At 63.5% G+C, this 53,464-nt stretch carries 59 protein-coding genes (2 of these 59 running past the window's edge); 28 read left to right on the top strand and 31 right to left on the bottom strand.

Annotation, left to right across the window (positions count from 1 at the left end; genetic code table 11):
- Nucleotides 1-491, bottom strand: partial view of a 5-carboxymethyl-2-hydroxymuconate semialdehyde dehydrogenase gene (gene hpaE, locus BSF79_RS03760; RefSeq protein WP_090268436.1) — the beginning only. Its footprint begins 1,021 nt before the window's first position; only the first 491 of its 1,512 coding nucleotides appear in the window; its start codon is at nt 489-491; its stop codon lies off the left edge, out of view.
- 3 nt (nt 492-494) lie between these two features.
- Nucleotides 495-878 (bottom strand): 5-carboxymethyl-2-hydroxymuconate Delta-isomerase, encoded by a 384-nt coding sequence (locus BSF79_RS03755; RefSeq protein ID WP_090268434.1) that lies wholly within the window; start codon nt 876-878, stop codon nt 495-497.
- 98 nt (nt 879-976) lie between these two features.
- Between BSF79_RS03755 and hpaR the strand changes: the two genes are divergently transcribed.
- The gene (hpaR, locus tag BSF79_RS03750) at nt 977-1,432 is read left to right on the top strand and encodes a homoprotocatechuate degradation operon regulator HpaR (protein ID WP_342741839.1); all 456 of its coding nucleotides are present in this window, start codon (nt 977-979) and stop codon (nt 1,430-1,432) included.
- Between the two features lie 56 nt (nt 1,433-1,488).
- On the opposite strand, the gene BSF79_RS03745 is transcribed toward hpaR, so the two are convergent.
- The 7 genes from BSF79_RS03745 to BSF79_RS03715 all read right to left on the bottom strand — a co-directional run bounded on the left by BSF79_RS03745 (nt 1,489) and on the right by BSF79_RS03715 (nt 9,504).
- A complete protein-coding gene (locus BSF79_RS03745) occupies nt 1,489-2,733 on the bottom strand; it encodes a Tm-1-like ATP-binding domain-containing protein (protein ID WP_090268432.1) in 1,245 nt (414 codons plus the stop codon).
- A gap of 33 nt (nt 2,734-2,766) precedes the next feature.
- Nucleotides 2,767-3,708: a homoserine kinase gene (locus BSF79_RS03740; protein ID WP_090268430.1), complete on the bottom strand. Its 942-nt coding sequence runs from the start codon at nt 3,706-3,708 to the stop codon at nt 2,767-2,769.
- Complete coding sequence (locus BSF79_RS03735; RefSeq protein WP_090268429.1) at nt 3,705-4,994, bottom strand: aspartate aminotransferase family protein; 1,290 nt, start codon at nt 4,992-4,994, stop codon at nt 3,705-3,707. The genes BSF79_RS03740 and BSF79_RS03735 overlap by 4 nt, the downstream gene beginning before the upstream one ends.
- On the bottom strand, nt 4,991-6,358 hold the full coding sequence (locus BSF79_RS03730; RefSeq protein ID WP_245776316.1) for an aldehyde dehydrogenase family protein: 1,368 nt from the start codon (nt 6,356-6,358) through the stop codon (nt 4,991-4,993). Before BSF79_RS03730 ends, BSF79_RS03735 begins: the two co-directional genes overlap by 4 nt.
- On the bottom strand, nt 6,340-7,959 hold the full coding sequence (locus tag BSF79_RS03725; RefSeq protein ID WP_090268428.1) for a tripartite tricarboxylate transporter permease: 1,620 nt from the start codon (nt 7,957-7,959) through the stop codon (nt 6,340-6,342). The genes BSF79_RS03730 and BSF79_RS03725 overlap by 19 nt, the downstream gene beginning before the upstream one ends.
- Nucleotides 7,960-7,968: 9 nt before the next feature.
- Nucleotides 7,969-8,499 (bottom strand): tripartite tricarboxylate transporter TctB family protein, encoded by a 531-nt coding sequence (locus BSF79_RS03720; protein ID WP_090268426.1) that lies wholly within the window; start codon nt 8,497-8,499, stop codon nt 7,969-7,971.
- Nucleotides 8,500-8,562: 63 nt separating this feature from the next.
- On the bottom strand, nt 8,563-9,504 hold the full coding sequence (locus tag BSF79_RS03715) for a tripartite tricarboxylate transporter substrate-binding protein (protein ID WP_090268424.1): 942 nt from the start codon (nt 9,502-9,504) through the stop codon (nt 8,563-8,565).
- A gap of 91 nt (nt 9,505-9,595) precedes the next feature.
- Here BSF79_RS03715 and BSF79_RS03710 point away from each other — a divergent pair, with 91 nt between their 5' ends.
- The 4 genes from BSF79_RS03710 to BSF79_RS03695 all read left to right on the top strand — a co-directional run bounded on the left by BSF79_RS03710 (nt 9,596) and on the right by BSF79_RS03695 (nt 13,967).
- Entirely contained in the window at nt 9,596-10,438 is an 843-nt protein-coding gene (locus BSF79_RS03710; RefSeq protein ID WP_342741838.1) for an IclR family transcriptional regulator, read from the top strand.
- Nucleotides 10,439-10,509: 71 nt separating this feature from the next.
- Nucleotides 10,510-11,862, top strand: a complete 1,353-nt coding sequence (locus BSF79_RS03705; protein WP_090268421.1) for an aspartate aminotransferase family protein — start codon at nt 10,510-10,512, stop codon at nt 11,860-11,862.
- A gap of 77 nt (nt 11,863-11,939) precedes the next feature.
- Nucleotides 11,940-12,236: an SCP2 sterol-binding domain-containing protein gene (locus BSF79_RS03700; protein ID WP_090268708.1), complete on the top strand. Its 297-nt coding sequence runs from the start codon at nt 11,940-11,942 to the stop codon at nt 12,234-12,236.
- A gap of 144 nt (nt 12,237-12,380) precedes the next feature.
- The gene (locus tag BSF79_RS03695) at nt 12,381-13,967 is read left to right on the top strand and encodes an acyl-CoA synthetase (protein ID WP_090268418.1); all 1,587 of its coding nucleotides are present in this window, start codon (nt 12,381-12,383) and stop codon (nt 13,965-13,967) included.
- A gap of 54 nt (nt 13,968-14,021) precedes the next feature.
- Here BSF79_RS03695 and BSF79_RS03690 read toward each other — a convergent pair whose 3' ends face one another.
- The 3 genes from BSF79_RS03690 to ubiA form a co-directional block, all read right to left on the bottom strand.
- Nucleotides 14,022-14,348, bottom strand: a complete 327-nt coding sequence (locus tag BSF79_RS03690; protein ID WP_090268416.1) for a hypothetical protein — start codon at nt 14,346-14,348, stop codon at nt 14,022-14,024.
- Nucleotides 14,341-16,278: an OmpA family protein gene (locus BSF79_RS03685; RefSeq protein WP_090268414.1), complete on the bottom strand. Its 1,938-nt coding sequence runs from the start codon at nt 16,276-16,278 to the stop codon at nt 14,341-14,343. Before BSF79_RS03685 ends, BSF79_RS03690 begins: the two co-directional genes overlap by 8 nt.
- A gap of 61 nt (nt 16,279-16,339) precedes the next feature.
- Entirely contained in the window at nt 16,340-17,311 is a 972-nt protein-coding gene (ubiA, locus tag BSF79_RS03680) for a 4-hydroxybenzoate octaprenyltransferase (RefSeq protein ID WP_245776308.1), read from the bottom strand.
- Between the two features lie 12 nt (nt 17,312-17,323).
- Between ubiA and BSF79_RS03675 the strand changes: the two genes are divergently transcribed.
- Genes BSF79_RS03675 through BSF79_RS03665 form a run of 3 tightly spaced genes read left to right on the top strand, consistent with a single transcriptional unit; the run spans nt 17,324 to nt 19,999 of the window.
- A complete protein-coding gene (locus tag BSF79_RS03675) occupies nt 17,324-18,055 on the top strand; it encodes a 16S rRNA (uracil(1498)-N(3))-methyltransferase (protein ID WP_090268410.1) in 732 nt (243 codons plus the stop codon).
- Nucleotides 18,052-18,570 (top strand): hypothetical protein, encoded by a 519-nt coding sequence (locus BSF79_RS03670; RefSeq protein WP_245776307.1) that lies wholly within the window; start codon nt 18,052-18,054, stop codon nt 18,568-18,570. Before BSF79_RS03675 ends, BSF79_RS03670 begins: the two co-directional genes overlap by 4 nt.
- Before the next feature lie 58 nt (nt 18,571-18,628).
- Nucleotides 18,629-19,999: a glutamate--cysteine ligase gene (locus BSF79_RS03665; protein WP_090268408.1), complete on the top strand. Its 1,371-nt coding sequence runs from the start codon at nt 18,629-18,631 to the stop codon at nt 19,997-19,999.
- A gap of 220 nt (nt 20,000-20,219) precedes the next feature.
- Here the strand turns inward: BSF79_RS03665 and plsY are convergent, their stop codons facing one another.
- From plsY to BSF79_RS03630, 7 genes are read right to left on the bottom strand one after another with little or no spacing between them, the layout of a single operon-like run.
- Nucleotides 20,220-20,825 carry a glycerol-3-phosphate 1-O-acyltransferase PlsY gene (gene plsY, locus BSF79_RS03660; protein WP_090268406.1) on the bottom strand — a complete coding sequence of 202 codons (606 nt, stop codon included), beginning with the start codon at nt 20,823-20,825 and terminating at the stop codon, nt 20,220-20,222.
- Nucleotides 20,825-22,105, bottom strand: a complete 1,281-nt coding sequence (gene pyrC / locus BSF79_RS03655) for a dihydroorotase (protein WP_090268404.1) — start codon at nt 22,103-22,105, stop codon at nt 20,825-20,827. Before pyrC ends, plsY begins: the two co-directional genes overlap by 1 nt.
- The gene (locus tag BSF79_RS03650; RefSeq protein ID WP_090268402.1) at nt 22,102-22,578 is read right to left on the bottom strand and encodes a hypothetical protein; all 477 of its coding nucleotides are present in this window, start codon (nt 22,576-22,578) and stop codon (nt 22,102-22,104) included. Before BSF79_RS03650 ends, pyrC begins: the two co-directional genes overlap by 4 nt.
- Nucleotides 22,575-23,144: a hypothetical protein gene (locus BSF79_RS03645; RefSeq protein WP_090268400.1), complete on the bottom strand. Its 570-nt coding sequence runs from the start codon at nt 23,142-23,144 to the stop codon at nt 22,575-22,577. Before BSF79_RS03645 ends, BSF79_RS03650 begins: the two co-directional genes overlap by 4 nt.
- Nucleotides 23,141-23,590, bottom strand: a complete 450-nt coding sequence (locus BSF79_RS03640) for a hypothetical protein (RefSeq protein ID WP_090268398.1) — start codon at nt 23,588-23,590, stop codon at nt 23,141-23,143. Before BSF79_RS03640 ends, BSF79_RS03645 begins: the two co-directional genes overlap by 4 nt.
- Nucleotides 23,587-24,060, bottom strand: a complete 474-nt coding sequence (locus tag BSF79_RS03635; protein ID WP_090268396.1) for a hypothetical protein — start codon at nt 24,058-24,060, stop codon at nt 23,587-23,589. Before BSF79_RS03635 ends, BSF79_RS03640 begins: the two co-directional genes overlap by 4 nt.
- Nucleotides 24,053-25,009 carry an aspartate carbamoyltransferase catalytic subunit gene (locus BSF79_RS03630; protein ID WP_090268706.1) on the bottom strand — a complete coding sequence of 319 codons (957 nt, stop codon included), beginning with the start codon at nt 25,007-25,009 and terminating at the stop codon, nt 24,053-24,055. The genes BSF79_RS03635 and BSF79_RS03630 overlap by 8 nt, the downstream gene beginning before the upstream one ends.
- A gap of 159 nt (nt 25,010-25,168) precedes the next feature.
- Here BSF79_RS03630 and BSF79_RS03625 point away from each other — a divergent pair, with 159 nt between their 5' ends.
- The 5 genes from BSF79_RS03625 (at nt 25,169) to BSF79_RS03605 (ending at nt 32,109) form a co-directional block, all read left to right on the top strand.
- Nucleotides 25,169-25,951: a uracil-DNA glycosylase gene (locus tag BSF79_RS03625; protein ID WP_090268394.1), complete on the top strand. Its 783-nt coding sequence runs from the start codon at nt 25,169-25,171 to the stop codon at nt 25,949-25,951.
- Nucleotides 25,948-26,571: a LysE family translocator gene (locus BSF79_RS03620; RefSeq protein ID WP_090268393.1), complete on the top strand. Its 624-nt coding sequence runs from the start codon at nt 25,948-25,950 to the stop codon at nt 26,569-26,571. The genes BSF79_RS03625 and BSF79_RS03620 overlap by 4 nt, the downstream gene beginning before the upstream one ends.
- Before the next feature lie 2 nt (nt 26,572-26,573).
- Nucleotides 26,574-27,116: a molybdenum cofactor biosynthesis protein B gene (gene moaB, locus BSF79_RS03615; RefSeq protein WP_090268391.1), complete on the top strand. Its 543-nt coding sequence runs from the start codon at nt 26,574-26,576 to the stop codon at nt 27,114-27,116.
- Nucleotides 27,117-27,216: 100 nt separating this feature from the next.
- Nucleotides 27,217-28,680, top strand: a complete 1,464-nt coding sequence (locus BSF79_RS03610; protein ID WP_090268389.1) for an efflux RND transporter periplasmic adaptor subunit — start codon at nt 27,217-27,219, stop codon at nt 28,678-28,680.
- Nucleotides 28,681-28,683: 3 nt separating this feature from the next.
- Nucleotides 28,684-32,109 (top strand): efflux RND transporter permease subunit, encoded by a 3,426-nt coding sequence (locus tag BSF79_RS03605; RefSeq protein ID WP_090268387.1) that lies wholly within the window; start codon nt 28,684-28,686, stop codon nt 32,107-32,109.
- Here BSF79_RS03605 and BSF79_RS03600 read toward each other — a convergent pair.
- Nucleotides 32,085-32,897: a protein-disulfide reductase DsbD domain-containing protein gene (locus BSF79_RS03600; protein WP_090268385.1), complete on the bottom strand. Its 813-nt coding sequence runs from the start codon at nt 32,895-32,897 to the stop codon at nt 32,085-32,087. The genes BSF79_RS03605 and BSF79_RS03600 overlap by 25 nt on opposite strands.
- Before the next feature lie 164 nt (nt 32,898-33,061).
- On the opposite strand from BSF79_RS03600, the gene BSF79_RS03595 reads away from it, so the two are divergent.
- Nucleotides 33,062-33,616, top strand: coding sequence for a YqgE/AlgH family protein (locus tag BSF79_RS03595; RefSeq protein WP_090268383.1), 555 nt, complete (start codon nt 33,062-33,064; stop codon nt 33,614-33,616).
- Nucleotides 33,617-33,673: 57 nt separating this feature from the next.
- Here BSF79_RS03595 and BSF79_RS03590 read toward each other — a convergent pair whose 3' ends face one another.
- Nucleotides 33,674-34,624 carry an L-threonylcarbamoyladenylate synthase gene (locus BSF79_RS03590; protein ID WP_090268380.1) on the bottom strand — a complete coding sequence of 317 codons (951 nt, stop codon included), beginning with the start codon at nt 34,622-34,624 and terminating at the stop codon, nt 33,674-33,676.
- Nucleotides 34,625-34,744: 120 nt separating this feature from the next.
- Between BSF79_RS03590 and BSF79_RS03585 the strand changes: the two genes are divergently transcribed.
- The 5 genes from BSF79_RS03585 (at nt 34,745) to BSF79_RS03565 (ending at nt 38,827) form a co-directional block, all read left to right on the top strand.
- Nucleotides 34,745-36,439: an acyl-CoA dehydrogenase gene (locus BSF79_RS03585; RefSeq protein ID WP_090268378.1), complete on the top strand. Its 1,695-nt coding sequence runs from the start codon at nt 34,745-34,747 to the stop codon at nt 36,437-36,439.
- Complete coding sequence (locus BSF79_RS03580) at nt 36,436-37,482, top strand: MBL fold metallo-hydrolase (RefSeq protein ID WP_245776306.1); 1,047 nt, start codon at nt 36,436-36,438, stop codon at nt 37,480-37,482. Before BSF79_RS03585 ends, BSF79_RS03580 begins: the two co-directional genes overlap by 4 nt.
- A 3-nt stretch (nt 37,483-37,485) precedes the next feature.
- Nucleotides 37,486-37,938: a DUF6173 family protein gene (locus tag BSF79_RS03575; RefSeq protein WP_090268373.1), complete on the top strand. Its 453-nt coding sequence runs from the start codon at nt 37,486-37,488 to the stop codon at nt 37,936-37,938.
- Nucleotides 37,939-38,016: 78 nt separating this feature from the next.
- Nucleotides 38,017-38,166 (top strand): aa3-type cytochrome c oxidase subunit IV, encoded by a 150-nt coding sequence (locus BSF79_RS03570; protein ID WP_342741837.1) that lies wholly within the window; start codon nt 38,017-38,019, stop codon nt 38,164-38,166.
- Between the two features lie 43 nt (nt 38,167-38,209).
- Nucleotides 38,210-38,827, top strand: coding sequence for a hypothetical protein (locus BSF79_RS03565; RefSeq protein WP_090268372.1), 618 nt, complete (start codon nt 38,210-38,212; stop codon nt 38,825-38,827).
- A gap of 8 nt (nt 38,828-38,835) precedes the next feature.
- Here BSF79_RS03565 and BSF79_RS03560 read toward each other — a convergent pair whose 3' ends face one another.
- Entirely contained in the window at nt 38,836-39,168 is a 333-nt protein-coding gene (locus tag BSF79_RS03560; protein WP_090268370.1) for an AzlD domain-containing protein, read from the bottom strand.
- Complete coding sequence (locus tag BSF79_RS03555; protein ID WP_090268368.1) at nt 39,168-39,887, bottom strand: AzlC family ABC transporter permease; 720 nt, start codon at nt 39,885-39,887, stop codon at nt 39,168-39,170. Before BSF79_RS03555 ends, BSF79_RS03560 begins: the two co-directional genes overlap by 1 nt.
- 73 nt (nt 39,888-39,960) lie before the next feature.
- Here BSF79_RS03555 and mobA point away from each other — a divergent pair, with 73 nt between their 5' ends.
- Nucleotides 39,961-40,542, top strand: coding sequence for a molybdenum cofactor guanylyltransferase MobA (gene mobA / locus BSF79_RS03550; RefSeq protein WP_090268366.1), 582 nt, complete (start codon nt 39,961-39,963; stop codon nt 40,540-40,542).
- Here the strand turns inward: mobA and BSF79_RS03545 are convergent.
- The 3 genes from BSF79_RS03545 to BSF79_RS03535 form a co-directional block, all read right to left on the bottom strand.
- The gene (locus tag BSF79_RS03545; protein ID WP_090268364.1) at nt 40,539-41,561 is read right to left on the bottom strand and encodes a hypothetical protein; all 1,023 of its coding nucleotides are present in this window, start codon (nt 41,559-41,561) and stop codon (nt 40,539-40,541) included. The genes mobA and BSF79_RS03545 overlap by 4 nt on opposite strands.
- Nucleotides 41,562-41,579: 18 nt before the next feature.
- On the bottom strand, nt 41,580-42,050 hold the full coding sequence (greA, locus tag BSF79_RS03540) for a transcription elongation factor GreA (RefSeq protein WP_090268361.1): 471 nt from the start codon (nt 42,048-42,050) through the stop codon (nt 41,580-41,582).
- Nucleotides 42,051-42,196: 146 nt separating this feature from the next.
- Nucleotides 42,197-42,580 (bottom strand): VOC family protein, encoded by a 384-nt coding sequence (locus BSF79_RS03535; protein WP_090268359.1) that lies wholly within the window; start codon nt 42,578-42,580, stop codon nt 42,197-42,199.
- Nucleotides 42,581-42,657: 77 nt separating this feature from the next.
- On the opposite strand from BSF79_RS03535, the gene soxR reads away from it, so the two are divergent.
- The 4 genes from soxR to BSF79_RS03515 all read left to right on the top strand — a co-directional run bounded on the left by soxR (nt 42,658) and on the right by BSF79_RS03515 (nt 47,583).
- A complete protein-coding gene (gene soxR, locus BSF79_RS03530; RefSeq protein ID WP_090268358.1) occupies nt 42,658-43,137 on the top strand; it encodes a redox-sensitive transcriptional activator SoxR in 480 nt (159 codons plus the stop codon).
- Between the two features lie 109 nt (nt 43,138-43,246).
- Nucleotides 43,247-44,893, top strand: a complete 1,647-nt coding sequence (locus tag BSF79_RS03525) for an electron transfer flavoprotein-ubiquinone oxidoreductase (RefSeq protein ID WP_090268355.1) — start codon at nt 43,247-43,249, stop codon at nt 44,891-44,893.
- Between the two features lie 169 nt (nt 44,894-45,062).
- Entirely contained in the window at nt 45,063-46,778 is a 1,716-nt protein-coding gene (locus BSF79_RS03520; protein WP_090268352.1) for a tetratricopeptide repeat protein, read from the top strand.
- Nucleotides 46,765-47,583 carry a 4-(cytidine 5'-diphospho)-2-C-methyl-D-erythritol kinase gene (locus BSF79_RS03515; RefSeq protein ID WP_090268349.1) on the top strand — a complete coding sequence of 273 codons (819 nt, stop codon included), beginning with the start codon at nt 46,765-46,767 and terminating at the stop codon, nt 47,581-47,583. The genes BSF79_RS03520 and BSF79_RS03515 overlap by 14 nt, the downstream gene beginning before the upstream one ends.
- Before the next feature lie 68 nt (nt 47,584-47,651).
- On the opposite strand, the gene BSF79_RS03510 is transcribed toward BSF79_RS03515, so the two are convergent.
- Nucleotides 47,652-48,653 carry a polyprenyl synthetase family protein gene (locus tag BSF79_RS03510; protein WP_090268347.1) on the bottom strand — a complete coding sequence of 334 codons (1,002 nt, stop codon included), beginning with the start codon at nt 48,651-48,653 and terminating at the stop codon, nt 47,652-47,654.
- Between the two features lie 55 nt (nt 48,654-48,708).
- On the opposite strand from BSF79_RS03510, the gene BSF79_RS03505 reads away from it, so the two are divergent.
- The 3 genes from BSF79_RS03505 (at nt 48,709) to BSF79_RS03495 (ending at nt 49,951) form a co-directional block, all read left to right on the top strand.
- Complete coding sequence (locus tag BSF79_RS03505) at nt 48,709-48,924, top strand: putative signal transducing protein (RefSeq protein WP_090268345.1); 216 nt, start codon at nt 48,709-48,711, stop codon at nt 48,922-48,924.
- On the top strand, nt 48,917-49,669 hold the full coding sequence (locus tag BSF79_RS03500; protein ID WP_090268343.1) for a tRNA1(Val) (adenine(37)-N6)-methyltransferase: 753 nt from the start codon (nt 48,917-48,919) through the stop codon (nt 49,667-49,669). The genes BSF79_RS03505 and BSF79_RS03500 overlap by 8 nt, the downstream gene beginning before the upstream one ends.
- 108 nt (nt 49,670-49,777) lie before the next feature.
- Nucleotides 49,778-49,951, top strand: coding sequence for a YdcH family protein (locus tag BSF79_RS03495; protein WP_090268341.1), 174 nt, complete (start codon nt 49,778-49,780; stop codon nt 49,949-49,951).
- 2 nt (nt 49,952-49,953) lie between these two features.
- On the opposite strand, the gene yddG is transcribed toward BSF79_RS03495, so the two are convergent.
- On the bottom strand, nt 49,954-50,814 hold the full coding sequence (yddG, locus tag BSF79_RS03490; protein WP_090268340.1) for an aromatic amino acid exporter YddG: 861 nt from the start codon (nt 50,812-50,814) through the stop codon (nt 49,954-49,956).
- A 1-nt stretch (nt 50,815) separates the two neighbouring features.
- Nucleotides 50,816-51,754 carry a transcriptional regulator GcvA gene (gene gcvA / locus BSF79_RS03485; protein WP_090268338.1) on the bottom strand — a complete coding sequence of 313 codons (939 nt, stop codon included), beginning with the start codon at nt 51,752-51,754 and terminating at the stop codon, nt 50,816-50,818.
- Between the two features lie 111 nt (nt 51,755-51,865).
- On the opposite strand from gcvA, the gene BSF79_RS20190 reads away from it, so the two are divergent.
- Nucleotides 51,866-51,988: a hypothetical protein gene (locus BSF79_RS20190; protein WP_281248624.1), complete on the top strand. Its 123-nt coding sequence runs from the start codon at nt 51,866-51,868 to the stop codon at nt 51,986-51,988.
- Between the two features lie 139 nt (nt 51,989-52,127).
- Here the strand turns inward: BSF79_RS20190 and phbB are convergent, their stop codons facing one another.
- Together phbB and BSF79_RS03475 are read right to left on the bottom strand one after the other, a co-directional pair.
- Nucleotides 52,128-52,850, bottom strand: coding sequence for an acetoacetyl-CoA reductase (phbB, locus tag BSF79_RS03480; RefSeq protein ID WP_090268336.1), 723 nt, complete (start codon nt 52,848-52,850; stop codon nt 52,128-52,130).
- A gap of 182 nt (nt 52,851-53,032) precedes the next feature.
- Nucleotides 53,033-53,464, bottom strand: the 3' portion of a protein-coding gene (locus BSF79_RS03475; protein ID WP_090268335.1) for an acetyl-CoA C-acetyltransferase. Its footprint extends 744 nt past the window's final position; 432 of the gene's 1,176 nt are visible here — the last part of the coding sequence; its start codon lies off the right edge, out of view; it ends in the stop codon at nt 53,033-53,035.

Raw genomic sequence — 53,464 nt, 5'->3', positions numbered from 1 at the left:
ATCACGCCCACCGGGCCGATCGGCACGCGGGTGGTGATATTCATCAGCGTGGGCGAGGGCAGGTGCTGCCCGTCGCGCGCGGCGGTGGCCTTGTCGGCGAAGAACCGGAAGTTTGCCGCGCCGCGCAGGGCGGCCTTGGACATGAAGCGCAGCGCCTGCCCGGTGTCCCAGCATTCGCACAGTGCGATTTCTTCGGCGCGCGCAACGATGCCGTCGGCGATCTTGTGCAGGATGGCTTTGCGCTGCGCCGCGGGCATATCGCGCCATGCGGGAAAGGCGGCCTTGGCGGCCTGTGCGGCGGCGTCGATATCGGCGGCGCCGGATTGGGCCACGGTGCAGATAAAGGTTTCGTCCACCGGGGAGTGGTTATCGAAGGTCAGGCCGCTTTGGGCGGGCAGGTCTTGCCCGCCGATCCGGTTCAGCACGCCGGTGTCGGCAAACCGCGTCAGATAGCCCGCGAGCGTGTCGATATTGGTGGTCAGGTCGGACATGGTTCAGCCTTTCAGGTGGTCGCGGATCGTGCCGGTTTTGGGCGACAGATCCGGGTCGATATTCCGCATCTCGCAGGACAGCGCCAGCGAGCGGGTTTGCATCACGGGGGCCAGGAAATCCTTGGCGGCGGCGAAGATTGCGGTGGTTGCCTGCTGTCGGGTGTCCAGATCGCGGCCCGCGCGCAGGCGGATGGAGATGTCGATATAGCCGTGCTTGGGGTCGCCGTCGGCGATGCTGACGTGGGTCGCGGCGAAGGCGCGCACGCGCACGCCCGCCAGCGGGAACACACCGGTTTCAATCGCGGTGCGGCGCAGCAGGTCGCACAGGGCCGCGATATCCACCGCATCCTCGAGATTGGCGGAATAGTCGATGATGAAATGCGGCATGTCTCCTCCCCGCAATTGTGATTAACATGTTAAGTAGATGGGGTGGGGGCGTCAAGCCCTGATATTGCCAGCGCGAAAAAACCGGGGCAAACAAAGATATGGATATGAAACCGAACAGCCCGCCCGAGACGAATCGCTCGCTTCCGATTGCGCTGCTGCGCGCGCGCGAAAAGGTCATGGGGCCGATCCGGGCGATGCTGAACGATGTTGGCGTGACCGAGCAGCAGTGGCGTGTGTTGCGGGTGCTGAACGAGCGCGGCACGCTGGACCCGACCGAGATTGCCGAGCGGTCGTGTTTGTTGCTGCCGTCGCTGACGCGGATTTTGCAGACGCTGGAGGGCAAGGTGCTGATCAGCCGCGCGCCGCATCCGACGGATCGGCGCAAGCAGTTGGTGACGATCACCGGGTCGGGTCGGCAGTTGATTGTGGACAACCTGCAGGAAAGTCAGCGGTTGAACCAATGGCTGCGCGACAGTTTTGGTGCGGCCAAGCTGGATGAGTTGCTGGATCTGCTGAACGAGTTGGACGCGTTGGAGCGCGACAGCGGGCGGTAGTGCTTGTGGTGCGGGCAGGTGCCTCCGGCGGGAGTATTTGGGTCAGAAAGAAACCATCAGGGCTGTCCGGGGGGCACGATGCCCTGCGCGACCCATGTGTCGAAGAGTGCCAGGACGGTTTGGCTGAAGTCGGGGTCGTTGATGTGGCAGGGGAGTTCGTGCAGCTGGGTGTTGGCCGGGCAGGTGGTGCGCAGTTCCTCGCAGAAGGCGGATAGCCCTTCGGCGTCGTGCAGCGGGGCGCCGGGGCGGTCCCATTCGTTGCAGCCTTGGGTGGGCAGCAGGAAGGCGGTCGGCCCTTTGGCGGTTGAAAGCTTGGCGGACATGGTGCGGGCGACCTGGCGGCGTTCATCCGCGGTGAGCACGACAGAGGTGAGCAGCCGGTTGTGCGCGTGGCTGGGGCGGTCGGACAGGCGGTCGGGCAGGGGCTGCCAGCCGATCAGGTCGACCAGATCATAGCAGGCTGGGGCGATCATCTGAGGTGTGGCGCTGTTGCCGGCGTTGGTCAGCCTGTCCGCGCCCGCAGAAATGCCCGAGCCCATCAGGTGATTGCCGACTTCCTGCGTGGCGAAATCCATCACGCAGGCAAAGGCGCGTTCGGCGGCGAGCGATTCAAATGCGCGTCCGCCCATGCCGGTGGCGTGGAAGACGGCGACCTCGTAGCCGCGCTGTTCCAGCGCCGGTTTCAGCTGGACCATATAGTGCAGGATGGTTTTGCCGAACGAGGTCATGCCGATCAGGGGTTTGCTGCTGTTTGGCGCTTCGACGGCGCGGGCGGCGCCGAGCACAGCCCCGGCGGCCTGTGACAGCGAGGATTTGCAGACCGAGTTCAGACCATAGAGCCCGCCGGCCCAGAGGATCATCTGAATATCTGCGGCCAGCCGTTCGGGCGGCAGCATGGCCGAGAAAGACACGGTCGAGACGACATATTTCGGCACGCCCAGTGGCAGGGCGCTGCACAGGTCAAGCGCCAGATCGGTGCCCATCGTGCCGCCCAGCACGATTACCCCGTCGATGCGCGCTTGGGCGTGCAGGCGGGCGGCGAGGGCAGCGGCGCCTTTGGCCATGATCTGCATTGCGACGTTTTCATCATTGCTGTCGATCGCGGTCTGGATCGTGCTGCCGCCTGCTTCGGCGACCTGATGTTTGCTGAGGTCGGTGGGGGTTTTGGGATCGCCCAGCACGCTGACATCCATCGACAGGACGGCGCCGCCCTGTGCGCGGATGCGTTCGGCCAGATAGGACAGTTCGTCATCTTTGGTGTCATAGGTGCCAGCGACGAGAATGGTCTTGGGGGCGGTCATATTCGGCCTCTTGTCGGTCGGGGAATCATGGGGTCAGGGCGTGCGCAGGAAGGCTTCGGCCAGCGGCAGGGCCGTTCGGATCGCGCGGGTGCAACGGTCGGCGCCGCCGGGTTCGGCGAGGCGGGGGATGATCCAGCCGGGATAGGTCAGGGCGCGCAGCAGGATGAACAGTTCGAGCTGTTCGGGGTCGACGTGCCGCCGTGTGGCGTAGCCTTCGAGCAATGCGTCGCGCAGGGCGGGGTAATCGGGGGCATCCAGAAAGCGCAGCAGGAAGGTGGCCAGATCGAAGTCACGAAAGCCATAGCCGCCATCGTCGAAGTCGATCAGCGACAGGGTGCCTGCCTCGACCAGAATGTTTTCGCTGAGCGCGTCGGCGTGGATCAGGCCATAGTCGAGATCCGATTCCAGCGCGGCAAGGCAGGCCTCGGCCCGGTCGCGCACGGCCAGCAGGGTGGTGCGCTGTGATTGCGTCAGGTCGGGGTTGTCCCAGAACCGGCCCCAGAGCGGGGTCGCGCCCAGCAGGCCGGCGCGGTTCCAATGCGGGCGGCTGAAACCTGCGGGCGGCTGCCAGGCGTCGCTGAGGTCGTGCAGCATGGCGAAGGTTTGGCCAAGCTGGCGGCAGAATCCGGCGCGGTCGGGGATGCCATCAAGCGTGCCTGCGGTGCCTGCGGGGTGGCCGGGCAGCCATGTCAGCAGATCCACCGGTGTTTCCTCGACCATCTCGATCAGGGTGCCGGACTGCGAGGGGATCGGGCGCGGGACGGTCATGCCGCCGCTGTTCAGCATCGCCATCCATTGCAGTTCCGAGGTCAGCTCGGCCTCGGTACGGTAGCCGGGGCGGTGCAGGCGCAGGGCGAAACGGCCCGCCGGTGTGGTGGCGCGGTAGACGGTATTTTCGCGCCGGGCGGCGAGGGTGATCTGATCCGGGGTGATCCCCCACAGAGCGGCGGCGCGGATGGCTGTTGTATCGCTCATGCGGTTAACGGGGTTTCGGTCAGGACCGCGTCGAGTGCCTCGATCATCTGATCGACGTTTTCGCGGGCAAAGACCATGGGCGGGCGCATTTTCAGCACGTTGTAGTGCACCCCGAGGAAGTTCAGCAGCACGCCGCGCTGGCGCATGCCGTTGGCGACGCGTTTGGTGAAAGCGGTGGCGGGGGCTTTGGTGGCGCGGTCCAGCACCATTTCGGCACCGAAGAACAGCCCCGAGCCGCGCACATCGCCGATGCAGGCGTGGCGGTCTGCAAGCTGTTGCAGCGCGGTTTTGGCATAGGCGCCAACCTCGGCCGCGTTCTGCATCAGGCCTTCGTCGTTGATCACCTGCAAGGTGGCAAGGCAGGCGGCGGTGGAGACCGGATTGCCGCCGAAGGTGTTGAAATAGCCAAAGGCGTTGCGGAAGGCGGCCATTGCATCGTGCCCGGCAATCACCGCGCCGACGGGGTGGCCGTTGGCCATGGGTTTGCCGATGGTGGCAATTTCCGGAACAAAGCCGATTTTCTGGTGGCCCCAGAAGTGGCTGCCAAGGCGGCCGAAACCGGGCTGGACCTCATCTGCGATGATGATGCCGCCAGCGCGGCGCACGGCCTCGACTGCGGGGGTCAGCCAGCCGTGCGGCAGGTCGGGGAAGCCTTCGTTGGCAAAGGCCGGACAGACCACCAGCGCGGAAATGCCGTGGCCTTTGGTCTCGAGCACGGCGATCTGTTTTTCGACCTCGGCGGCGAAGGCGAGGGCGTGCGCCATGCCCGGCTCGCCCCCCAAGGGGCGATAGCTGTCGGGGGCGGGGACGAAGGCGATATTGTCCCAGTAGCCGCCGATCGGTGGTTTGGTGCGCGACAGTTGCGACACCGCCATGGTGTTGCCGTGATAGGTGTGATCGGTGGCGATCACACCGGTTTTGCCGGTCACGGCCTGCGCCATGCGCAGGGCGACGTCGTTGGCCTCGGACCCGGTGCAGGTCATCAGGACGGTATCAAGGCTGTCGTCGAAGGTGGCGGTCAGCGCCTCGGCATAGTTCACGATCCCGTCGTGCAGATACCGGGTGTGGGTGTTCAGCGTTCCGGCCTGTTTACAGATCGCTTCGACCACGCGCGGGTGGCAGTGGCCGACATGCGGCACGTTGTTATAGCAATCAAGGTATTTGCGGCCCTGATCATCCCAGAGCCAGACGCCCTGTCCTTTCACCAGATGCACGGGGTCATCATAGAAGGTGGGCATATTGGGGCCCAGCAGGCGGGCGCGTTTTTCAAGCAGGGTTTCGGTCATAGTTGAATCCAAGCGGTTTTGAGGTCGAGGTACTTATCCATCGCGTGCAGTGATTTGTCATGCCCGTTGCCGGATTGTTTGACGCCGCCCAGCGGCACGGTGTTGTCCGACCCGCCATATGTGTTCACATGCACGATGCCCGCGCGGATGGCGCGGATCATCTTGTGGGCGCGGGGCAGCGATGCTGTCCATACGCCTGCGGATAGTCCGTAGTCGGTGGAATTGGCGATGGTGATCGCTTCGGCGTCAGTGGTGAAGGGGGTGACGGCCAGAACCGGGCCGAAGACCTCTTGCTGCGCGAGGCGGTGATGCGGGGCGACGCCGGTGACAATCGTGGGCTCCATATAGGTGCCGCCGGTGTCTTGCAGGATGCGGTTGCCGCCAAGGGCGAGTGTGGCGCCCTCGGCCACGGCATCGCTGACAAAGCCCAGATTGCCCGCCAGTTGGGTTTCCGAATTGACCGCGCCGATGTGGCTGTTCAGGTCCAGCGGGTCGCCGACTTGCAGCGCCGCCGCGTGATGCGCGACGCGGGCGACGAAATCGTCGTGCACCGAAGCCTCGACCAGCAGGCGCGAGCCAGCGACGCAGACCTGACCGGAGTTGCGGAAGATCCCCATGGCCGAGGTTTTTGCGGCAAGGTCCAGATCAGGCGCGTCGGCGAAGACCACGTTGGGGGATTTGCCGCCCAGTTCCAGATAGACCCGTTTCAGGTTGGAGCGCGCGGAATATTCCAGCAATCGCCGACCGGTGGCGCCTGAGCCGGTGAAGACCAGCACATCGACATCCATCGACAGCGCCAGTGCTTCGCCGGTTATATGCCCCGGTCCGGTGACGACGTTCAGCACGCCGTCGGGCAGGCCAGCCTCGGCGCAGATGTCTGCCAGACGCAGCAACGAGAGCGAGGCGGTTTCGGCGGGTTTCAGCACCACGGAATTGCCCGCCGCCAAGGCCGGGGCCAGTTTCCATGCGCCGATCATCAGCGGGAAATTCCACGGCACAATGGCGCCGACAACGCCCACGGGGTCGCGGTGGATCAGCCCCAGAACATTGGGGGCGGTGGGGGCAATCTCGCCATACACCTTATCCAGCGCCTCGGCGTAATAACGGAAGGTGCCTGCGGCGGACCCGGCCTCGGCCTTGAGGGCCATGTTGATTTCGGTGCCGTTGTCGCGCACGCCCAGAACGGTCAGGGCCAGGGCTTCGGCCTCGATCAGGTCGGCGATTTTGTGCAGCACTTTCTTGCGGCCTGCCGGGGCCATACGCGACCAGCGGCCATCGTCGAACGACGCGCGGGCGGCGGCAACGGCGCGGTCAACATCGGGTGCCGTGGCGCATTCCAGCGTGGTCAGTCTTTGTCCGTCGATCGGTGAGACAACGTCGAGCGGCGTGCCCGAACCGTCTTGCCACGCTCCGTTGATATGAAGTTTTTGCGGCGCAACAGGTGCGCGCCGAAGCGCGTCGATGAGTGTTTGGTCGACCATCTGGCCTCCTTGATTAGTTTGTGATCCAGCCAGACGCGGCGGATATGCAGGGCCAACACGCCGAGGATCACCAGAAACAGGATCATGGCGATGGGGCGGTCGATGAAATCGAACGGGGTTTTGACGCGGGCCATTCCGGCGCGCAGCTTGACCTCCATGATGCCGCCCAGAACCATGCCGAGGATGATCGGCACGACGGGCAGCGACAGGCGTTTCAGGACGAAGCCCAGAACGCCGAAAACCGTGGCAATCACGCAATCGGTGGCCGAGTTGCGCAAGGAATAGACGCCAACGAAGCTGAGCGTCAGGACACAGACGCCAAGGAACCGGTTGGGGATTTTCACCACCTTGATCAGCTGATTGGTGGCGAACAGAAGGAACACCAGCACCATGACATTCAGGATCAGCAGCGCCAGATAGAGCGCCATGACGAAATCCATCTGGTTCTGGAACAGCTGCGGGCCGGGCACGACGTTGTGGACGTAAAACACCGACAGCATCATCGCGGTCAGCGCCTCGCCGGGGATGCCAAGGGCCAGCAGCGGCACCATGGCGGCGGCGGGCACGGCGTTGTTCGAGGTTTCGGCCGCGATCAGCCCTTCGCTGGAGCCATGGCCGAAATCCTGCGGCCGTTTCGAGGATTTCTGCGCATAGGTGTAGGACATGAATTGCGCCGTAAACTCGCCCACGCCGGGGATCATCCCCATCACCACGCCGAAGCTGGCTGAGACTGCGGCCACGCGCGGGTGGCGCCCGAGTTCGCGCAGGCCCTGAAACAGGCCGCCTTTCAGTTTGGTGATGCGGGTTTTTTCATCCTCGCCCTGCAACAGGAAGAACGCCTGTGACAGGGCAAACAGGCCCAGAACCACCACGATCAGGTTGATCCCGCTGGACAGATAGGATTGATCGAAGGTGTAGCGTTTGGAATATTTCACCGGTTCAAGCCCGATGGTGTTGATGAATATCCCCAGGCAGGCCAGCGCGGCGGCGATCAGGGTCTGGCCGCGGTGGGCGGTGACCACAAGGATGATGCCCAAAAGTGCCGCCAGAAAAATCTCGCGCGAGCCGAACATTGGGGCGATTTTGGCCAGCACCGGGGCGAACAGGATCAGGCAGATGACCGAAAAGATGCCGCCGAAGAACGACGCGGAATAGGCCAGGCTGAGCGCGCGGCGGGCTTCGCCGCGCGTGGTCATCGGAAAACCGTCATAGGTGGTCAGCGCGTTGACTGCGGTGCCGGGGGTATTGATCAGGATCGCCGGGATCGCGCCGCCATACATCGAGCTGCCGTAGATCCCCAGCAGCACGGTCAGCCCTACGATGGGGTCCATCGAGAAGGTGGCGGGCAGCAGGATGGCGATGGCAACGGCGGGGCCAACGCCTGGAATGGCCCCGATCAGAACCCCGCCGACCGAGCCGACCAGCAGCGCCAAGGCCACATCCCAGCGCGCCAGAATATCGAGGCTGGAGAGAAGCAGATCCATATCAGACCCTCAGAAATTCAGGATGAAAAAGTTGCGCATCGCGCCGGGGAGATATTCATAGATCGCCCCGCCGGGGATTCTGACGTGCAGCAGACTTTTGAACAGCACGACGATGGCAAAGCCCAGCCCCGCGCTGATCCACAGCATGCGGCGGTCACGGTAGCCAAGTCGCCAGACCATCAGCGGCATGAACACCAGCGTGGTCGGCAGGTATCCGGCCAGCGGCACCAGCCAGACATAGGCAAGAAACCACAGCGCATATTCCAGAGAGGCCAGCCAGATCCGCGCCTCTTGCCCGTCGGCGCGGGCATAGCGGCGACGCGGCAGGCGCCAGAGGTGCAGCCCGCCAAACAGCACCATGCCGGCAAGGCTGACGGCGGGCCAGAAGCGGGGCTGTGCAAAGAATTTGGTTTTTGCGGCCCATTTGGTCTGCTCGGTGATCTGGCTTAGCAACAGTGCCGAGAGGATCACGAAGCCCAGTGCAAACAGGAGCTGGCCGCTGCGTCTGCCAATGGGGCGGGAGGGGTCTTCGCTGCTCATGTCAGGGAGGTCCGGGGTAGGGGAAGGGCCGGACGACAGGATCGTCCGGCCCGGATGTCGGGATCATTCCAGCAGTTTGCCGATGCGGTCCACGGTTGCGATATCGGTGGCGATCCGGGCGGCGGCCGCGTCGGCCCCTTGCCAATAAACCAGTGCGCCGGTTTCGGCAGCGATGGCCTGTGCGCGCTCGCTCGTCACGGTTTTCTCCGCCACGGCGATGATTTTCTCACGCACGTCAGCGGGGGTGTCCTTGGTCACGAACAGCCCGTTCCACAGCGCGATGTTAAGGGTGTCGTCCAACTCGCCGATCGTGGGGGCGTCGGGCACCAGCGGGATACGCTCGTCGGTGATCGAGACCAGCACCTTGACGCTGTCGAGGCAGGGCAGGATCAGTTGCAGCGTGGTGTTGATCACATCCGCGTCGCCCGAGGCCAGCGTGTTGCAATCAAGCGCATCAAAGGCCGCGTCTGAGCCCCATTCGAACCCGGCATTCTTAGCGAAGGCCTTGGTTACTTGGGTGGGGGTCAGCACATCGCCAAAATGCCCCAGCGCCACATCGTTCGATTTGGCATAGTCTGCCAGTTCGGCCATGGTGGAATAAGGCGCGTCGGCGCTGGTGGCGATGACGAACGGATAGGTCAGGAAAACGCCCAGCGGGTCGAATTTGGCCGGGGTCAGTTCGTCGATGCCGATCTGGTGGCCGACAACCGGCACGCCGATCACGAATGACCCGATGGTGTAGCCATCAGCGGGGGCCTGTGCCACCTCGATCGCGCCGGGGAACGGCCCGCCGCCACCGCCGGGTTTGTTCACCACGGCTGCGGATACGCCGTATTCGGCCTGAAAATCTTCGGCGATCATCCGGGTCAGGACGTCTTCGAGATCGCCCGGTGGCCAGGGTACGATAAAGCTGACCGGCTTTTCAGGATACTCTGCCACAGCTGCGCCGGCTGTGACAGCCATGGCAAGAGCAAGTGCTCCGCCCATGAGTGTGGTTGGTTTCATTGCAGTCTCCCTGTTGTGTCGGTTCATTATGCAAACCGTTGGTTTTAAATTAGATTGACAGAGGAGCAGAGTTTCTGTCAACAAATTTAACATGTGTAGAGCATGCGCGGACGTTTCCGCCTGTTTCAAGCTGGAAAGAAAGGCCTTCAGCCCTATGGGGACAGTATCCAAAGCTTTGTCATTGCTCAATTATTTTGATCATGCCCGAAATGAAATCGGATTGAGCGATATGGCGCGGCTGTCGGGGATCAACAAAGCGACGGCGCATCGGCTGTTGAGCGAACTGGCCGAGCAGGGATTCGTGGAGCAGATCGGAACCGGGCGCGAATACCGGCTTGGGCCTGCATTTTTGCGGCTGGCGTCGCTGCGCGAGGCGGCGGTGCCGATGCGCGAAGTGTCGTTGAATGTGTTGCGGGCGCTGTCGGATGCGACCAACGAGACCGCGCATATGTCGATGCTGCGCGGCGCGCGGCTTGAGACGATCGCATATACCTACAGCCCACAGCACCGCACGCGGGTGATGATGGAGGACGCCGAGACCCTGGCGCTGCATGCGACCAGTTCGGGGTTGGCGGTTCTGGCCTTCAGCGCGCCGGAATTCGTCGACACGATTTTGGCCGGGCCACTGGATGCGCACACGCCGGATACGGTGACGGACCCGGCGCAGTTGCGCGCGCTGTTGGTGAAGGTGCGGCAGACCGGCATTGCCGATTATGTCGGCGGGTTTGAGGAAGACGTGCATTCACACGCCGCACCGGTTTTTGACGCGGCACAGGCGGTTGTGGGCGCGGTGGCCGTCGCGGCCCCGGTGGCGCGGATGGATGCGGATTTGATTGCGCATATCCGGGCCGAGGTGAAGCGCCACGCGCAGGATCTGTCGCGGCAGTTGGGCGGCCTTCCGCCCGACGGGTTCAATCAAGATTTCGGGGCGTGATGTGATGCGCGCCGCGACAAAACAGACAGGGGCAGGTGGTTCGCCTGTCCGATATTTGAAAGGGTAAGCCCATGAAAGACAGCAATTTTCTGAAGGAAAAGAACGCCCGGTCCCTGTGGCACCCAATGGCGCATCCGGCCGACAGTCAGGCCAACCCGCCGACGATCATAACGCAGGCGCATGGGGTGCGGATCTGCGATGTCGATGGTCACGAGGTTGTGGACGGGGTCGGCGGGTTGTGGAACGTCAACCTTGGTTTCTCGTGTGCGCCGATCAAGCAGGCCATCGCGGATCAGTTGGAGCGGCTGCCCTATTACTCGATCTTTCGGGGCACCTCGAACGATTGCGTTATTGAGCTGGCCGAGGAGCTGCGGGCATTCTTTGCCCCCGACGGGCTGAGCCGGGCGTTTTATACCTCGGGTGGGTCGGACAGTGTGGAGACGGCGCTGCGGCTTGCGCGGCAGTATCACAAGATCCGCGGCGAGGCGGGCAAGGTGAAATTCCTAAGCCTGAAGAAGGGATATCACGGGACGCATTTCGGGGGTGCCAGTGTGAATGGCAATGCCAATTTCCGCACCGCGTACGAGCCGTTGCTGCCCGGCTGTCATCATATCCCCGCGCCATATACCTATCGCAATCCGTTCAACGAGACCGACCCGGAGCGGTTGGCGCAGCTGTGTCTTGCGGCGCTGGAGGATGAGATCGCGTTTCAGGGGGCGGGCACCATTGCAGCGATGATCATGGAGCCAGTGCTGGGCGCCGGTGGGGTGATCCCACCGCATGCCAGCTTTATGCCAGCGGTGCGTGAAATTTGCAGTCGCAACAATATCCTGCTGATCGCGGACGAGGTGATCACGGCGTTCGGGCGGACCGGCGGTTGGACCGGAAGCCGCCACTGGGGCGTGAAGCCCGATCTGATGTGTACCGCCAAGGCGATCACAAACGGGTATTTTCCGTTCGGGGCGGTGATGATTTCCGATGCGGTGGCCGAGGTGTTTGAGGGCGACGAGACCGGCAAGGCCGCGATTGGCCACGGTTACACCTATTCCGGTCATCCGGTGGGGGCGGCGGCGGCGCTGGCCTGTCTGGCGGAAACCCGGCGGCTGAAGGTGAATGAAAACGCGGCGGCGCGCGGGGCGGAACTGCACGCCGGGTTGCTGGCCTTGCAGGAGAAATACGACGTGATCGGTGATGTGCGCGGCGGGCATGGGTTGATGTGCGCGGTCGAGCTGGTCAGTGATCGCGCCAGCAAGACGGCGATCGACAAGAAAAGCATCAACCGGGTGCAGGAGGAAACCTATCGCGCGGGGGCGATGGTGCGGGTCTCTGGGCCCAATATCATCCTGTCGCCGCCGTTGGTGCTGACATCTGACGATGTTGGCACGATCCTGACGGCAATGGACAAGGGGTTTGCCAGTCTTTGAACCGCAATGACGCAGGGTTCTGATTGTGTCGCGGTCCCCAGGCGATAGCCATGGGGGCGGATGCAAAAGGGGGCAACATGTCAGATACGCTTGAGGATTTTATCACGGTGCTTCAGCCGAAGGCCGCGGGCCGGATCAGGGGCACGGCCAAGCTGATTGTGACCGGCGAAGGCGCGGTGATGTTGGACGAGGCCGGCGCGCGTGAGGGCACACAGGACGAGGCGGCGGATGTGACGCTGACCGCGTCGGAAGCGGTGTTTCGCAAGATCATGTCGGGCGACCAGAACCCGATGATGGCCTTCATGTCGGGCAAGCTTAAGGTCGATGGCAATCCGCAACGCGCCCTGAAGGTCAGCGCAATTCTGACGGAGTAGGCCAAAGGCCGCAGCGCGTCGTCTGTTGCGGTTGCACAGGTGCGATGTGCGGGCGTAGTCTTTGGCCAGATCAAGGGCCCGAATGCGGGTGGGGAGAAGGCTGGCCGCCCGCATTACGGGGGCCGGGCCACAGAGGAGGAACGCATGACACAAACATTGGGCCGTCAAATCGGCATCGCGCGGCAGCACACAATCGGTGATCTGCTGCGCCGTTCGGCACGCAAGGTCGGGGATAAAACCGCAATCATCTGTGGCGAGGTCAGCTGGACCTATGCCGAGCTGGACGCGTTGTGCAACCGGTTGGCGCGCGGGCTGATGGAGCGCGGCATCGGCATCGGCGACCGGGTGGCGATTGTTTCGCGCAACTCGCACGCGTTTGCGGCGATGCGCTTTGCCATCGCGCGGGCGGGGGCGGTTCTGGTGCCGGTGAATTTCATGCTGAATGCCGACGAGATCGGGTTCATCCTGCGCAGCTCGGGCGCCAGAGCGGTGGCCTTTGGCCCGGAGTTTGCGGCCATCGCCGCCGAGGCAATGGCCAAGGATACCGCAGTTGAGTGGACACTGGGCTTGCCGGGGGAGGCGTTGCCTGCGGCACCTGCGGATGTGAGCTTTGACGCGTTGGGCACCGAGGACGATTCGGCGGTGTTGCTGGGGTTGGAGGGCGAGATGCTGGCGCAGATCGTTTACACCAGCGGGACGGAGAGCGCGCCCAAGGGGGCAATGCTGACCCACAGTTCGGTCATGTGGCAATATGTAAGCTGCATCGTCGACGGCGAGATGACCTCGAGCGATGTGATGCTGCATGCGCTGCCGATGTATCACTGTGCGCAGCTGGATGTGTTTGTGGGGCCTGCGATCTATCTGGGGATGACCAGCGTGATCACCGGGCAGCCCAGCCCCGATGTCATTCTGCCACTGCTGGAAAAGCACGGGATTTCGTCGTTCTTCTGCCCGCCGTCGGTGTGGATTTCGCTGTTGCGATCGCCTTTGCTTGAGACGACCGATCTGTCGAAGCTGGCCAAGGGATATTATGGCGCGTCGATCATGCCGGTTGAGGTGCTGAAGGAAATGCAGGCCCGGTTGCCGCAGGTACGGTTGTGGAACTTCTATGGTCAGACCGAGATTGCGCCGGTTGCCACGGTGCTGCCGCCCGAAGAGCAGTTGAGCAAGCCCGGATCTGCCGGGTTCCCGGCGCTGAACGTGGAAACGCGGGTGGTGGACGATCTGATGAACGATGTGGCTGTGGGTGAGGTGGGGGAAATCGTGCACCGCTCGCCGCAACTGATGACCGGGTATTTCAACGACCCCGTCAAAACGGCCGCGGCATTTGAAGGCGGCTGGTTCCATTCCGGTGATCTGGGGTGTGTCGACAAGGATGGTTATATCGCCGTGGTCGATCGCAAGAAGGACATGATCAACACCGGCGGCGAAAATGTGTCGAGCCGCGAGGTGGAGGAGGTGATTTACCTTCTGCCGCAGGTGTCCGAAGTGGCGGTGATCGGCCTGCCGCATGAACGCTGGATCGAGCAGGTGACGGCGGTGATCGTTCTGAAAAGCGGCCATAGCGCCGAGGTCGAGCACGTCATGGCACATTGCCGCGAGGTGCTGGCGCATTTCAAAGTGCCCAAGCGGGTCGAGTTCATCGACACGCTGCCGAAAAACCCAAGCGGAAAAATTCTGAAGCGGGATCTGCGCATTGCCTTTGGCAGCAGCGGCAGTGCGGTCTCGTAAGCAGAGGTGGCGGTGGGAAAATGCCCACCCTACGCCTGCGTCTGGTGGGGTGGGTCAGCCCGCGTTGGCGCGTTCGATATAGGCACGCAGCTCTTCTGCCTCGTGGCGGGCTTCGCGCAGCCCTTCCATCGTGGCGGCCAGCTCTGCCTCGGCCTGAGCCAACTGATTGGTCAGTTCGGCCTCGCGCTGTTGCAGATAGGTGATCGCCTGATCGCGGGTTTCTTCGGCTTCGTGCAGTTCCTGCGCCATGCGCTCCAGCTCGCCGATGTCGGCTTTGGACACGCGGGTGAAGCGGTGGATCAGCCAGTTCGCAAACCAGCCCGTGCAAAAGGCGACAAACAGGATAATCGCGGTTGCGATAATAAATTCAGTCCTACTCATCGTTTGATCCTTCCTCAGAGGCGGCATCTGCGGGGTTGATCACCTCTTCCGCCGCAATGTCTGCGCCTTCTTCGGACGTTTGTTCCGCGCTTTCAAGCGTTGTTTCCGTCTCGCGGGTCACCTTCGGGCGGATCAGACGGAACTCGATGCGGCGGTTGGCCTCTCGTCCCTCTTCGGTGTCGTTGCCAGCCACGGGATCGGCTTCGCCATAGCCAGTGGCATTCAGCGCATTGGTCGGTACGCGCCGTTCGCGCAGCGCGTTCAGAACCGCCTGAGCGCGGGCCTGTGACAATTGCTGGTTCATCTCTTCGCGACCCTGACTGTCAGTGTGGCCGCTGATTTCCATCCTGACTTCGCCGCAAAGCTTGAGGATATCGGCGATGTCGTCGATGACAACGCGCGCTTCGGAATCGGGTGTGTCCGAGCCGGGTTCGAAATTGATCTTCCGGGTGGACAGGATTTCGGCGATCTGCGCTTCGCATTCGTCGGGCGTGGGAATCGAGGCGATCGGGTCGAGCTTTTCGAGATAGGTGACGTTGAGTTCGAACCGTTCGGCGTCGCCCAGCTTGTCGACCATCAGCCGGGCAATTTCGGCACTGGCATCGGGGTTGCCGGTGTTGCCCGACACAGTGATCAGGTCCGGCGTGACGTTCAGGGCGCCGTTGGACAGGCGCGACAGGGCGTCGATCCCGGTCAGCACGCGCAAGGGCCAGCTTTTGGGCAAGGTATCATCCAGCCGCGCGGCGGTGTGCACGGACTTGGTGCCAAACCGGGCATGGGCGAAGCTTTCAGAAGCGCTGCGGGTCAGTTCATCGTTCAGCCGCCCGCGCAGCTGTACCAGCCCTTCGGGCGACAGGGTGGCGACAAATTCGGGGGTGCCTTGTTCGGATGTCCTTTCCGGCTTGGGCAGCACGGGGTGCAGGGCGAACACGGTTGGCAGGTTGTTTTCCAGCTCGCCGACGACGCGATCAAACAGCGCCTGATCGGTGCCTTCGGCGGCGACCAGAGTGATATCGGCATCGGCAAAGGTGACGGACCCGGCGCCGAGCTCTTTCAGCGCGACAATGGCACGTTCAACGGCGGTGCCCCATTTGGGCGAGGGCACGCCCAGCCCGATGGTGCAGCTGGCCTTGTCGGACAGTCCGGCGCTGACGGCGGCAGCCAGAATGCGGCGGCGCGCCTCGTCATCGTCGGCCGAGCAGGCATCGAAGCGGGCGCCAGCCTCGTCGATCAGGAAGCGCAGGGTGAACGGGGTGATCACCGGGCGCGGGGCGGAAATGTCCAGCATCATCCGGGTATCTGACGGAACAGCGCGGGACAGTTCGGTTTCCATGCGGCGCTTTTCGGTGGGGCTGTCGGACATGGCGGTAATCACGACCTCGCCAGCTGACGCCGAGATTTTCGAGCGCGGCAGGGTCTTGAGCGCTTTGAGCGCAAAGCCAAGCGCCTCGTCCCAGCCTTCGGGCACGGGATAGTCGGCGGTTTGCAGCAGATCGGAAACCTGCCCCTCGTTCGCGAGGGCGGTGATCTGGCGCACCAGCGCCTGACGGTCTGTTGCGGCGGGGACAAGCCCGATCAGCGACACGCCGCTGTCATTGCGCAGAATCTCGACCGAGAAGCGTGGCGGTTCGATCAGGGCGCTGTCCTGCACTGTCATCTGGTCGATCACCCGCGCGGCATCGACAATGCCGCCGGTGACGGACAGCGCTTTGAACCGTACGGCTTCGGATGGGGCGGTGCCGGTCAGAAAGACCTGAAGCCCGTCGGCGTGCACCTCGGCCCAGTGCATTGCATTGTCATCCAGAGCCTGACGCACGCTGTATTCGGAATTATCCTCGATCACATTCCCGGCGAATCCTGCGGTGATGAGGCTCAGCCCGGCGGCAAGGGCGAAGGTGACGGCAGTGATGACAATCGAAGACAGACGCATTGGGGCCAACACTTGTAGTTATTGATGGGTGATCTTTAGGCGTGCCGCGCCCGGTGCGCAATCAAAGGAAAGCGGCACCGGCGAAAAACAGCAAGGGGATCAGGCCGGTGTCGCGGTTGGCGCGAAACAGCATCAGGCAGGCTTCGGGGTTTTCGGTGTTGAGCTTGCGCAGCTGCCACAGCATGTGCCAGCCCATCACCCAAGGGCCCGCCAGTGCCGCAAGAATGGCAAACGGCTGGCCGCGCTGGCCAAGCATCGCCGACAGCACCGCCATTGCCATCAGCCCGACCGTCAGCACCATGAAGCGCCGCAGCCAGACCGGGGTTTGATCGGCGAACAGCCGCGCGGTGGATTTCACGCCGATCAGGGCGTCATCCTCTTTGTCCTGATGGGCATAAATCGTGTCATAGAACAGCGTCCATGCGATGCCGGACATATACAGCAGAAAGGCCGCCGGGTGCAGTGATCCGGTGTGCGCCACCCAGACCAGCAAGGCGCCCCAGTTGAACGCCAGCCCCAGAAACACCTGCGGCCACCACGTGAACCGCTTGGCAAAGGGATAGATCGCCACGGGCAGAAGCGAGATTACCCCCATGATAATCGCCGCCGTGTTGAAGGTCAGCAGAATGGCAAAAGCGATCAGCGCCTGTGCCAGCATCCATACCGCAGCTTGGCGGGCGCTGACCTGACCTGAGGGGATGGGGCGCGATTTCGTACGCTCTACTGCCGCGTCAAAGTCACGGTCGGTGATGTCATTCCATGTGCAGCCCGCGCCGCGCATCAGCCAGGCCCCGGCGCCGCAAGCGACGAAGATCCACAGATCCTGCCAGCGCGGTTGGCCGTCATGCAAGATTGCCAGCGCCAGCCCCCACCAGCACGGCAACAGCAACAGCCACGTTCCGATCGGCCGATCCGCGCGCGACAGCCGCAGATAGGGGCGGCTGGCGGGCGGCGCATAGCGATCCACCCAATTGCCGCGTACGGCGTCGGAAACCTGGCCTGCGGGCTCTGGTGTCTGGGTCTGGTCGGGCATAAGATCGGGTCCATGACTATGAAGATCCGCCTTTATGTAGAGCACCCTTTGGGGCAGGAGCAAACGGTTCCTTTGGACCGCGATCAGGCGCATTACCTGTTTGGGGTCATGCGGCAGAGTGTGGGGGCGCAGGTGGCGCTGTTCAACGGGCGCGATGGCGAGTGGCGGGCCGAGGTTGTCGAGGCCGGAAAACGCGGCGGTGTATTGGCGTGCCGTGAGCAGACCAAGCCGTTGCAGATGCCGCCCGATCTGTGGCTGCTGTTTGCTCCGATCAAAAAGGCGCGCACCGATTTCATCGTCGAAAAGGCGGCTGAAATGGGCGCGGCGCGGATCATTCCGGTGCAGACCGAGTTCACCAATTCCGAGCGTATCCGGCAGGATCGGTTGCAGGCCCATGCCGTGGAGGCCGCTGAGCAATGTGGCGGCACCTATGTGCCCGAGGTCAGCGAGTTGCACCGGCTGGACCGGCTTTTGGCCGACTGGCCCGAGGGGCGGCAGTTGCTGTTTTGTGACGAGGCCGCGGCGGGCGCGGGGCTTGCTTTGGATCCTGCGCTGCGCGGGGCACAAGCGCCCTGGGCGATTCTGATCGGGCCCGAGGGCGGATTTTCCGAGGCGGAGCGGGCCAAGCTGAAGGCGCTGCCGTTTGCGCATACCATCAGCCTTGGCCCGCGCATTCTGCGGGCCGATACGGCGGCGGTGGCGGCGATGACGCTGTGGCAGCAGGCGCTTGGGGATTGGCAGTGAGCTTTCTGCGCCCCGAGGCACAGGCCGCGTTGCGGCGCTGGCGCGAGCCGGTTGTGGCATTGGGAATCGTTTTGATCGGGGTGCGATGGGCGCTGATCGGGCTTGGGCCGCTGCGCTGGATCGGGGGCATCGTGGTTTTGGCAGGGGCGGCGGGCCTTGGGTTTGTCGCGCTACGCCGCGCGCGCTTTGCGCGGATGGCTGGCGGGGCCGGGCTGGTCGAGGTGGATGAGGGCGTGGTCAGCTATTTCGGCCCGGTTTCTGGCGGGTCGCTGGCGATTTCGGCGCTGAGCGCGATCCGTCTGTTACGTATGGGCGAGGGGCAGCAGGTGTGGCTGCTGTCGGCGCCCGGCGAGGCGCCGCTGCACATCCCGGTTGATGCCGAGGGAAGCGAGGCGCTGTTCGATGTCTTCGCCGCTTTGCCCGGCATGCAGACCGAGGCGATGTTGCGCGCCCTGCGCAGGCCCGCGTCTGACGATGTGTTGATCTGGCGCTCAAACCCGATGCGCTTGCATTGACTTTGCCGGGTTTAGCGCTCAATCCTGCCCGAACCTGAGACAATGACCGGAGCGCGACATGTCCATTCCACAATCCGGCGGCGGGCCGATCGAAGATCGTTCGCAGCTTGCAGAATATTTGTCAAGCGGTTGTAAACCAAAGGAAAATTGGCGAATCGGGACCGAGCATGAGAAGTTCGGGTATTGCAAGGATACGTTGAAGCCCATTCCTTATGCTGGCGAACGGTCGGTTCTGGCGGTGCTGGAGGGGCTGCGCGACGGCCACGGTTGGAACCCGGTCGAGGAAGCTGGCAAGCTGATCGGGCTGGAAAAAGACGGTGCCAATGTCAGCCTTGAACCCGGCGGGCAGCTGGAGCTTTCAGGCGCGCCGCTGGAGACGATCCACGAGACCTGTGACGAGGTGAACGCCCATCTGCGCGACGTGAAAGACATCGCGGACAAGGTCGGTGTTGGCTTTATCGGCTTGGGGGCCGCGCCGATCTGGACCCATGACGAGATGCCGCTGATGCCCAAGGGGCGGTATAAGCTGATGAACAGCTATATGCAGAGCGTCGGGACGATGGGCACCTCGATGATGCGCCGGACCTGCACCGTGCAGGTGAACCTTGATTTCGCGTCCGAGGCCGACATGGTGCAAAAGCTGCGCGTGGCGCTGGCGTTGCAGCCGGTGGCGACGGCGCTGTTCGCCAATTCGCCCTTCTTCGAGGGCAAGCCGAATGGCCACAAAAGCTGGCGCAGCCGGATCTGGCGCGATCTGGACCCGGCCCGCACCGGCATGTTGCCCTTTGTGTTCGAAGAGGGCTTCGGGTTTGAGCGCTATGTGGACTATGCCCTTGATGTGCCAATGTATTTTGTCTATCGCGACGGCAAGTATATCGACGCGCTGGGGCAATCTTTCCGCGACTTCATGAAGGGCGAACTGCCTGCGCTGCCCGGTGAGACGCCGACGCTGAGCGATTGGGCAGACCATCTGACGACGGCCTTCCCCGAGGCGCGGATCAAGAAATACATGGAAATGCGCGGTGCCGATGGTGGCCCGTGGCGGCGGCTATGTGCCTTGCCGGCGCTTTGGGTCGGGCTGATGTACGATCAGAGCGCGCTGGATGCGGCGTGGGATCTGGCCAAGGGCTGGGATGCGGAAACGCGCGAAGGCCTGCGGGTGGCGGCCAGTGTTGATGGGCTTCAGGCGCAGGTGGGCGGCGTGAAAATGCACGATCTGGCACGCGAGGTTCTGGCGATTGCCGAGGGCGGGCTGAAGGCGCGGGCGCGTGTGGGGGCGGGCGGGTTGATCCCGGACGAGACCCATTTCCTGAATGCGCTGAAGGAAAGCGTGGACAGTGGCAAGACCCCGGCGGATGAATTGCTGGAGCATTACCACGGCGACTGGAACGGCGATCTGAGCCGGATTTACGCCGAGTATTCCTACTGATTTCGATGGGTCGTTGTGACCGGTGAAAAGGTTTGGCGCAACGGGGGGAAACCGCCGTTGCGTTAAGTTTTTCCGAGGCTGGATTTCGCGGACTGCGGCGGTGTGAAAATCATGCACAACGCATGCACATGTGATGCATATGCGATGGGCGCTGACGGTGGGGGGCCGCAGTGCGCCGAGACCGGAGGATCGCCGAGGGAACCGAGGCCTTTGGCGGCGCTTACTTCTTGCCGATCTTGGGTTCGGTGCCCGCGCGCAGCCGCGTGATGTTGGCGCGGTGGGTCCAGAAGATCAGCAGGGTCAGCGCGGCCCCGAGCGCCAGCATCTGGCCATGGCCGAACAGCACCATCCAGATCGTCGACATGGCGGCGGCCATCAGCGCGGCGAAGGATGATATCCGCAGCAGCAGCGCCGAGACCAGCCATGTGGCGCAGGCGGCAAGGCCCACGGGCCAGGCCAGCGCCAGCAGCAGACCAAGGAACGTGGCCACGCCCTTGCCGCCCTTGAAGCCCAGCCAGACCGGGAAGCAGTGCCCAAGGAAGGCCATCAGCCCGGCCAGTTGCGCCGCATCCTCGGATGCGAAGGCGCGGGCCAGCAGCACGGCGGCAGCGCCTTTGCCGCCATCCAGCAGCAGGGTCAGGGCGGCTGCCTTTTTATTGCCGGTGCGCAGCACGTTGGTGGCGCCGATATTGCCCGAGCCGATAGAGCGCAGGTTGCCCAGCCCCATGGCCTTGGCCAGCAGCATGCCGAAGGGGATCGACCCGAGCAGGTAGCCAAGCGCGCCCCAGAGCGCGAGCATGGCAAGCGGGGTGGTAAGGTCGGGCATCAGGCGTCTCCGAAGATCTGTTTACCACCAACGAAGGTGGCCTGCACCTTACCCTGCATCCGCTGGCCGTCAAAGGGCGTGTTTTTCGACTTGGAGTGCAGTTTGAACCGGTCGAGCACGAAGGGCGCGTTGGCATCGAACAGCACCAGGTCAGCCGGGGCGCCGGGGCTGAGGCGGCCTTGGGGCAGGCCGAGGCGTTTGGCCGGGTTCAGCGCCATGGCGCGGAACAGTTGCGGCAGCGTCAGGTCGCCCGAGTGGAACAGGCGCAGGGCGGCGGGCAGGAAGGTTTCAAGGCCGACGGCACCCGAGGCGGCTTCCTCGTAGGGCAGGCGTTTGGATTCCTCATCCTGCGGGGTGTGCATCGAGCTGATCGTGTCGATCAGCCCGTGGCGCAGGGCCTCGACCACGGCCATGCGGTCCTCTTCCGAGCGCAGGGGCGGTTTGATCTTGAAGAAGGTGCGGTAGTCGGCGACGTCGAGTTCATTCAACGTCAGGTGGTGGATCGAGGTGCCGGCGGTGATGTCCAGCCCGTTGGCCTTGGCGCGTTCCAGCGCGGGCAGGGCGCGGGCGGTGGTGATCTGATCGGCGTGGTATTTTGCGCCGGTCATTTCGATGATGGCGATATCGCGGTCCAGCCCCATGCGCTCGGCCATGGGGGACACGGCGGGCAGGCCGCGCAGCGAGGCGAATTTGCCCGAGGTCACGGCAGCACCTTTGCTGAGGATCGGTTCCTGCGGGTGGGCGATGACCAGCGCGCCCAGGCTGCGGGCATAGGTCAGCGCGCGCGAGAACACTTTGGTGTCGCTGATCACGCGGTCGCAATCCGTGAAGGCGACGGCACCGGCATCCATGAGAAAGCCGATCTCGGTCATCTCGCGGCCATCGCGGCCTTTGGTCAGGGCAGCCATGGGGACGACGCGCACCGGGGCGGCCTCGTTCGCGCGGCGGGTAACGAATTCCAGCGTCTCGGGGCTGTCGATGGCGGGGGCGGTATCGGGGCGGGTGACGATGGTGGTGACGCCGCCGGCGGCGGCGGCGAGGCCTGCGGATTTGAACGATTCCTTGTGGCGCTCGCCGGGTTCGCAGACTTTGACGCCGATATCGACGATGCCGGGGGCAAGGTGCTTGCCGCCGCCGTCGATCACATGTGCGCCGTCGGGCACGGCGATTTCGGCGCCAACCGCGGCGATGTGGCCGTTTTCGATCAGCAGGGCGCCGTGGGTGACCGACCCGGCCTGAGGGTCGATCAGGTGGACATTGGTGATCAGCGTGGGGGTCATGGGCGTTTTCCTTCGAGGGCCTGATCCAGCGCAGTGCGCAGAGTATCCATCCGGTCGGCGACGACGGGCCAGACCACGGTCCAGCTGCGCATGATGCCGTTCTGGCCGCTGAGGGTGAGGAGCGCGGGCAGATTAAGCGCGCGGCGCAGCGGGCCACGGGTGAGGGTGAAGTTGGCGCTGTCGCCAAAGGGCAGCGGCTGTTCAATGTCGCCCTGCACGCGGACCGGGCCGGTGGGGGTCAGGGTGAACCGAACGCGGGGGCGTTCAAGAAACCAGATCATCGCATAGCGCAGGCCCAGAAATGCGGCGAGGATCAGGGTGATCCACAGCGGGTTCAGGCCAACTTGGGGCCCGAAGGCCCAGCCAAGGCTGAGCAGGATCAGGGTCACGGGTGTGGCGGCACCGCTGAAAAGGTGGAGCGGGTGGCGGGCGTAGACCTCGGCCAGGGATTGCGACCAGAGCGGCTGGGTCATGCGGTGTCCTTCTGGCGGTCAGCTTGGCGTTCTGTGCGCTGGATGTCGCGCATCAGGCGGTACACCTCGGGGGCGTCGGGAATGCGGTGAAAGCCAATGCGGCTGTTGCCGGTGTTGCCGCGATTGCCGCGCCGGGGCTGCGTGGCGAACCACACGGTGCCGGGGGTGGTGTCGGTCAGCGAAAGCCGGGTATCGGCGGTGATCGGGAAGGACCGCAGCCGTTTGCCCCGCAGCGGCATGTCCGTGGCGATGAAGGCGCGCTGATTGCTGAGGGTGTACCAACTGTTGCGCCGCCGCAGGGGACCACCCAACACCGTGGTGAAGACGATCCCCAGACCGGCGCAGAAATGGATCAGCCCGAAGGCCCAGAAAAACCCGCCCGAACGCGCGGCCATCACCATCCAGAACAGCGCAAACCCGGCAAAGGCGATTCCAAAAAGTGCGCTGCCCAGTTTGGGAAGTGTCAGCGCCAATGCGGTATCCGGGCGGCCCTGCCACAGGATGACCTCATCCCGGTTCAGGATGTTTTCCCAACCGGCGGGGGGAGGGGGGCTTGGCTGCGTCATCCGCGCCCTCCGGCCATGGCGCGGCGCAGGCGCGAGCGGGTGGCGTCGCGGTCGGCCTGATACTTCAGCAGATGTTTGTCGCCGCTGTTGGTCACGATCTGCACGGCGCTGCCGAGGGTGCGCAGCTGTGCGATTTCGGACAGGCGCACGGTGCGGTTCTGCGGGCCAAGCAGGCGGGTTTCGGTCATGTCCCAGCGTGCCTGAAGTTCATCCGAGGCGACATAGAAGGCGCGCACGGCGATGGCCGCCAGCCCGCCGACCGCCCCGGTCCAGACATGCGGGTTGCCCGCGATCCACAGCGCGGCCATGCCAATGGCCATGGCACCGGCGGCCATCCAGGCGTGATCGCGCCAATAGGCGCTTCGGTCGGGGCGAAAGCTGTGTTGCACGGTTTCGCCTGCGGCGAGCGGTGCGGTGGGGGTCATCGAATGGTAGCCGTCAGTCATTGGTCCCCTCCGTAGAATGCGGATTGTGCCTGAAGGATGCGGCGGCGGGCCTCGGCCGGGTTGCGGATATAGCGGATCGAGGTTGCGGTGCCGTTTTCCAGCCCGATCCGCAGCGTCCACCAGAACCACAGGCGCAGCCGGGAGATGGCCGACAGCGGGATGCTGGCGTTTTCCTCGGGGGATTGGGCGTTTTCAAAGATCATGCGTTGCGAGGTCAGGTGCCAGCGCTCGTCCCGGTGGGCGACCCAGTTGCTGTAGTCGTCGAAGATGAAGACATAGAGCACGGTCAGGATCGGCAGCGAGATCAGCCACTGGGTCCAGCTGACGATGCCGATGCCACCAAGGGCGAGGGCGGTGGCAAAGCCCAGCAGCAGCGCGCGCTGGGCGAAGACTGCGAGGCTGGGTTGCCAGCTGCGCAGGTAGGTTTCATGCGGCAGCAGGGGCGTGTCGAGGGGCGGCGCGTCAGACATATACTCCCTGCCCTTCGACCCGTGTGCGCAGGTTTCTGGCCAGCAGGTCCATCGCGGCCATGCGCACGGCGACGCCCATTTCGACCTGTTCCTGAATAACGCTGCGGTTGATGTCATCGGCCAATGTGCCGTCGATTTCAACGCCGCGGTTCATCGGGCCGGGGTGCATGACGATGGCGTCGGGTTTGGCAAAGCCGAGCTTTTCAGCATCCAGCCCGTAGCGGTGGTAATACTCGCGCTCGGACGGGATGAAGCCGCCATCCATGCGTTCCTTTTGCAGGCGGAGCATCATCACCACGTCGACGTCTTTCAGGCCTTCGCGCATGTCCTCGAACACCTCGACGCCGAAGTGTTCGATGCCTGCGGGCATCAGGGTGGGTGGGCCGATCAGGCGGATGCGGTTTTCCATCTTGCCCAGCAGCATGATGTTGGACCGGGCCACGCGGCTGTGGGCGATATCGCCGCAAATGGCGATGCTGAGGCGGTGCAGGCGGCCCTTGGCGCGGCGGATGGTCAGGGCATCCAGCAGGGCCTGAGTGGGGTGTTCGTGCCGCCCGTCGCCCGCGTTCAGCACGGCGCAGTTGACCTTTTGTGCCAGCAGATCGACCGCGCCGGAATGCGGGTGGCGCACAACCAGCAGGTCGGGGTGCATGGCGTTCAGGGTCATGGCGGTATCAATCAGGGTTTCGCCCTTCTTGATCGAGCTGGCCTGCATCGACATGTTCATGACATCCGCGCCCAGCCGTTTTCCGGCCAGTTCGAAACTGGCCTGCGTGCGGGTCGAATTCTCGAAGAACATGTTGATCTGAGTGAGCCCGGCCAGCGCATCGCTGCGCTTTACGTCGCGGCGGTTCAGGTCGACATATTGGTCGGCCAGATCCAGCAGGGTGGTGATCTCGGACGGGTGGAGGGGTTCGATCCCCAACAGATGCTTCTGCGTGAATGTCATCTCACCCTCCATACCGGCGTTGCCCGCTTATAGGAAGGCCGCGCGGGGGGGGCAAGATTTCTGCTTTCAACTTGATGAAAATACTCAAATGCCGCTGTCGGGCCGGGTGGTGCGTTTTGTCGGCTTTCGGCGCGCCGCGAAGGCGGATAGCGTGGCGGAATGGATTCGGCATTGGATTATCATACGGCCAAAGCACTGCTGGAGTGGCAGATCGAGCTGGGCGCGGACGAGGCGATCTGTGATCAGCCCGTTGACCGCTATGCGCAGGCCGCACAGCGGCCCAAGCCGGTTGCGGTGGGCGCAGGGGCACCTTTTCCGCAGGTTGCGCAGGCGGTTGATCCGGTGGCCGAGGCGCGGGCGATGGCGCAGGGCGCGGGCGATCTGGCGGCGCTGCGGGCGGCGATGGCGGCCTATGAGCATTGCGAGCTGAAGCGGGGCGCGCGCAATCTGGTGTTCAGCGAAGGGCACGCCAGCGCCCGCGTGATGATCATCGGCGAGGCGCCGGGGCGCGATGAGGACCGCGAGGGGCGGCCTTTTGTCGGGCAGGCCGGGCATTTGCTGGACCGGATGCTGGCGGCGATCGGGTTGGACCGGGGCGCGCAGGTGCGCGAGAGCGCGGTTTACATCACCAACGTGCTGCCGTGGCGCCCGCCACAGAACCGTGATCCGCAGCCCGAAGAGATTGCCATGATGCTGCCGTTTGTGGAGCGGCATGTGGCACTGGTGCAGCCGGATGCGGTGGTGCTGATGGGCAACATCAGTTGTCAGGCCTGTTTGGGGCAGCGCGGCATCACCCGGTTGCGCGGGCAGTGGGCCGAGGCGTTTGGCGTGCCTGCTTTGCCGATGTTTCACCCGGCGTATCTGTTGCGGACGCCTGCGGCCAAGCGCGAGGCTTGGGCCGATCTGTTGTCGCTGAAGGCGCGGTTGGAGGCCAAGGCATGAGCGTTGATCCGGTTGTGTTTCTGGCATTTATTCCAGCGGCTTTGGCGCTGAACCTGACGCCGGGGGCGGATATGATGTTCTGCCTTGGGCAGGGGGTGCGATCGGGGCCGCGCCCGGCGGTTGCGGCCAGCGCGGGCATTTCGGCGGGGGCGTTTGTGCACGCTCTGGCGGCGGGTCTGGGCCTGAGCGCGCTGATCGCGGCGCAACCGGGGGCATTTGACGTAATCCGCTGGGTCGGTGTGGGCTATCTTTTGTGGTTGGCGGTGCAATCGTTGCGGATGGGGGCGGTGCCATCGGGCGCGCCTGCGGTGCCTGCGGCGCGGGCGTTCCGCGAGGGGATGGTGGTGAACCTGACCAACCCCAAGGTGATCCTGTTCGTGCTGGCGTTCATCCCGCAGTTTGTCGATCCGGCGCGTGGATCAGTCTTGGGGCAGTTCCTGATTTTCGGCGCGGTTCTGGCGCTGGGCGGATTTGTGATCAACGGGCTGGTGGGGGTTTTCGCCGGAAGCATCGGTCGGCGGTTGACCGGAAACCCGGCGTTTTCACGCTGGCTGGGCCGGGTCAGCGCCGGGATTTTCGCCGCACTGGCGCTGCGGCTGGCGGTTTTGCAGAAAGGCTGAGCATGGCACGGATTGATGAGAGCAAAGAGTTTATCCCGGTGCGGATTGCGGTGCTGACGGTGTCGGACAGCCGGAGTTTGGCCGAGGACCGCTCGGGCGATACATTGGTGGGGCGGATCGAGGGCGCGGGGCATATTCTGGCCGACCGCAAGATCATCCGCGACGAGCGCACGGATATTGCGGCGCAGTTGCGGGTGTGGATCGCCGACAAGGATGTGGATGTGATTATCTCGACCGGGGGGACCGGGTTGACGGGGCGCGACGTGACGGTCGAGGCGCACCGCGATGTATATGAGAAAGAGATCGAGGCGTTCGGCACGGTGTTCACCATCGTGTCGATGCAGAAGATCGGCACCAGCGCCGTGCAAAGCCGCGCCACGGGGGGCGTTGCGGGGGGCACTTATCTGTTTGCGCTGCCGGGCAGCACCGGGGCGTGCAAGGATGCGTGGGATGAAATTTTGTGCCATCAGCTGGATTATCGCCACATGCCCTGTAACTTTGTCGAGATTTTCCCGCGTCTGGAAGAGCATAAGCGACGGAAGTGACGGGATGCCGCGTTATAGACGTATAGTTTGGCATTTGCTCTGAGTCGGCTAGTTAATACACTTACGCGGTGAATGCCCGCAGTCCGAGGTCTGATCCCACATGCGATTTCTGCGCCAAAGCCTGACCGGTTTGTTCCTGATGTCGCTGACATTGGGGATGGTGATTTATGCCGGCGCCATGGTGCGCGATGCGATCCAGGCCCGGCTGGCCAAAGAGGCGCATGTGCCACAGGCGCGCGAGCGGGTGTTCGCGGTCACGGTCGTACAGGCCGAACCACAGACGCTGAGCCCGGTTTTGACCGCCTTTGGTCAGGTCCAAAGCCGTCGCACGCTGGAGATCCGGGCGGCGGTGGCGGGCACGGTGATCGAGCTGTCGCAGGATTTCGAGGAAGGCAGCAGGGTCGAGGCCGGGCAGGTCTTGGCGCGGATTGATCCGGCGAATGCGCAATCGGCGCTGGACCGGGCGAAGAATGATCAGTTGGATGCCGAGGCCGAGACCCGCGATGCGGCGCGCGCGCTGGAGTTGGCGCGCGATGAGCTGTCGGCGACCCAAGAGCAGGCAGAGCTGCGCGAACGCGCGTTTCAGCGGCAAAAAGAGCTGTCCACGCGGGGGGTTGTGACCGATGCGGCGGTGGAGACGGCCGAGCTTGCGGCCTCGTCCGCGCGGCAGGCGGTTGTGTCGCGGCGCCAAGCGCTGGCGCAGGCTGAGGCGCGAGTGGATCAGGCGGCGACCACGTTGGCGCGGGCCAGCATCGCGCTGGCCGAGGCCGAGCGGCGGTTGGCGGACACGGTGATCCGGGCGGGGTTTTCGGGCACGCTGGATCAGGTGGCTGTGGTTGAGGGCGGTCTGGTCTCGCTCAACGAGCAGTTGGCGCGGTTGATCGACGGTGATGCGCTGGAGGTGGCGTTTCGGATTTCCACGCCGCAATACGCGCGGCTGCTGGATGCGCAGGGACGGCTTATTCCGGCGCCGGTACAGGTGACGCTGGATGTGTACGGCGTTGATCTGGTCACCCCCGGACAGATCAGCCGCGACAGTGCGGCGGTGGGCGAGGGGCAGACCGGTCGGTTGATCTTTGCCCGGATTGATCAGCCGCGCGGGCTGAAGCCGGGCGATTTTGTCAGTGTCGCAGTGGAGGAACCGCCGTTGGAGCGCGTGGTGCGGTTGCCGTCGAAGGCGCTGGATTCTGCGGGCAATGTGCTGGTTTTGGACGACGACGAGCGGCTTGAGGCGTTGGCAGTGGAGTTGCTGCGGCGGCAGGGCGACGATGTTCTGGTGCGCGCGCCAGGCCTTGCCGGGCGCGAGGTGGTGGCCGAGCGCACACCACTGTTGGGCGCGGGGATCAAGGTGCGGGTATTGCGCCCGGCCGAGGAGGCAGCAGTGGCTGCTGAAGTGCCAGATATGGTCGAGCTGAGCGCCGAGCGGCGGGCGCGGTTGGTGTCGTTTGTCGAGGACAATCAGGCGCTGCCTGCGGATGTGCGGACCCGGATCCTGACCCGGTTGCAGGACGAAAAGGTGCCTGCGCAGATGGTTCAGCGGCTTGAATCCCGGATGGGGGGATAGGGCATGGTGCGCGCGATCCCGGAGGCTGCGGGCGGGATACTGTCGTATTTCACGCGCCACAAGACGGCGGCGAACCTGTTGCTGGTCATTTTGATGATCGCGGGGCTGACCGCGGTGCCGCGGATGCGGGCGCAGTTCTTTCCCGATGTGGTGGTGGATGATGTCACGGTCTCGGTCGTGTGGAAGGGCGCCGGGGCCGAGGACGTGGATGCGGCCATCGTGCAGGTGCTGGAACCCGGTCTGTTGGTCGTCGAGGGCGTGGAAAGCAGCGAAAGCTCCAGCCGCGAGGGGCGGGCGACAATCACGCTGAGTTTCGAGCCGGAATGGGACATGGGCCGCGCCGCCGACGAGGTGCAGGCGGCGGTGGACACGGTGACGACCCTGCCCGAGGAGGCCGAAGAACCGCGCATAACCCGTGGGGCGTGGCGCGACCGGGTGACGGATGTGGTGATCACCGGCCCGGTGGCACCACCGCAGCTTGGCCGGTTTGCCGATGAATTCGTTGTCCGGCTGTTTGCGGCAGGGGTGACGCGGGCCACGATCCGGGGGGTGGCGGGGCCGGAAACGGTGGTCGAGGTGCCCTCGGTCAACCTGATTGCACATGATGTGACGATGCAGCAGATCGCCGAGGCCATTGCCGAAGAGGTGGATACCGATCCGGCGGGCGATGTGACCGGGGCCAATGCGCGGGTGCGGACCGGGGTGGAAAAACGCTCGCCCGAGCAAATCGAGCGGATCGTTTTGCGCTCGAACGACGATGGGTCAAGCCTGACGGTGGGCGATGTGGCGCGGGTGTTGCGGCTGGAATCGGACCGTCAGCGCAGCTATTTCGTGGGCGACAACCCGGCGATTTCCGTGCGGATTGATCGGTCTGCGGCGGGTGACGCGATCAAGATCCAGCGGCAGGTCGAGGATGTGGCGGACGCCTTGCAGGCGACCTTGCCGCAGGGGGTGCAAGTTGATCTGATCCGCACCCGCGCCGAGGCGATCAGCGGGCGTTTGAACATTCTGATCGACAATGGTGCGATGGGGCTGCTGTTGGTGGTGGCGCTGCTGTTCTTGTTCCTGAACGCGCGGATCGCGTTCTGGGTTGCGGCGGGCATTCCGGTGTCGATGCTGTCGGCGATTGCGCTGATGTATATGGCGGGGTTGACGATCAACATGATCAGCCTGTTTGCGCTGATCATCACGCTGGGCATTGTGGTGGACGATGCCATTGTGGTCGGCGAGCACGCGGACGCGCGCCTGCGCAAGCTGGGCGAGGGGCCGGTTCAGGCGGCGGAAAATGCCGCGCGCAAGATGGCGCTGCCGGTGTTTTCGGCCACGTTGACCACCGTCATCGCATTTTTCGGGCTGACCGCGATTGGCGGGCGGTTTGGCGATATGATCGCCGATATTCCGTTCACGGTGATTGTGGTCTTGGCGGCCTCGTTGGTGGAGTGTTTTCTGATCCTGCCGAACCACATGTCGCATGCGCTGACGCATTCGGCCAAAGAACATTGGTATGACTGGCCCAGCCGGATGGTGAACCGTGGGTTTGTCCGGGCGCGCACGGCGCTGTTTCGGCCGATGATGGCCGGGGTGGTCTGGGCGCGGTATCCGGTGCTGGCGGGGGTTATTCTGATCCTGGCCAGCCAGCTTGCGCTGTTCGCGCGCGGGGATGTGCCGTGGCGGTTCTTCAACTCGCCCGAGCGCGGCAGCGTGACCGGAAATTTCGCCATGCTTGAAGGCGCGACGCGGTCGGAGTCGTTGGAGATGATGCGCGAAATGCAGCGCGCGACCGAAGAGTTGGGGCGCCAGTACGAGGCGCGCTATGGTCGCAATCCGATTGACTACGTGGTGGCCGAAATTGGCGGCAATTCGGGGCGACCTTTGCCCGGTGCGGACAGCAAGGACGAGGATTTGCTGGGCGGGATTGCCATCGAACTGATCGACGCGGATCTGCGGCCCTATTCCAGTTTTGCCTTTGTCGCGGATTTGCAGGAGGCGTTGCGCCAGCATCCGATGACCGAAACGCTGAGTTTTCGCGGCTGGCGGTCGGGGCCGGGCGGCGAGGCGTTGGATGTGCAGTTCTATGGCGCGTCGGCGGATACGCTGAAACAGGCCAGCGAGGCGCTGAAACAGGCGCTGGCGCGGTTCCCCGAGGTGTCGGCGGTTGAGGATAATCTGGCCTATGACAAGCAGGAGCTGATCCTTGAGCTGACGCCGCAGGGGCAGGCGCTGGGGTTCACCATCGACGGGTTGGGTCGGGTGTTGCGGCACCGGCTGAACGGGTTGGAGGCGGCGACCTATCCCGAGGGGCCGCGCAGTGCCTCGATCCAGGTGGAGCTGCCGGAGAATGAGCTGACTGCAGATTTTCTGGAGCGGATGCAGCTGCGCTCGCCTGCGGGGGAATATGTGCCGCTGGCGGATATTGTCAGCGTCACGACGCGCGCCGGGTTTTCGACGGTGCGGCGGGAAAACGGGCTGCGGGTGATTTCGGTCACGGGCGACATTTCCGAAGATGATCCGGCCCGCGCAGCCGAGATCAGCGCGGCGCTGGAAAGCGAAATCCTGCCGCGCATTGCCAGCGAAAAGCAGGTGGAGTGGCGGATGTCGGGCCTGGCAGAGCAGGAAAGCGATTTCCTGTCCGAGGCGCGCACCGGTCTGACCCTGTGTCTGGCGGGGATTTATCTGGTGTTGGCCTGGGTGTTTTCCAGTTGGACCCGGCCCTTGGTGGTGATGGCGATTATTCCGTTCGGATTGGTCGGAACGATCTGGGGTCATGCGCTGTGGGATGTGCCGTTGTCGATGTTCAGTGTGGTCGGGCTGTTGGGGATGACGGGGATCATCATCAACGATTCCATCGTTTTGGTGTCGACGATTGACGAATATGCCGAGGAACGCGGGTTGGTGCCGTCGATCATCGACGGGACGGCGGACCGGCTGCGCCCGGTGTTGCTGACGACGCTGACCACGGTTCTGGGGCTGGCGCCGCTGTTGTATGAAACCTCGCAGCAGGCGCAGTTCTTGCGGCCGACGGTGATCACGCTGGTGTACGGGCTGGGGTTCGGGATGGTTCTGGTGCTGCTTGTGGTGCCAGCCTTGATGGCGATCCAGCAGGATGTGATGCGGCAGGTGGTGGCGTTGCGGCGGGCGATCCGGGTGCCGGGGCTGCGGGTGCCGGTGGCGATTGGCGCCGCGGGTGTTGTGGCTTGGTTGGCGCTGACGCTGGGCTGGGCGGTGTGGCAGGGTGCGGTGTATCCGCCGCTGGCCGCGTTGCTGCCGGAAGCGGCGGGATCGGCACCGATGGCGGTGGCGCTGGGGCTGTTTCTGGCCGGTGCGGCGCTGTGGGTGCTGGTGCTGTTCGCGGTGTCGGCGGTGACCTATGGGCTGCGCTGGCGGCGGGCGGCGCAGGGCCCGGATCAGGGCGCCGCTGGGCAGCCCTGAATATCGACCGCGTGCCGGGTGCCAAGCACGGTGATGCGGATGCCGGAGCGGTCGAGCGCGAAGGCGCCGCCTTCGACATGCATCAGTTGGGTTTCCACATGCAGGCGGTTGCCGGTGCGGCTGGTTTCGGCCTCGGCCACCCAGACCTGTGGGTCGGCGGTTTCAACCACGGCGTATTCCTCGGCTCCGGCAGAGGGCAGGGTGATGTCGGCGCTGAGCAAAAGCCCGTCAGCGGTGGGAGAGACGGCGCAGTGGACCGCGCTTAGCCCGGCCTTGTCGCCCGAAAAGGGTTGGCTGGCCAGCGCCGAGGCAATGGCAGGATCGGGGCGGGTGGCGCCCTGTGGCAGCGACAGATCAAAGCTGAGGTCCGCAGGCACGCAGATGTCGTTGCAGATGCCGATCTGAAGCTGGCCTTTCAGGGTGATCGGTTTGCCGACGTTTTGCGGGGTCAGGACCAGCGGCAGGATCAGTTCGTGCTTATACCCGACCGAGCGCATGCCGTTTTGCGAGAACACCACTGGTGTTGGCCATTGCGGCGTGGCGTTGGTCAGGTTGCGCGATCCGGCCCAGCGGATCGAGGGCGGAATGCCCGCGTCCCCCGGCGCACGCCAATAGGTTTTCCAGCCCGGCGCCAGTGTGATCCTGAGCGCCGCGATATGCGTGCCGTTGGCTTGATGCCAGCCCGGCAGGACCTCGAGCCGGACCATTTCGGCATAGGGGTTGGTGGCGGCGGCAGGCGCGGCAAAGGCGAAGCTTGCCAGAAGGGACAGGAGCGTGCGTTTGATCATGTACTCTGAGATGCGGCAAAACGCGTGCAAAGCCAACTCACTTTCGGGCGAGGCGCGCGTGTGTGGGCTTGGGGGCACGTTTTTCAGGCGCGGTGCTGGACCGGCGGGGCAGGGATGCCTATTTGTAGGGAAGCCACAGGATTGGACAGGATTGGACTGCCAGAATGGATCTGACCGGAAAGCTGTTGATTGCCATGCCCGCGATGGGCGACCCCCGGTTTGAAAAAGCGGTGGTGCTGATTTGTGCCCATTCCGATGAGGGCGCGATGGGGTTGATCATCAACAAGCCCACGGGCGAGCTGAGCCTGAAGGATATGTTGGAGCAGCTGTCGATCGAAGCCGGGCCGAAGACGCGGGAGATTGGCGTTCATATCGGCGGGCCGGTCGAGACCGGGCGGGGCTTTGTGCTGCACTCTCTGGATTATGTCTCGTTTCTGAATACGCTGCGGGTCGAGGGCGGCTTTGGCCTGACGGCGACGCTGGATGTGCTGGAGGAACTGGCGGAGGGCAAAGGCCCGGAGCAGGCGATTCTGGGGCTTGGCTATGCCGGGTGGGGACCGGGGCAGCTTGAGGCCGAGATTGCGCAGAACGGCTGGCTGACCTGTGACGCGAGCGCCGAGTTGGTGTTCGCCACGGCGGATCGCGACAAGTGGCAGGCGGCGTTGCGCAGTCTTGGGGTTGAGGCGTTGATGCTGTCGCCCGAGGCCGGTCACGCCTGACACCGGCGGTGCAGTGAGTATTTTTGTCAGAAAGAAACCACAGTCAGGCGCATGATATCAGTCGCGCGGCGCGGCGGCACGGCGGAGGCGGTCGTTGATGGCGCGGCCAAGGCCGGTGTCCGGAATCGGCGAGACGGCGATGCCCTTGGGCTGTTTTGCATCCAGCGCGTGCAGGTGGTGGAAGAGGTTTGCCGCAGCTTCGGTCAGGGAGCCGGTTGGCGACAGGTTGAGGGCGCAGTCCACCGGGCCGAAGCCGAGCAGGAGTTCGTCGGCGGTGGTGCTGGTGGCATTCAGGCGGACGCGGGCGCCGGGGGCGTAATGTGACAGCATCTGGCCGGGGGCGGTCAGCGGATCGGCGGTTGTGTGATGCGCCAGCGGCGCGCCGAGGATCTGTTCGATCGCTTCGGCGGGGATGCCGCCGGGGCGCAGCAGGGTGGGCGTGCCGGACAGGCCGAGAATGGTGGATTCGACGCCGACGGGGCAGGGGCCGCCATCCAAGATCGCCTCGATCCGGCCTGAGAGCCCTTCGGTGACATGGGCGGCGGTGGTGGGGCTGATCTTGCCTGACGGGTTGGCCGAGGGCGCGGCGACGGGGCCATCGAAGGTGCTGAGCAATTGGTGCGCCAGCGGGTGGGCCGGGACGCGAATGGCAAGGGTTGGCAGTTCGGCCGTGACCAGCGGCGACAGGCCGGTGCCGGGTTTCAGTGGCAGTACCAGCGTGAGGGGGCCGGGCCAGAAGGCGCGGGCCAGTTTTTCGGCGGTATCCGACCAGGTGACATAGCGCTGTGCGGCGCTGGCCGAGGCGACATGCACGATCAGCGGGTTGAAGCGCGGGCGGCCTTTGGCCTCGAATATGCGGGCGACGGCCAGATCGTTGCGGGCATCGGCGCCGAGGCCGTAAACCGTTTCGGTCGGGAAGGCGACAAGCCCGCCTGCGGAAAGCAATTCCGCGGCGCGGGACAGCCCGGAGGCGTCAGGCGATAAGTGTTCGGTTTGAATATTGTTCATGACCCTATGACGCCGCGTTTTGATTGAAGGGGGCGTGCGCTTCTTTACATTGCACCTCAAGGATATTTGCATACAAGCGGCAGAAATTATTTCCAAGCCGTTCGTCAGGAGGAGACAGTCATGCCCTATCGTGCACCCGTAGAGGATTACCGCTTTATTTTCGACCATGTGTCGCATCTGGATCAGGTCCGGGCCACCGAAAAGTTCGCCGAGGCCACGTCGGATGTGACCGATGCCATTCTGGAGGGGGCCGGGCGGCTGTGCGAGGACGTGATTTATCCGACGCTGCGCGAGGGGGATCTGACGCCGGCGCGGTTGGAGAACGGTGTGGTGCGGACCTCGCCGGGGTTTGCCGAGGCGTTCAAGGAATTGGCCGAGGGCGGTTGGGTCGCGGTGTCGGCACCGGAGGCCTATGGCGGCATGGGGTTGCCTTTGACGATGACGACGGCGTTCAACGAGATGATGGCGGCGAGCAATATGGCGCTGGGGCTTTGCACGCTTTTGACACAGGGACAGGTTGAGGCCTTGGAGCATCACGCTAGCGCCGAGATCAGGGACACGTACCTGCCCAAGCTGATCAGCGGCGAGTGGACCGGGACGATGAACCTGACCGAGCCGCAGGCGGGCAGCGATGTGGGCGCGTTGAAATCCAAGGCCGAGCCGAATGGCGATGGCAGCTATGCCGTGACCGGCCAGAAGATCTTTATCACTTGGGGCGACCACGATTTTGGCGGCAATGTCTGTCATCTGGTGTTGGCGCGTCTGCCCGATGGGGTGGCCGGGACCAAGGGGATCAGCCTGTTCATGGTGCCGAAGTATCTTCCAGATGCCGATGGTAACCCCGGCGTGGCCAACACGCTGAATGTTGTCAGCCTGGAGCACAAGCTGGGCATTCACGGCAGCCCGACGGCGGTGATGCAGTTCGATGGCGCCAAGGGCTGGCTGGTAGGCGAGCCGCACAAGGGCATGGCCGCGATGTTCACGATGATGAACAACGCCCGTCTGGGCGTGGGGGCGCAGGGTGTGGGTGTGGCCGAGGCGGCGTATCAGCACGCGCTGGCCTATGCGCAGGAGCGCAACCAGATGGGGGCGATCATCAACCACGCCGACGTGCGGCGGATGCTGCTGACGATGAAGGCAGAGACCTTTGCGGCGCGGTCGACCGTGATGTGCTGTGCGGTCGCGCTGGATATGGCGAGCGCGACGGGCAGCGCGGAATGGATCGCGCGCGGCGCCTTGCTGACTCCGATCGCCAAGGCGTTTTCGACCGATGTGGGGATCGAGGTCGCCGAGATTGGTGTGCAGGTGCATGGCGGCATGGGGTTCATCGAGGAGACCGGCGCGGCGCAGTTCAGCCGCGATGTGCGCATCACCGCGATTTACGAAGGTACCAATGGCATTCAGGCGATGGACCTTGTCGGGCGTAAGATGATGGATGGCGGCGAGGCGGCTTTTGTTTTGCTGGACGAGATCGAGGCACATGCAGAGACTGCGCGCGAGACCCTGCCGAAGCTGGCCGAGCCGGTCTGGCAGGCGGCCGAGACACTGCGGGAGGCGCTGGAATGGTTGGTGGCCCAAAAGGACATGAACACACGTTTCGCCGGGTCGGTGCCATTCCTGAAGGCCTTTGCGCGGGTGTTGGGTGGGCATTACCACCTGAAGGCTGCGATGGCCGAGGGCGGCAAGGGCGCACGTTCGAAGCTGGCGCGGTTCTATGTCCAGCGCCTGTTGCCCGAGCATGAGGCACTGTTGACCCATGCGATGGCTGGGGCTGATGATTTGTATGACTTCAGCGTCGAAGAGATGTCGGCGTGAGCAAGCCAGTGGGCGGCGGTATCCGCTACCCTTGGGATACACCGCCTGAAGGCGGGCAGTGTATTCCGGTGGCCGAGGGGGTCTTGTGGATCAGGATGCCGCTGCCGATGGCGCTGGATCATGTGAACATCTATGCGCTGGACGAGGGCGATAGCTGGACCATCGTTGACGCCGGGGTGTATTCCAAGCGTACGGTCGCACTGTGGGAGGATCTGCTGGCAGGGCCAATGGGCGGCAAGCCGGTTTCGCGCGTGATCCTGACGCATCACCACCCGGATCACGTGGGGATGGTGGGCTGGTTTATCGAGCGGTTCGGCGCCGAGTTGATCACCACGCGGACGGCGTTCTTGATGGCGCGGATGTTGCTGCTGGATGTCGAGACCGAGGTTTCGCCGCAAGCAAAGGCCTTTTGGCGCAGTGCGGGCATGGCGCCCGAGGTGTTTGACAAACGCGTGTCTGAACGCCCCTTCAACTTTGCCGATATCGGGTATGCTTTGCCGGTGGGATATACCCGTGTGCAGCAAGGCGATATGATTCGGGCAGCGGGGCGCGATTGGGATGTGCATATCGGCAATGGCCACGCGCCCGAGCATCTGACGCTGTGGAGCCGCGATGACCATCTGGTGCTGGCAGGCGATCAGATCCTGCCCTCGATCAGCCCCAACATCGGGGTTCATGCGACCGAGCCGGAGGCTGACCCTTTGGGCGAGTGGCTGGAAAGCTGCACCCGGTTGGGGGCGATGGCGCGTGCGGACCATTTGGTGCTGGGCGGGCATAAGTTGCCGTTCACCGGGATGCCGGTGCGAATGCGGCAACTGATCGACAATCATCATGGCGGGTTGCGCCGTTTGCGCGCCCATCTGGTCGAGCCGCGCACTGCGGTGGAGTGTTTCCCGCCGCTGTTCAAGCGCACGATCGACTTTGGCACATATGGCTTGGCCCTTGTCGAAGCGGTGGCGCATCTCAATCATTTGCATCAGACTGGCGAGGTGACGCGCAGGCGGCGCGATGATGACGCCTGGCTTTGGCAGATGAAGGAATAGGCGATGGACAACATGATCTCGACCTCGGCGGAGGCGTATGAACTGGATGCGCTGCCGCGCCGTCACGAGGTGCATTCCGACCCTGACATGCCCTGCAACACCGAGGTGCCCGCCGAGGTCACGGCCAAGCCGGTGACGCAGAAAAGCCCGGCGGAATGGGCCTATGAACGGCTGGTGCTGTATATCCAGAGCTTCGAACAGCAGTTGGACAGCGAGCACGAGATCGCCATGGGCTTTGTCGGCGGCGATGCCGGTGTGCTGCGGATCGAGGGGATGGGATATTTCGACCCCGATATCGTGACGTTTTATGGCAGCGACGCAAGTGGGGCAAAGACCCAGCTTATTCAGCATGTCAGCCAGCTGAGCGTGATTCTGCGGGCCTTGCCAAAAACGGTCAAGCAAGAGGCCCCCAAGCGGATCGGCTTTCGGCTGGCGGCGGATCTGGCAACAACCTGATCTTACGGCGCGGGTGGGTTGGTTTTGTCGTGGTGACAGGGCCGAAAAAATCCGCTAATCAGCAGGCAAACATGCAATATGAAGGAACGCAAAATGGCGGATCACAAGCACGGCAACATGGATACCACAGTTCAGGAAGAAACCTTTGACGGGTTCGTCAGCTTTGTGACGAAATCGGTCATCGCCATCATCTGCGTTCTGCTTTTCATGGCTCTGGTCGGCGGCTAACATCGCCGCCCTGTTTCGGGGCTGTGTGACGGAAGGGTTCGGTATGCGTAAATTGGTTCTGACGTTGTTTGCGCTTTCCGTTACCGCAGGCTGCGCGGTCAAACACGACCCGCCCGTAACAGATGAAGCGGTGGCGCGTTCAGCATACCGTTATGACGGGCCGCCAGAGCTGACCCTGTTTACAATGGTCAGCAACTCGACCGGATCGGGCGCGCATTCGGCGCTGATGATCAATGGCAGCCAGCGGGTCATTTTTGATCCTGCCGGGTCATTCCGGGACAAGGCGATCGTGGCGCGCGATGACGTGGTTTATAACGTCACCCCCTACGTCGAAGACGTGTATACCCGGTTCCATGCGCGCAAGACCTATCACGTCGTGGTGCAGCGGCTTCAGGTCTCGCCCGAAGTGGCGGAGCAGGCGCTTCAGCTGGCGCAGGGGTACGGCGAAGTGCCTGATGCGATGTGCGCGCAAAGCACCTCGGCGATCCTGAGCCAGCTGCCGGGGCTGAATGTCCGGCGCACCATGTTTCCGAATGCGCTGTCAGCGCAGTTTGGCGAAGTGCCGACTGTCAGCACCCGCAGCCTGTATGAATATGACGACGAAGACCGGTTCAAGGCGCTGCGCGAGTATGATCCGGTCAAAGCGGCCTCGGCCTCCTGACGCGCGGATCAGCCGAACAGATAGAGCGCCGCGTAAAGGCTGCACGCCCCCAAGCCGATGGCGGCCAGCACGTTTTTCGTGAAATACCCGACCCCCAGCGTGACGAGCGCCGCAATCACGCGCGGTGGGTCAATCTGGCCTTGCGTGGCCGCGGGCCAGACCACGAGCGGTGCCACCAGTCCCGGCAGAACCGCCACGGCGGTATAGCGCAGGTGGCGCAGGACCCATTCGGGCATCGACCGGTCGCCGATGATCCCGGTGAAGACAAAGCGCAAACCGAAGCTGCCCAAGCCCAGCAGGATGATCACGGTCCAGAGGGTTGTTTTGTCGATCCCGTCCATTATGCGACCTCTTGCTCTTTGCGGTTTTGCCAAAGCTCGACCCGCGCGCCGGCCATCATGCCGCCCACTCCGGCGACCATCAGGCCGAGGTTGTAGGGGATGAAGCTGAAGACCAACGCCAGCACGACCGAGGTGGCCGCGGCGGCCCGGTGGGCCGGGGTGCGCAGCATCGGGGCAACAATGGCGATGAAGGTGATGGGCACAGCGAAATCCAGCGCCAGTTCGGGCGGGATCGCAGTGCCGATCATCGCCCCGACATAGGTCATCACATACCACGCCGGGCAGACCGATGTGACGGTGCCAAAGAAATACGCCACCTTTTGGCGGGTGCTCCAGCCTGGATTGTTTTCGTAGGCGGTGATTGAGCAGGCATAGCTTTGGTCGACGGTGAAATAAGCGATTAAAGCCCGTTGCCACAGCGGGGCTGCGCCCAGATGCGGGGTCAGCGAGGCGGAATACATCGCCATGCGCAGGTTGACCGCCAGTGCCGAGGCCAGCACAACAAAGGTTGGGGCGTGTTCGCTCATCAGCTGAAGCGCAGTGAATTGCGCGGCGCCTGCGATGACGACGATGGAAAAGCTCATGGTTTCGAGCAGGTTCAGGCCAGCTTCGGTCGCGACGACACCGAACAGGATGCCGAAGGGCGATATAACCAGCAAAAACGGCAGCGAGTCGCGGACGCCTTGCCAGTAGGTTGAATTTGTGTGGGTGTCGGACATTGCAGGGCTTTGAACAGTTGCGCAGCACCAGACGTATCTGCGAAAGCAGGGGGATGCAATTGAGGTGGGCGAAATGAAACAACCGGCAGGGGTTATTCTGGCAGGCGGCAATGCGCGGCGCATGGGCGGTGGCGACAAATGCCTGCTGCCGCTGGGCGGTGGTGTGGTTCTGGATCAGGTGGTGGCGCGACTGGAGCCGCAGGTTGCCAAGGTGGCGTTGAATGCCAATGGCGATGCGGCGCGGTTCGCGGGGTTTGGCCTGCCGGTTCTGGCGGATGGGGTCGCGGATGCGGGGCCACTGGCCGGGGTGCTGGCCGGGCTGGACTGGGCCGCAGGTTGTGGATTCGACGCGATTGTGACGGTGGCGGCGGACACGCCGTTTTTTCCCTGCGATCTGGTGCCACGGCTGTTGTTGGCGGGGAACGGCGGGTTGGCGGTGGCGGTTGCTGAACGGGTGCATCCGACCTTTGCGCTATGGCCCGTGGCGCGGAGGGGGGAGGTGCGCGAGGCGGTGCTTGGCGGCACGCGCAGGGTGTTGGAATTGTGCGATGCCATGGGCGCGGCACACGCGCCGTTCAGCGAACCGGAGGCGGAAACGGCGTTTTTCAACATCAACACGCCCGAAGATCTGGCGAAAGCGGCCGCGCGGGTTTAGTCGAAGATCCCGGCGACACGCCCCAGCAGCATGAAGGCGCGGGCGGTACGGGTGTCGGACAGGTCAGAAATTTCGCTGTCCGAAGCGGTGGCTTCGAACTCGGCGAACATCTTGTCGAACCGGCGCAGGAAATGATGCGCGGCGTCGCGGAAAATCGGGTCTTGTTTCATCCGCCCGGCGGTCAGCGCCAGCGAACTGCGATCGCGGATGCCACCAAGGGCAGCCACGGCGCGCCCACGCTCGCCAGATGCGAAGCGGCGCCAGACCTCGGGGCGGGCCATGTCGGGGCGCAGGTCATCCATGTAAATGCCGTCCTGCGACAGCAGGGTCAGAATGTCCTGACTGGCCTGAATAAGCTGTGCGGCCTGCCGGTCCTTGAGGGCCTTGCGCAGGGCGGCAAAGCCTTCCTCATCCTCGGCCGTTTCAGGAAAGTTCATCGCGCGGATGAAATCAGCCCGCTGTAGCGGTGGGCCGAGTTCTTCGGCTGGGGTGCCAAGGGGCAGGGCGGCCTGATGGTCGGCTGCCGCGTTGTCGGCCGACGATTTGGCGGCCGGACGGATCGCCAAAGGGCGCTCTCGCGAGGAGGTGAACGTGGCGATTGCGGTTTCGGTCTTGCGCTGCGCGGCCGCGATCTCGTCGAGCTTGCGTGCGACCGACGGTTCGGCGGCGGGGCCGTGCCCCTGGTTTTGCGCAACATACGCCTGCCGGATCCCGTCAATCGCGGCCTGAAGCCTTGCGCTTTCCTCGCGCATGACCCGGCTGGAGCGGGCGGCGGTGGCCCCGACCCAGATCATTGCGACCGGCAGGAAAATCGCCAGCATCGTCATCAGAAACCGCAGCCCGCCGGGCTCGGTCTCTGGTGACGGGGGGGCATCCAGCGTCAGAAAAAACACAGCCGCGCCGAGCAGCCAAAGCACGCTGAGCAGCGCCGCAATGATTTCGATTGCCGTCACTGTGACCTTTGTGGGCTTGTCGTAGATGCCCAAAGGGGTCGGTCGGCTGTCGTGCTTTTCGGCCATGTCTGGTTCCGTCCGCTATCAGGAATAGGTGATCTTGATCACCTCATACGAGCGCCGTCCGCCGGGGGTGTTGACCTCGACGCTGTCGCCTTCGTCTTTGCCGATCAGGGCGCGGGCGATGGGCGATTTGATGTTCAGCAGGCCTTTTTCGATATTGGCTTCGTGCTCGCCGACGATCTGCCACGTTTTTTCTTCTTCGGTATCCTCGTCAACCAAAGTGACGGTGGCCCCGAATTTGATCGCCCCGGACAGGTTTTTGGGGTCGATCACCTCGGCCAGCGAGATGACGCCTTCCAGTTCCTTGACGCGGCCTTCGATGAAGCTTTGTTTTTCACGGGCCGAGTGATATTCGGCATTTTCCGACAGGTCGCCATGCTCGCGCGCTTCTGCGATGGCCTTGATGATGGCCGGACGCTCGACGGACTTCAGTTGCTTCAGTTCGACTTCGAGCGCGGTGTGGCCTGCGCGTGTCATTGGTATTTTTTCCATTAGCCCTCTTCCACAACACGAACGGCGGGCGCAGGGCACCCACCGTTTTGATTTCATAAGTTGAAATACCTGACCTAAAGCAGGGGGACAATGCAAGAGATACCTATATGGGCGAAGCGCGAATTGCCGCCTGTGGTGCCCGCAGGTCAGGCTGCATAGGAAACGACCTCGAATTCAATTCCATCGTGATCGTGGAAGTAAAACCGCTTGCCGGGTTCATAATCGGCGTGGTTTTTGGGGCTGAAACCGGCGCGTTTGACGCGTGCTTCGGCCTCGGTCAGGTCGGGCACGGTGACGGCCACATGGTTCAGCCCGCCCACGGTTTGATAACTGGATTGCGCGCCTGCGTCAGGGGTGCCGGGGCTGAACAGGGCCAGATAGCCGCTGTCGGTGCCCACATGTACGGTGTGCCCGGTCTGCATCGCCGGGCCTTGCCAACGGATGTGCCAGCCGAAAATTTCGCACAGCCAGGCGGCGGTGGCCTGCGGGTCAGAGACGGTGAAGTTGGCATGTTCAAGTTGCGCCTGCATGATGTGTCCTTTGCAGTTGAATTGGAATGTGGGTTCAGGGTAGTTTCTAAACCTAACTTTAGGTCAAGGATTTTGAAGTGAGCAATAACAATCAGTTACGCGCATCTTCTGGCCTGCCAATCGGGGCGTTGTCTGAACGGACGGGGCTGGCGGTGTCGGCAATCCGGTATTACGAGGCGCAGGGGTTGGTCAAAGCCTGGCGCAATGCGGGCGGACAGCGGCGGTTTCAGCGATCAGATATTCGGCGGCTGTCCTTCGTGATGATCGCGCAGAAGTTCGGTTTTTCCATCGCCGAGATCCGCAAAGAGCTGGACCGGCTGCCTGATGGGCGGACACCGACCCCCGCAGATTGGGCGCGGATATCGCAGCAGTTCCGCGCGGCGCTGGATGCGCGGATCACCACGTTGGAAAAGCTGCGCGATGATCTGGATGGCTGTATCGGATGCGGGTGCTTGTCCTTGCCCAAATGTTCGCTTTATAACCATGCGGACGCGGCCCATCGCAAGGGGCCGGGGCCGCGTTATCTTATGGGCGATGCGCCAGACACGGGCGATTGAGCCTTGCAAGAGTGTGTTTTTACGCTGTGTTGTGATTGACGTGCAATGCTGCAGCGCGGTAACCACTGACGAAATTATCTTACGTACGTGATCCAGAGGAGGGCCACCCATGTTGGTTGAACGGGAAGCAATGGAATATGATGTGGTCATCGTGGGGGCTGGCCCGGCCGGCCTGTCTGCGGCGATCCGCCTGAAGCAACTGGATGCTGACGTGAACGTTGTTGTTCTGGAGAAGGGCTCGGAAGTGGGCGCGCATATTCTGTCGGGCGCGGTTCTGGACCCCTGCGGGCTTGACGCATTGATGCCCGATTGGAAAGAAAAAGGCGCGCCGCTGAACGTGCCGGTGAAGAAAGACAACTTCTATGTTCTGGGCGAGGCCGGCAAGCTTCGGGTGCCGAACTGGCCGATGCCGCCGCTGATGAACAACCACGGCAATTACATCGTGTCGATGGCGAATGTCTGTCGCTGGATGGCCGAGCAGGCCGAAGAGCTGGGCGTTGAGATTTTCCCCGGCATGTCGTGTTCGGAACTGATCTATGGCGAGAATGGCGAAGTTAAGGGCGTTGTGGCCGGCGAGTTCGGCAAGAACCCCGATGGCACGCCCGGCGATGGGTATGAGCCGGGGATGGAGCTGCTTGGCAAATATGTGTTCCTGTCCGAGGGGGTGCGCGGGTCGCTGTCCAAGGAAGTGATCGCCAAGTACGACCTGAGTGCCGGGAAAGAGCCGCAGAAATTCGGCCTTGGCATGAAAGAGATCTGGGAAATCGACCCCGCCAAGCACAGCGAGGGCACGGTTTCGCACACGATGGGCTGGCCTTTGGGCGGCAATGCCGGGGGCGGGTCTTTCATCTATCACATGGAAAACAATCAGATTTTCATCGGGTTTGTGGTTCATTTGAACTATAAAAACCCGCATCTGTTCCCGTATATGGAATTCCAGCGGTTCAAGCACCACCCGATGGTTGCCAAGCTGCTGGAAGGCGGCAAGCGCGTGGCCTATGGCGCGCGGGCGATTTCCGAGGGTGGGATTCAGTCAATGCCAAAGATGACTTTCCCGGGCGGTGCGTTGCTGGGCTGTTCGGTGGGCATGGTCAACGTGCCGCGCATCAAGGGCAACCATAATGCGATGCTGTCGGGCAAGGCGGCGGCCGAGGCGGCGTTTGCGGCGATTCAGGCCGGGCGCAGCGGCGATGAGCTGCCGGATTACGAGGCGGATGTGCGCGGTGGCGCCATTGGCAAGGACCTGAAAAAGGTGCGCAATGTCAAACCGCTGTGGTCGAAGTTTGGCCTGATGCCCAGCCTTGCGGTTGGCGGGTTCGACATGTGGACCAACACCTTTGGGTTCTCGTTGCTGGGCACGCTGAAACATGGCAAGACCGATGCCGCAGCGACCGGGCTGGCGGCGGATTATAAGGTTATCGAGTATCCGAAGCCCGATGGTAAGCTGAGCTTTGACAGGCTGACAAACGTGTCCTTCAGCATGACCAATCACGAAGAAAATCAGCCATGCCATTTGCAGCTGAAAGATTCGTCGGTGCCGATCGGGGTCAACCTGCCGAAGTTTGACGAACCGGCGCAGCGCTATTGCCCGGCTGGCGTTTATGAGGTGGTGCGCGAAGAGGGCAAGGACCCGCGGTTCGTGATCAACTTCCAGAACTGCGTGCATTGCAAGACCTGCGATATCAAGGACCCCAGCCAGAACATCAACTGGGTCACCCCGCAGGGTGGCGACGGGCCGAATTATCCCAACATGTAACGCCCGCAACGCGGTCGCGATTGCATCAGTATCATATGGGGTCGCACGGAAAACGTGCGGCCCCTTTTGCTTTGCAATCGAGCGGCGATGTTTTGCCGCCTGACATTGCGTTTGCTGGCGGGAACGCTAGGTTACATGGCAAAGAACGCGGGCAAGAGAGGCTGCACACATGCGCAACAGGATATTGGGGCTGGCACTTTGCGTGGCCGTTGGAGCGGTCGCGGCGCCAAGCGCACAGGCGCAGGGCATTGCCGGAGCCTATCTGGCGGCGCGTCAGGCCGGGATGACGGCCGATTATCAGGCCGCCTCCGAGTATTACACCCGCGCGCTGGCGCGTGATCCGGGCAATCCGCAACTGCTGGAGGCAGCGACGCTGTCGCAGCTGTCGTTGGGGCAATTGTCGCGGGCGATTCCCATTGCACGCAAGATCGAAGCCGATGGGCTGCGCAGTCAGGTGGCGCAAATGGTGCTGATGGCCGATGAGGTCGCCAGCGGAAAATATGCGGCAGTGCTGGAGCGTATCCTGAGTGACCACGGTGTTGGCCCGTTGGTGGATGGGCTTGCCGGGGCCTGGGCGCAGATGGGGCAGGGCGACGTGTCGGGCGCGCTGGAGTCGTTCGACACTGTGGCCAACGAGCGGGGCCTGTCGGGTTTTGCGCTGTATCACAAGGCGCTGGCGCTGGCGACGGTGGGTGATTTTGAAGGGGCCGAGGCGATTTTCGCTGAAAACGCTGGCGGGCCGCTGCAAATGACCCGCCGCGGGGCGATTGCGCGGATTGAAATGCTGAGCCAGCTTGAGCGTGGCGACGAGGCGATTGCGTTGGTGGATGCGCTGTTCGGGTCCGAGCTGGATCCGGGTTTGCGCGCTTTGCGGGCGTCGTTGGCGGGCGGTAAGACGTTGCCGTTCACGATGATGCGCGGCCCGCAGGACGGTGTGGCCGAGGTGTTTTATTCGGTGGCAGCAGCCCTGAACAGCGAGGCCGGGGCGGATTACACGCTGCTGTATGCCCGCGTTGCCGAATATCTTCGCCCCGATCATACGGACGCCGTTCTGCTGAGTGCCAGCCTTCTGGACGATCTGGAGCGGTTTGATCTGGCGGTTGAGGCCTATCAGCGGGTGCCGAGCGATAGTGCTGCCTTCCATGCGGCTGAACTGGGCCGGGCCGAGGCGTTGCGTCGGTCAGACCGGGTGGACGAGGCTGTGACGGTCTTGGAATCGCTGGCGAAAACCCATGGGGACCTGCCGGTCGTGCACGTGACGCTGGGCGATCTGATGCGGCAGCTGAAGCGCTATGATGCGGCGGTGGGGGCCTATGATCGGGCGCTGGGGCTGTATGAAAAGCCCGAGAACGAACAGTGGTTCATCTATTATGCGCGTGCGATCAGCCATGAGCGGCTGAACGAATGGCCCGCAGCCGAGGCGGATTTCCGAATGGCGCTGGAGTTGAACCCGGATCAGCCGCAGGTGCTGAACTATCTGGGCTATTCGATGGTCGAGCAAAAGGTCAAGCTGGACGAGGCGCTGGCGATGATCGAGCGCGCTGCGGCGGGCAATCCTGACAGCGGTTATATCATCGATTCGCTGGGCTGGGTTCTGTACCGGCTGGGCCGGTATGACGAGGCTGTCGGGCATATGGAGCGCGCAGCCGAGCTGATGCCGGTCGATCCGGTGGTCAACGACCATCTGGGCGATGTGCTGTGGGCCGTTGGGCGCAAGCGCGAGGCCGAGTTCCAGTGGCGTCGGGCGCTGTCGTTTGTGGACGACGAGAATGCGTCGGGCGAGGTGGACCCGGACCGGATCAGGGCCAAGCTGGAGATCGGGCTGGATGCGGTCTTGGTGCAATATGGCGAGCCGCCGCTGAAGGTGGCGGATGACCGGAACTGAGGTCTTCGCGTCGGCGAAGATCAACCTGACCCTGCATGTCACCGGCCAGCGGGCGGACGGGTATCACTTGTTGGACTCGCTGGTGGTGTTTGCCGATATCGGCGATCGGCTGTGGCTGCGCATGGCGCAGGAGCCTGATCTGAGCGTGACCGGGCCGATGGCTGCGGGGGTGCCGACGGGGCCGGAGAACCTTGTGCTGCGCGCGGCGGCGTTGATGGGCGCGCAGGCGGAGATACAGCTGGAGAAGCATTTACCCTCAGCGGCAGGCATTGGTGGCGGGTCATCGGATGCCGCAGCGGTTTTGCGTGCATTGTCCGGGATGACCGGCCGGCCTGTGCCGGATCAGGGGCTTGCGTTGGGGGCAGATGTGCCGGTGTGCCTGCTGGCGCAGGCAGCGATGATGCGCGGCATTGGCGAGCAGGTTGAGGCGGTGACGGACCTGCCCGAAATCGCCGCGGTTCTGGTCAATCCCGGTGTCGAGGTCCCCACGGGGGCAGTGTTCAAGGGGTTGGCGCGCAAGGATAACCCGCCGATGACGCAGCTGCCGGTCGGGGTGGATTTGCCGGGGCTGGTGACGTGGCTGGCGCAGCAGCGCAATGATCTGGAGGCCCCGGCGCGCGCGGTACAGCCGGTGATTGGGACGGCTTTGGATGCAATTGCGGCGCAGGCGGGGTGCCTTCTGGCGCGGATGTCAGGCTCGGGGGCGACGTGTTTCGGGCTGTTTGCCGATGCAGAGCAGGCGCAACAGGCCGCAGCAGGGCTGAACCGGCCGGGCTGGTGGGTTCGGGCGGTGGCGCTGCGGTGAGCGATGTGCCCGGCTGTGGCGTTGGGATTTGAGTATTTTCCTCAGAAAGAAGCCGGGGGCAGAGTGCCTTAGTTGACCCTGGCGACGACGTAGTCTGCCAGATCGATCAGCATCTGGCGCAGGGGGTGTTCCGGCAGGCAGCGCATTGCGGTTTTGGCTTTGTCAGCCCAGGCAAGCGCATCTGTGCGCGTTGCCGCGAGCGTGTCATGTTTGCGGAGCAGGGACTGGGCGTGGTCCAGATCGCCGTCTTCTTGTCTGCCTTTTTCGATGGTGCGCTGCCAGAATGCGCGCTCTTCGGGGGAGGCGGCGGCAATGGCTTTGATCACCGGCAGGGTCAGTTTGCGTTCGCGGAAATCATCGCCGACGTTTTTGCCGGTGGCGTTGCTGTCACCCTGATAGTCGAGCAGGTCGTCGACGATCTGGAAGGCGATGCCAAGCGCGTCGCCATAGTCGAAGAGGGCCTGCACCTGATCCTCGGGGGCGGTGGCGATAACACCGCCGACTTGGGTGGCCGCCGAGAACAGGGCCGCAGTTTTGCCACGGACGATTTGCAGATAGATCGCCTCGTTGGTGCGCAGGTCTTGGGAGGCGGTGAGTTGCAGTACTTCGCCTTCGGCAATCGTGGCGGACGCATTGGCGAGGATGTCGAGCACACGCAGGTTGCCGGTTTCGACCATCAGCTGGAAGCTGCGAGACAGCAGGTAGTCGCCGACCAGAACGCTGGATTTATTGTCCCACAGCAGGTTGGCGGTGGGGCGACCGCGACGTTGCCCGCTTTCATCGACGACGTCATCGTGCAGCAGCGTGGCGGTGTGAATAAACTCGACCGCGGCGGCGAGATTGACGTGATACGGGCCATCATAGCCGCACAGTTCAGCGGCGGCGAGGGTCAGCATCGGGCGCAGACGTTTGCCGCCGGCTTCGACCAGGTGGGCGGTAACTTCGGGGATGCGCGGGGCGTGTTCCGAAGCCATTCGGGTGCGAATCAGAGTGTTGACCGCCTCCATTCCGCCGCCCAGATGGGTGGCCAGTTGCTCGTGCGGTTTGGTCGCTGTTTGGTCAAGGCTCATCACTGTCACGTCACACGGCTCGACAAAGTCGCCACCATGCCCTTAATTCCCCAATATGAAACAGCTATTGCGCACAACCGACCCCACCTCGATCGCCTTTGCGAAGGCGCTGCTTCAGGGCGAGGGTATAGACTGCTTTGAAATGGACGTAAATATGAGCGTCCTAGAAGGTGGGATCGGGATTTTCCCGCGCCGCCTGATGGTGCGCGACGGCGATCACGTCCGCGCCGAGCGGGTGATGCGCGACAATGGGATCGCGTTGGATGGCTGAGCTGTCGCGCGATGCGTTTCTGAGCGGTCGGGTGCAGGTGTGGCAGCCCGTGCTGGGGTATCGCGCGGGGGTGGACCCGGTGCTGCTGGCGGCGTCGGTTCCGGCGCAGGCGGGGCAGAGCGTGCTGGAATTGGGCTGTGGGGTTGGGGTTGCGTCGCTTTGCCTTGCGGCGCGGGTGCCGGGGCTGCTGCTGGCGGGGCTAGAATTGCAGCCTGACTATGCCGTGCTGGCGCAGAGGAACGTGGTCGAGGCGGGGCTGGAGATGGACGTGTTCACCGGTGACCTGAGCGCGATGCCCGCGCCGCTGCGGCAGCGGCAGTTCGATCACGTTATCGCCAATCCACCCTATTTCCGGCGCGAGGCCAGTGTGGCCGCGCGTGATACGGGCCGCGAGACCGCGATGGGCGAGGATACGGCGCTGCCACTGTGGGTTGCGGCGGCGATCCGGCGCACGGCGCCGCGCGGGTATGTCAGTTTCATCCACCGGTCCGAGCGCCTGCCGGAGTTGCTGGCAGCGATGGTGGCGGGGCTTGGCTCGGTTCAGGTGTTGCCGCTCATCCCGCGCGCGGGGCGCGACCCGCAGCTGATTCTGATACGCGGGCGCAAAGGCGGGCGGGGGGCATTCCGTCTGCACTCGGGTGTGTTGATGCATGAGGGCGCGGCGCATGACGGTGACCGCGAAAGCTATACGCCGCATATTCGCGATGTGCTGCGCAACGCGGCGGCATTGAATTTTCCGCTCTGAGCTTGATCCAGGTAAGCATTTGTTTGCCATATGCTGCAGGTGCGGCGTGACAGACGGTAAAAGTTGTGATGGAGTTGTTACATAGCTTTTACAGAGAGGAGTATGCCTATGAACTTGAGTTCGCGTGTCGAGGAACTGAAGAAGAAACACTTGTCCCTCTCGCAGCGTGTCGAGGTTGCGCAACGCGCCCCCGGCAGCAGCGATATCGAAATCGCCGATATGAAGAGAAAGAAGCTTCGACTTAAAGAAGAGATTGAACGACTTACGGCAACGATGCACTGACGCTAGGGCGTTAGGCTGGCGCGCGCGGCAAGGGCTGCGCCGCCGGTGATCAAGATCGCTGCGACGCCAAGTGTCCAGCTGGGTTGAGCAATTCCAGTAGCAACCAGAACGAGCGTAGACAACAGTGGGGCCGCGTAGGACGCCACACCCAGAAGTTGAATATCGCCGTGTTTCACCCCGATATCCCAGACGTAAAACGCCAGCCCGACCGGGCCAAGCCCAAGCGCGATGGCAGAGCCCCAGGCCACAGGTGTTTGTGGCCATACCGTTTCTTCCAGCCCCAGATGCAGAAGGCCTGACAGGATCGCGGTTGCGACGCAGAAGATGGCAACTGATTCGGTGGGGGCATTGCCCACCAGCCGTGACAGCACGGAATAGCTGGCCCAAGTCAACGCGCAGGCCAGCGCCAGAAGATAGCCGGGCAAAGCCTGTGCATCGAAACCGGCGCCGCCGCCCTGAATAATCAGCGCCGCGCCGAGAAATCCGATGACGGCCCCAACAAGATGGCCGGGCTTCAGCCTTTCACCCGGTAGCGCGCCCGAGAACAGCACGATCAGAAGCGGCCAGAGATAGGCGATCAGCCCAGCCTGCGCGGCGGGGGCCATGCGAAGGGCGCTGAAATATAGCGCGTGATAGCCAAACAGCCCAATGGTGCCAAAGGCATAGACCTTGAGCGGCACGGACCTTAGGCGGGAAAGCCCGCCGGTGGCTGCGGTCCAGATCAGGCCCAGCGTTCCACCAATCCCAAAGCAGATGGCGTTCAGCAGAAGCGGTGGGGTGGGGGCGGTGCCGACCGTCAACAGCGCCAGAAGCGCCCAAAGCAGCACAGCCACGAAACCGATCATTGTGGCGCGGTTTGTCATATTATCTCTCCGGCTCGGCGAATCGCCGGTTTTCTGCGTGTACGCATAGCTGCGCAATCTCGCCGCGAATCCAATCGAAAAATGCGGCAATATGGGGCCGCTCACGGTCGGCCTCGCGACAGATAGCCCAATAGCTGCCCACCGTCATGATGGCGGGGTCAAACGGCGCGACCAATTGCCCGGTGTCGAGCGCTTGATACGCAATCGACGCGCGGCCCAGCACGACGCCACCGCCCGCGATGGCAGTGTCGACAGCGTGATCGGCTTGGGTGAACCGTGCCCCGCCCTCGGGTGGGGGCGGCAAGCCTGCAGCCTTGAACCACGTGGTCCAGCTGATGGTGCGGCGGTGGGTCATGGTCAGATAGTCTTGGTGCAGCAGCGGCGCGTGGCACAGATCCGCGGGCCGGGGATAGTCGCGCGCCAGCGCCGGGGTCATCATCGGCGTCATCCATTCCCGGTACAGAAGTTCGGAATAGGCCCCATCCGGCGGGGTCGGGGCAAAGCGGATGGCGATATCGACATCGTCACGCTCAAGGTCGGCCATCGAGAGTGAGGCGGCGAACCGCAGTTCCACATCCGGGTGGGCGCGAGCGAAATCATACATGCGCGGCGCAAGAAATTTTGCGGTGAAGGCCGGCCCGGCCGTTATCGTCAGGCGCTGATGTTGCCCCAGACGGCGGGTTCTGCGCCACGCGGTTGTCAGGGCCTCGAACCCTGTTGTCGTGCCGGGGGCCAGGGTGCGGCCCGCCTCGGTCAGGGTCACGGCGCGGTTGAGCCGGTTGAACAGCGGCTGGCCCAAGTGCTCTTCCAACGCTTTGATCTGAAACGACAGGGCGGCAGGGGTGACATTCAATTCATCCGCAGCCTTTGAAAACGACATGTGTCGTGCGGCGGCCTCAAAGGCGCGCAGGGCGGTGAGTGGGGGAAGGCGGTCAGACATAATCACTTAAGTAAAACTAAACCGAAGGGATGAAAAGTCTCGTTTGTGCGTTGAACGGTGTGAGGGCATGATCGGGACAGTCAAAAAATGCTAATGTCAGAGGAGGCAACGATGTTTGAATATACCGCAAGCGCCCGCACCCGTGATGCCTTTCGCTCCGCCCATCAGGCGCGGGGCGCGCAGTTCATGCGCGGTCTGGCCCGTATCCTGCATCCGCGGAGAGCGTCGCACTGACCGCAGGCTTGCCCGCCGGTCCTTCGCGATGCGACAGACCACCCCTGCCCAAACCGGGCGGGGGTGTGGTTCTGATAAAAAAGCCCCCCGCGTTGAGCAGGGGGCAATTCCGTGTGTCGTGACGGGGTGTCGCGCCAGATCAGACGAAGAACTGACCACCGTTGGCCGAGATGGTCGAGCCGTTGATGAAGCCCGCATCGTCGGACGCCAGAAACACCACGCAGCGCGCGATCTCTTCGGGCTCGCCCAGGCGACCGGTCGGGATCTGAGCGATGATCGATTCGCGGACTTTTTCCGGCACGGCCATGACCATATCTGTTGCGATATAGCCGGGGCAGATTGCGTTGGCAGTGATGCCAAAACGCGCGCCTTCCTGTGCCAGTGATTTCACGATGCCCAGATCGCCTGCCTTCGAGGCGGCATAGTTCACCTGAGCGAACTGACCCTTCTGGCCATTGATCGACGAGATGATGATCACGCGGCCAAATTTACGCTCGCGCATGCCCGGCCAGATCGGGTGCGTCATGTTGAACACGCCGGTCAGGTTGGTGCCGATCACCTGATCCCACTGGTCCTTGGTCATTTTGTGGAACGGGGCATCGCGGGTGATGCCGGCGTTGTTGACCAACACATCGATCGGGCCCAGGTCAGCCTCGACTGCGGCGATGCCGGCGGTGCATTCGTCATAATCGGCGACGTTCCACTTATAGGTTTTGATGCCGGTTTCTTCGGTGAATTTGGCTGCGGCTTCGTCGTTGCCCGCGTAGGTAGCGGCGACGGTATAGCCCGCGTCTTTCAGCGCGTGCGAAATGGCCGCGCCGATTCCGCGTGAGCCGCCGGTAACGAGTGCTGTTCTTGCCATGGGTTCCTCCAGTCTGGCGATATGCGTTGGTAACTCTGTTACTTTGATTGGCAAAAATGCGCAATATTATTGCGCGATGAAATTTCAGATTTCAGAAGGTCTTTGTGCCCGAGCCGTGGTCGCAAAAGAAAGGGGCACCAATTGGCGCCCCTTCATTTTGTCTGTAATGGGCACAGCGAAACTCACGGACGCTCGACGCACATCGCAACGCCCATGCCGCCGCCGATGCACAGCGTGGCCAAGCCTTTTTTGGCATCGCGGCGCTTCATTTCGAACAGAAGCGTGTTCAGGATGCGGCAGCCGGATGCGCCGATGGGGTGACCGATGGCGATGGCGCCGCCGTTGACGTTGACGATCGCCGGATCCCAGCCCATGTCCTTGTTCACGGCGCAGGCCTGCGCGGCAAAGGCTTCGTTGGCTTCGACCAGATCCAGATCGCTGACCGACCAACCGGCCTTGTCCAGCGCCTTGCGCGATGCATAGATCGGGCCGACGCCCATGATCGACGGGTCCAGACCGGCGGTGGCATAGCTGGCGATACGGGCCAGCGGCTCGATCCCGCGCTTTTCAGCGTCGTCCGCGCTCATCAGCAGGACAGCGGCCGCGCCATCGTT

The sequence above is a fragment of the Thalassovita taeanensis genome (assembly GCF_900110775.1).
In the GTDB taxonomy this organism is placed as follows: Bacteria; Pseudomonadota; Alphaproteobacteria; order Rhodobacterales; family Rhodobacteraceae; genus Litorimicrobium; species Litorimicrobium taeanense.
Note: the sequence above shows the minus strand (reverse complement) of the source record. Positions and strands in the feature narration are given on the sequence as shown.

What these genes read in the sequence shown, in the direction of transcription:
- BSF79_RS03755 (WP_090268434.1), bottom strand. Translation starts at nt 878, where the DNA reads ATGCCGCATTTCATCATCGACTATTCCGCCAATCTCGAGGATGCGGTG.
- hpaR (WP_342741839.1), top strand. Translation starts at nt 977, where the DNA reads ATGGATATGAAACCGAACAGCCCGCCCGAGACGAATCGCTCGCTTCCG.
- BSF79_RS03745 (WP_090268432.1), bottom strand. Translation starts at nt 2,733, where the DNA reads ATGACCGCCCCCAAGACCATTCTCGTCGCTGGCACCTATGACACCAAA.
- BSF79_RS03740 (WP_090268430.1), bottom strand. Translation starts at nt 3,708, where the DNA reads ATGAGCGATACAACAGCCATCCGCGCCGCCGCTCTGTGGGGGATCACC.
- BSF79_RS03735 (WP_090268429.1), bottom strand. Translation starts at nt 4,994, where the DNA reads ATGACCGAAACCCTGCTTGAAAAACGCGCCCGCCTGCTGGGCCCCAAT.
- BSF79_RS03725 (WP_090268428.1), bottom strand. Translation starts at nt 7,959, where the DNA reads ATGGATCTGCTTCTCTCCAGCCTCGATATTCTGGCGCGCTGGGATGTG.
- BSF79_RS03720 (WP_090268426.1), bottom strand. Translation starts at nt 8,499, where the DNA reads ATGAGCAGCGAAGACCCCTCCCGCCCCATTGGCAGACGCAGCGGCCAG.
- BSF79_RS03715 (WP_090268424.1), bottom strand. Translation starts at nt 9,504, where the DNA reads ATGAAACCAACCACACTCATGGGCGGAGCACTTGCTCTTGCCATGGCT.
- BSF79_RS03710 (WP_342741838.1), top strand. Translation starts at nt 9,596, where the DNA reads ATGTGTAGAGCATGCGCGGACGTTTCCGCCTGTTTCAAGCTGGAAAGA.
- BSF79_RS03705 (WP_090268421.1), top strand. Translation starts at nt 10,510, where the DNA reads ATGAAAGACAGCAATTTTCTGAAGGAAAAGAACGCCCGGTCCCTGTGG.
- BSF79_RS03700 (WP_090268708.1), top strand. Translation starts at nt 11,940, where the DNA reads ATGTCAGATACGCTTGAGGATTTTATCACGGTGCTTCAGCCGAAGGCC.
- BSF79_RS03695 (WP_090268418.1), top strand. Translation starts at nt 12,381, where the DNA reads ATGACACAAACATTGGGCCGTCAAATCGGCATCGCGCGGCAGCACACA.
- BSF79_RS03690 (WP_090268416.1), bottom strand. Translation starts at nt 14,348, where the DNA reads ATGAGTAGGACTGAATTTATTATCGCAACCGCGATTATCCTGTTTGTC.
- BSF79_RS03685 (WP_090268414.1), bottom strand. Translation starts at nt 16,278, where the DNA reads ATGCGTCTGTCTTCGATTGTCATCACTGCCGTCACCTTCGCCCTTGCC.
- ubiA (WP_245776308.1), bottom strand. Translation starts at nt 17,311, where the DNA reads ATGCCCGACCAGACCCAGACACCAGAGCCCGCAGGCCAGGTTTCCGAC.
- BSF79_RS03675 (WP_090268410.1), top strand. Translation starts at nt 17,324, where the DNA reads ATGACTATGAAGATCCGCCTTTATGTAGAGCACCCTTTGGGGCAGGAG.
- BSF79_RS03665 (WP_090268408.1), top strand. Translation starts at nt 18,629, where the DNA reads ATGTCCATTCCACAATCCGGCGGCGGGCCGATCGAAGATCGTTCGCAG.
- plsY (WP_090268406.1), bottom strand. Translation starts at nt 20,825, where the DNA reads ATGCCCGACCTTACCACCCCGCTTGCCATGCTCGCGCTCTGGGGCGCG.
- pyrC (WP_090268404.1), bottom strand. Translation starts at nt 22,105, where the DNA reads ATGACCCCCACGCTGATCACCAATGTCCACCTGATCGACCCTCAGGCC.
- BSF79_RS03650 (WP_090268402.1), bottom strand. Translation starts at nt 22,578, where the DNA reads ATGACCCAGCCGCTCTGGTCGCAATCCCTGGCCGAGGTCTACGCCCGC.
- BSF79_RS03645 (WP_090268400.1), bottom strand. Translation starts at nt 23,144, where the DNA reads ATGACGCAGCCAAGCCCCCCTCCCCCCGCCGGTTGGGAAAACATCCTG.
- BSF79_RS03640 (WP_090268398.1), bottom strand. Translation starts at nt 23,590, where the DNA reads ATGACTGACGGCTACCATTCGATGACCCCCACCGCACCGCTCGCCGCA.
- BSF79_RS03635 (WP_090268396.1), bottom strand. Translation starts at nt 24,060, where the DNA reads ATGTCTGACGCGCCGCCCCTCGACACGCCCCTGCTGCCGCATGAAACC.
- BSF79_RS03630 (WP_090268706.1), bottom strand. Translation starts at nt 25,009, where the DNA reads ATGACATTCACGCAGAAGCATCTGTTGGGGATCGAACCCCTCCACCCG.
- BSF79_RS03625 (WP_090268394.1), top strand. Translation starts at nt 25,169, where the DNA reads ATGGATTCGGCATTGGATTATCATACGGCCAAAGCACTGCTGGAGTGG.
- BSF79_RS03620 (WP_090268393.1), top strand. Translation starts at nt 25,948, where the DNA reads ATGAGCGTTGATCCGGTTGTGTTTCTGGCATTTATTCCAGCGGCTTTG.
- moaB (WP_090268391.1), top strand. Translation starts at nt 26,574, where the DNA reads ATGGCACGGATTGATGAGAGCAAAGAGTTTATCCCGGTGCGGATTGCG.
- BSF79_RS03610 (WP_090268389.1), top strand. Translation starts at nt 27,217, where the DNA reads ATGCGATTTCTGCGCCAAAGCCTGACCGGTTTGTTCCTGATGTCGCTG.
- BSF79_RS03605 (WP_090268387.1), top strand. Translation starts at nt 28,684, where the DNA reads ATGGTGCGCGCGATCCCGGAGGCTGCGGGCGGGATACTGTCGTATTTC.
- BSF79_RS03600 (WP_090268385.1), bottom strand. Translation starts at nt 32,897, where the DNA reads ATGATCAAACGCACGCTCCTGTCCCTTCTGGCAAGCTTCGCCTTTGCC.
- BSF79_RS03595 (WP_090268383.1), top strand. Translation starts at nt 33,062, where the DNA reads ATGGATCTGACCGGAAAGCTGTTGATTGCCATGCCCGCGATGGGCGAC.
- BSF79_RS03590 (WP_090268380.1), bottom strand. Translation starts at nt 34,624, where the DNA reads ATGAACAATATTCAAACCGAACACTTATCGCCTGACGCCTCCGGGCTG.
- BSF79_RS03585 (WP_090268378.1), top strand. Translation starts at nt 34,745, where the DNA reads ATGCCCTATCGTGCACCCGTAGAGGATTACCGCTTTATTTTCGACCAT.
- BSF79_RS03575 (WP_090268373.1), top strand. Translation starts at nt 37,486, where the DNA reads ATGGACAACATGATCTCGACCTCGGCGGAGGCGTATGAACTGGATGCG.
- BSF79_RS03570 (WP_342741837.1), top strand. Translation starts at nt 38,017, where the DNA reads ATGAAGGAACGCAAAATGGCGGATCACAAGCACGGCAACATGGATACC.
- BSF79_RS03565 (WP_090268372.1), top strand. Translation starts at nt 38,210, where the DNA reads ATGCGTAAATTGGTTCTGACGTTGTTTGCGCTTTCCGTTACCGCAGGC.
- BSF79_RS03560 (WP_090268370.1), bottom strand. Translation starts at nt 39,168, where the DNA reads ATGGACGGGATCGACAAAACAACCCTCTGGACCGTGATCATCCTGCTG.
- BSF79_RS03555 (WP_090268368.1), bottom strand. Translation starts at nt 39,887, where the DNA reads ATGTCCGACACCCACACAAATTCAACCTACTGGCAAGGCGTCCGCGAC.
- mobA (WP_090268366.1), top strand. Translation starts at nt 39,961, where the DNA reads ATGAAACAACCGGCAGGGGTTATTCTGGCAGGCGGCAATGCGCGGCGC.
- BSF79_RS03545 (WP_090268364.1), bottom strand. Translation starts at nt 41,561, where the DNA reads ATGGCCGAAAAGCACGACAGCCGACCGACCCCTTTGGGCATCTACGAC.
- greA (WP_090268361.1), bottom strand. Translation starts at nt 42,050, where the DNA reads ATGGAAAAAATACCAATGACACGCGCAGGCCACACCGCGCTCGAAGTC.
- BSF79_RS03535 (WP_090268359.1), bottom strand. Translation starts at nt 42,580, where the DNA reads ATGCAGGCGCAACTTGAACATGCCAACTTCACCGTCTCTGACCCGCAG.
- BSF79_RS03525 (WP_090268355.1), top strand. Translation starts at nt 43,247, where the DNA reads ATGTTGGTTGAACGGGAAGCAATGGAATATGATGTGGTCATCGTGGGG.
- BSF79_RS03520 (WP_090268352.1), top strand. Translation starts at nt 45,063, where the DNA reads ATGCGCAACAGGATATTGGGGCTGGCACTTTGCGTGGCCGTTGGAGCG.
- BSF79_RS03515 (WP_090268349.1), top strand. Translation starts at nt 46,765, where the DNA reads ATGACCGGAACTGAGGTCTTCGCGTCGGCGAAGATCAACCTGACCCTG.
- BSF79_RS03510 (WP_090268347.1), bottom strand. Translation starts at nt 48,653, where the DNA reads ATGAGCCTTGACCAAACAGCGACCAAACCGCACGAGCAACTGGCCACC.
- BSF79_RS03505 (WP_090268345.1), top strand. Translation starts at nt 48,709, where the DNA reads ATGAAACAGCTATTGCGCACAACCGACCCCACCTCGATCGCCTTTGCG.
- BSF79_RS03500 (WP_090268343.1), top strand. Translation starts at nt 48,917, where the DNA reads ATGGCTGAGCTGTCGCGCGATGCGTTTCTGAGCGGTCGGGTGCAGGTG.
- BSF79_RS03495 (WP_090268341.1), top strand. Translation starts at nt 49,778, where the DNA reads ATGAACTTGAGTTCGCGTGTCGAGGAACTGAAGAAGAAACACTTGTCC.
- yddG (WP_090268340.1), bottom strand. Translation starts at nt 50,814, where the DNA reads ATGACAAACCGCGCCACAATGATCGGTTTCGTGGCTGTGCTGCTTTGG.
- gcvA (WP_090268338.1), bottom strand. Translation starts at nt 51,754, where the DNA reads ATGTCTGACCGCCTTCCCCCACTCACCGCCCTGCGCGCCTTTGAGGCC.
- BSF79_RS20190 (WP_281248624.1), top strand. Translation starts at nt 51,866, where the DNA reads ATGTTTGAATATACCGCAAGCGCCCGCACCCGTGATGCCTTTCGCTCC.
- phbB (WP_090268336.1), bottom strand. Translation starts at nt 52,850, where the DNA reads ATGGCAAGAACAGCACTCGTTACCGGCGGCTCACGCGGAATCGGCGCG.